Annotated in this window: 37 protein-coding genes and 2 tRNA genes; 11 read left to right on the top strand and 28 right to left on the bottom strand. The window is 63.6% G+C overall.

Translation table 11 applies throughout. From position 1 onward, the window contains the following. Nucleotides 1–233 precede the first annotated feature (233 nt). From B7R93_RS00175 to B7R93_RS00150, 7 genes are all read right to left on the bottom strand, one after another. A complete protein-coding gene (locus B7R93_RS00175; protein ID WP_103018847.1) occupies nucleotides 234–1265 on the bottom strand; it encodes a DUF3667 domain-containing protein in 1032 nt (343 codons plus the stop codon). A 573-nt stretch (nucleotides 1266–1838) separates the two neighbouring features. Then, entirely contained in the window at nucleotides 1839–2072 is a 234-nt protein-coding gene (locus B7R93_RS15100) for a hypothetical protein (RefSeq protein ID WP_157942136.1), read from the bottom strand. A 279-nt stretch (nucleotides 2073–2351) separates the two neighbouring features. After that, nucleotides 2352–3827, bottom strand: a complete 1476-nt coding sequence (locus tag B7R93_RS00170) for a serine hydrolase (protein WP_103018846.1) — start codon at nucleotides 3825–3827, stop codon at nucleotides 2352–2354. Nucleotides 3828–3877: 50 nt separating this feature from the next. Beyond that, the gene (locus B7R93_RS00165) at nucleotides 3878–4318 is read right to left on the bottom strand and encodes a hypothetical protein (protein WP_103018845.1); all 441 of its coding nucleotides are present in this window, start codon (nucleotides 4316–4318) and stop codon (nucleotides 3878–3880) included. Between the two features lie 165 nt (nucleotides 4319–4483). Beyond that, nucleotides 4484–5284 (bottom strand): hypothetical protein, encoded by an 801-nt coding sequence (locus B7R93_RS00160; protein ID WP_157942135.1) that lies wholly within the window; start codon nucleotides 5282–5284, stop codon nucleotides 4484–4486. A 221-nt stretch (nucleotides 5285–5505) separates the two neighbouring features. Further along, entirely contained in the window at nucleotides 5506–6609 is a 1104-nt protein-coding gene (locus B7R93_RS00155; protein ID WP_103018843.1) for a serine hydrolase domain-containing protein, read from the bottom strand. Nucleotides 6610–6672: 63 nt separating this feature from the next. Continuing rightward, nucleotides 6673–7755, bottom strand: coding sequence for a serine hydrolase domain-containing protein (locus tag B7R93_RS00150; protein ID WP_103018842.1), 1083 nt, complete (start codon nucleotides 7753–7755; stop codon nucleotides 6673–6675). Between the two features lie 1352 nt (nucleotides 7756–9107). Between B7R93_RS00150 and B7R93_RS00145 the strand changes: the two genes are divergently transcribed. Further along, nucleotides 9108–10007, top strand: a complete 900-nt coding sequence (locus B7R93_RS00145; RefSeq protein WP_103018841.1) for an integron integrase — start codon at nucleotides 9108–9110, stop codon at nucleotides 10005–10007. 46 nt (nucleotides 10008–10053) lie between these two features. Here B7R93_RS00145 and B7R93_RS15585 read toward each other — a convergent pair whose 3' ends face one another. From B7R93_RS15585 to B7R93_RS00130, 3 genes are all read right to left on the bottom strand, one after another. Beyond that, the gene (locus tag B7R93_RS15585; RefSeq protein WP_157942133.1) at nucleotides 10054–10410 is read right to left on the bottom strand and encodes a hypothetical protein; all 357 of its coding nucleotides are present in this window, start codon (nucleotides 10408–10410) and stop codon (nucleotides 10054–10056) included. 543 nt (nucleotides 10411–10953) lie between these two features. Further along, complete coding sequence (locus B7R93_RS00135) at nucleotides 10954–12249, bottom strand: hypothetical protein (RefSeq protein ID WP_103018839.1); 1296 nt, start codon at nucleotides 12247–12249, stop codon at nucleotides 10954–10956. 413 nt (nucleotides 12250–12662) lie between these two features. Continuing rightward, a complete protein-coding gene (locus tag B7R93_RS00130; RefSeq protein WP_103018838.1) occupies nucleotides 12663–15041 on the bottom strand; it encodes a methyl-accepting chemotaxis protein in 2379 nt (792 codons plus the stop codon). Nucleotides 15042–15442: 401 nt separating this feature from the next. Between B7R93_RS00130 and B7R93_RS15580 the strand changes: the two genes are divergently transcribed. Then, nucleotides 15443–15595, top strand: a complete 153-nt coding sequence (locus B7R93_RS15580) for a hypothetical protein (protein ID WP_232797842.1) — start codon at nucleotides 15443–15445, stop codon at nucleotides 15593–15595. Nucleotides 15596–15796: 201 nt separating this feature from the next. Here the strand turns inward: B7R93_RS15580 and B7R93_RS00120 are convergent, their stop codons facing one another. Next, the gene (locus B7R93_RS00120; RefSeq protein ID WP_103018837.1) at nucleotides 15797–18343 is read right to left on the bottom strand and encodes an efflux RND transporter permease subunit; all 2547 of its coding nucleotides are present in this window, start codon (nucleotides 18341–18343) and stop codon (nucleotides 15797–15799) included. Nucleotides 18344–18619: 276 nt separating this feature from the next. Here B7R93_RS00120 and B7R93_RS00115 point away from each other — a divergent pair, with 276 nt between their 5' ends. Then, on the top strand, nucleotides 18620–19066 hold the full coding sequence (locus B7R93_RS00115) for a MaoC family dehydratase (RefSeq protein WP_103018836.1): 447 nt from the start codon (nucleotides 18620–18622) through the stop codon (nucleotides 19064–19066). A gap of 107 nt (nucleotides 19067–19173) precedes the next feature. Here the strand turns inward: B7R93_RS00115 and B7R93_RS00110 are convergent, their stop codons facing one another. Both B7R93_RS00110 and recF read right to left on the bottom strand, forming a co-directional pair. Next, entirely contained in the window at nucleotides 19174–20709 is a 1536-nt protein-coding gene (locus B7R93_RS00110) for a M48 family metalloprotease (protein ID WP_103018835.1), read from the bottom strand. A 48-nt stretch (nucleotides 20710–20757) separates the two neighbouring features. Beyond that, nucleotides 20758–21999, bottom strand: coding sequence for a DNA replication/repair protein RecF (gene recF, locus B7R93_RS00105; RefSeq protein WP_103018834.1), 1242 nt, complete (start codon nucleotides 21997–21999; stop codon nucleotides 20758–20760). A gap of 139 nt (nucleotides 22000–22138) precedes the next feature. On the opposite strand from recF, the gene B7R93_RS00100 reads away from it, so the two are divergent. From B7R93_RS00100 to murQ, 3 genes are all read left to right on the top strand, one after another. Next, nucleotides 22139–22729 carry a hypothetical protein gene (locus B7R93_RS00100; RefSeq protein ID WP_103018833.1) on the top strand — a complete coding sequence of 197 codons (591 nt, stop codon included), beginning with the start codon at nucleotides 22139–22141 and terminating at the stop codon, nucleotides 22727–22729. A 494-nt stretch (nucleotides 22730–23223) separates the two neighbouring features. After that, entirely contained in the window at nucleotides 23224–26022 is a 2799-nt protein-coding gene (locus B7R93_RS00095; protein ID WP_232797841.1) for a CHAT domain-containing protein, read from the top strand. 76 nt (nucleotides 26023–26098) lie between these two features. Beyond that, nucleotides 26099–27031 carry an N-acetylmuramic acid 6-phosphate etherase gene (gene murQ / locus B7R93_RS00090; protein WP_103018831.1) on the top strand — a complete coding sequence of 311 codons (933 nt, stop codon included), beginning with the start codon at nucleotides 26099–26101 and terminating at the stop codon, nucleotides 27029–27031. Nucleotides 27032–27106: 75 nt separating this feature from the next. Here murQ and B7R93_RS00085 read toward each other — a convergent pair whose 3' ends face one another. Further along, entirely contained in the window at nucleotides 27107–27304 is a 198-nt protein-coding gene (locus tag B7R93_RS00085; RefSeq protein ID WP_103018830.1) for a TlpA family protein disulfide reductase, read from the bottom strand. Nucleotides 27305–28092: 788 nt separating this feature from the next. Here B7R93_RS00085 and mfd point away from each other — a divergent pair. Then, entirely contained in the window at nucleotides 28093–31521 is a 3429-nt protein-coding gene (mfd, locus tag B7R93_RS00080) for a transcription-repair coupling factor (protein ID WP_103018829.1), read from the top strand. Nucleotides 31522–32278: 757 nt separating this feature from the next. Here mfd and B7R93_RS15575 read toward each other — a convergent pair. Next, a complete protein-coding gene (locus B7R93_RS15575) occupies nucleotides 32279–32710 on the bottom strand; it encodes a transposase (protein ID WP_232797840.1) in 432 nt (143 codons plus the stop codon). Further along, nucleotides 32595–33062, bottom strand: a complete 468-nt coding sequence (locus tag B7R93_RS16180) for a transposase (protein ID WP_232797839.1) — start codon at nucleotides 33060–33062, stop codon at nucleotides 32595–32597. Before B7R93_RS16180 ends, B7R93_RS15575 begins: the two co-directional genes overlap by 116 nt. Before the next feature lie 166 nt (nucleotides 33063–33228). Here B7R93_RS16180 and B7R93_RS15090 point away from each other — a divergent pair, with 166 nt between their 5' ends. Continuing rightward, the gene (locus tag B7R93_RS15090; protein ID WP_157942131.1) at nucleotides 33229–33399 is read left to right on the top strand and encodes a hypothetical protein; all 171 of its coding nucleotides are present in this window, start codon (nucleotides 33229–33231) and stop codon (nucleotides 33397–33399) included. Nucleotides 33400–33406: 7 nt separating this feature from the next. On the opposite strand, the gene B7R93_RS00065 is transcribed toward B7R93_RS15090, so the two are convergent. From B7R93_RS00065 to rpmH, 11 genes are all read right to left on the bottom strand, one after another. Beyond that, nucleotides 33407–34288 carry an alpha/beta hydrolase gene (locus tag B7R93_RS00065; RefSeq protein ID WP_103018827.1) on the bottom strand — a complete coding sequence of 294 codons (882 nt, stop codon included), beginning with the start codon at nucleotides 34286–34288 and terminating at the stop codon, nucleotides 33407–33409. 69 nt (nucleotides 34289–34357) lie between these two features. Next, nucleotides 34358–35008, bottom strand: a complete 651-nt coding sequence (locus B7R93_RS00060) for a 16S rRNA (guanine(527)-N(7))-methyltransferase RsmG (RefSeq protein WP_103018826.1) — start codon at nucleotides 35006–35008, stop codon at nucleotides 34358–34360. A gap of 45 nt (nucleotides 35009–35053) precedes the next feature. Beyond that, on the bottom strand, nucleotides 35054–37048 hold the full coding sequence (gene mnmG, locus B7R93_RS00055; protein ID WP_103018825.1) for a tRNA uridine-5-carboxymethylaminomethyl(34) synthesis enzyme MnmG: 1995 nt from the start codon (nucleotides 37046–37048) through the stop codon (nucleotides 35054–35056). A 272-nt stretch (nucleotides 37049–37320) separates the two neighbouring features. After that, nucleotides 37321–37800, bottom strand: a complete 480-nt coding sequence (locus B7R93_RS00050) for a helix-turn-helix domain-containing protein (protein ID WP_103018824.1) — start codon at nucleotides 37798–37800, stop codon at nucleotides 37321–37323. Between the two features lie 55 nt (nucleotides 37801–37855). Beyond that, nucleotides 37856–38401: an ABC transporter gene (locus B7R93_RS00045; protein ID WP_103018823.1), complete on the bottom strand. Its 546-nt coding sequence runs from the start codon at nucleotides 38399–38401 to the stop codon at nucleotides 37856–37858. Nucleotides 38402–38415: 14 nt separating this feature from the next. Next, entirely contained in the window at nucleotides 38416–38649 is a 234-nt protein-coding gene (locus tag B7R93_RS00040) for a hypothetical protein (RefSeq protein ID WP_103018822.1), read from the bottom strand. Nucleotides 38650–38694: 45 nt separating this feature from the next. Further along, nucleotides 38695–38829 (bottom strand): hypothetical protein, encoded by a 135-nt coding sequence (locus B7R93_RS15980; RefSeq protein ID WP_262507540.1) that lies wholly within the window; start codon nucleotides 38827–38829, stop codon nucleotides 38695–38697. A gap of 123 nt (nucleotides 38830–38952) precedes the next feature. Continuing rightward, entirely contained in the window at nucleotides 38953–40338 is a 1386-nt protein-coding gene (gene mnmE, locus B7R93_RS00035) for a tRNA uridine-5-carboxymethylaminomethyl(34) synthesis GTPase MnmE (protein ID WP_103018821.1), read from the bottom strand. 64 nt (nucleotides 40339–40402) lie between these two features. Continuing rightward, a complete protein-coding gene (gene yidC / locus B7R93_RS00030) occupies nucleotides 40403–42367 on the bottom strand; it encodes a membrane protein insertase YidC (protein WP_232797838.1) in 1965 nt (654 codons plus the stop codon). 178 nt (nucleotides 42368–42545) lie between these two features. After that, entirely contained in the window at nucleotides 42546–42992 is a 447-nt protein-coding gene (locus B7R93_RS00025) for a ribonuclease P protein component (RefSeq protein ID WP_103018819.1), read from the bottom strand. Nucleotides 42993–42998: 6 nt separating this feature from the next. Further along, the gene (gene rpmH, locus B7R93_RS00020; RefSeq protein ID WP_103018818.1) at nucleotides 42999–43163 is read right to left on the bottom strand and encodes a 50S ribosomal protein L34; all 165 of its coding nucleotides are present in this window, start codon (nucleotides 43161–43163) and stop codon (nucleotides 42999–43001) included. A gap of 172 nt (nucleotides 43164–43335) precedes the next feature. Between rpmH and B7R93_RS00015 the strand changes: the two genes are divergently transcribed. Then, nucleotides 43336–43407 (top strand) — tRNA-Gly (locus B7R93_RS00015). Between the two features lie 98 nt (nucleotides 43408–43505). Next, a tRNA-Val gene (locus tag B7R93_RS00010) sits at nucleotides 43506–43579 on the top strand. A 285-nt stretch (nucleotides 43580–43864) separates the two neighbouring features. On the opposite strand, the gene B7R93_RS15405 is transcribed toward B7R93_RS00010, so the two are convergent. After that, nucleotides 43865–44035 carry a hypothetical protein gene (locus tag B7R93_RS15405; RefSeq protein ID WP_198598542.1) on the bottom strand — a complete coding sequence of 57 codons (171 nt, stop codon included), beginning with the start codon at nucleotides 44033–44035 and terminating at the stop codon, nucleotides 43865–43867. A 268-nt stretch (nucleotides 44036–44303) separates the two neighbouring features. Here B7R93_RS15405 and B7R93_RS15565 point away from each other — a divergent pair. Further along, a partial coding sequence (locus tag B7R93_RS15565; protein ID WP_232797837.1) for a hypothetical protein occupies nucleotides 44304–44527 on the top strand: 224 nt, incomplete at its 3' end.

Raw genomic sequence — 44527 nt, 5'->3', positions numbered from 1 at the left:
TCGGGCTGACGTGTCCGAAAACGGCTACAGCCCATTTTCAGCTGTAGCGCGGGGTTATGCCGCATGCCCAGGCGTCCAACCAGCCCTCCAAATCCTGATCTAGAAGTGGATCTTTCACCTGCTCTCGGTCTCAGAAAGTCGTCGTGGTCGCTTTCCATAAGTCACGTGAGTTGATCCGTGTGTCCTCCTGCGAGTGGGCCGCCACCGATAGTGACGCATTTGAGTGGTGCAAATTACCGCAGACGGTAGTACGCCTCCATCGCGACGTGGAGGAATAGGGGCACCAAGTAGATCACCGTTGTAAGTCCCAATGTCACCATTACAAGGTCCTCTCCCCCGTCCGGGAGGAGCTCATTCAGGTGAGTCCGATAGGCTTCATGGAAACTGGGGGAACTCAGAAAAAGATACCAAAACGCTGCAATGGCTCCCGTTGCAATTGTCTCAATGTACGCCCACACTGACCCCAGTATCCCTTTGACGGCACTCCCCCAATCCGTTCCGAACCTAAGATAGGCCGCCACTCCAGGATACAGCACCATAATCACGGAGCCAATACTGGTGGGAACCGCTGGGTCGACAGGAGCTCCCCTCCAAAGCGAGACGGCGGGGACGAGCAGCACCCGGACGCCAACCGACAGCACCGAGGCATGGGCAACGAGAAAAACCCCGATCGCCAGTGCCTCCGCTCCTCGACGCAGTTTCTCCCCGAAGATGCGCCAGAACAGAAGCCCCAGTATCCCCGCATTGAGAAACACCGTGGCAAGCGTATACCATTGAGACGATGTGAGTTGCGTGACTTCCTTCTTGGAACCGCCGGGTCCCATCATCATCGCCGAGTCCGAAAGGGGCTTCATGAAATCAAGCCAGATCAGTCCCTGCATGGTTCCAAGAAACAGGAGCACTGCCACCGTCAGGTAGCGTCCTGGGCTCATGTATCGCCTCCGGACTCCGGAGAGGTACTCCTGTAGCACCTCCCCGGGACGAACGGTAAACCCGACCAGTGTTGCTTGGAGCCCGTCTCCAATCTCGGACACCTCCCGGAACGCATCCCCGATCACATCTCCCATTGTGAGGGAAGCCCCGACCTCCTCCCCGCAGTCCGGGCAGTAGGTCCCCGAAAAGGTTCGCCCACAGCTCGGGCACTCCACAGAGTCGGTGACTGTCTCGGCGGCCTGACCATCGAGGGATTCTACCTCAGATGAGTGGTTCTGATCGGTAGATCCATTCTGGCTCCCTGCATCCTGGCTACTTATAGAACCGGACATCTAAGAGACGGGTAACATGAAGAAGTCGTTGATCACATGTGGACACTAGGCAAAAGTATGGCGGCATAGCTCGATTTGCAACGAACGAGAGAAAATGGTAGACTCAGCCTGAAGTGGTTGCGCAAGCAGAGACGCATCCAACGGGAGACATGAGGACTCAAGCTGCGACTCGATTTTCCGACGCAGGGTGGTGCGGCATAACGACAGAGATTAGCTCGCAAAGGACGGAAAAAGTTCAAAATCCCAGCACCTCGATAAACTGACCCTGATCGCGAAGTGCTCATTTGCCAGCGTCAGCACCTCCGATTGACAACGGCGAACACCCGACACGCTACGCTTGAAAATGGCCCGCGCCCTTTGTCAGCTACATCGAGGGTTATGCCTTCTCGTCCACGTCCAGACACATTACTGTAGAAATAGCTTCTCCTTTCGGAAGAGCGACTTTGACTAGATCGGCTCCACAGAGTGTCATGCTGACTGTTCTTACTTCGTCGGCAGTCACTTGCCGATGATTCTCACTCCCATGCGCGTCGGAATATTACAGTACTGGGGAGTTGCCGTAGGTCTATCAGGCTATTTTTCCTCCCCGCCTGAAGGAAATTCTGGATCGGCCCACAGGACCATGGCAAGTCCAGACAGTCCAAGTATCGGTGCCAAAATGCCAAGGATCTCCCAGTCGTTGTTTGAGAATCCTCCCCCCATTGCATAAGCCCCAACCCCTGCTAGGGGCACAGAGATCAAAACGAGCGCCAATCCGACATACTTAACGTACCTATAAAACTTTTCATTGTCTGAAGGCTTTTCCATTACGATATCATTTCTGTCGATCAGTATAATTGGGGTAGTTTACCTACATTCTCTGCCGCTCCAACACGGCAACTGCATCAGTACCTTCAGTAATCGGGTCAGGGAGGCATAACGACGGAGCTTAGCTCGCGAAAAGTCGCGGCACACCTGTAGCTTCGAGCACAAGAAACAGTTTTGGTTGAGGACGAGCAAAATGGCCCAAACTTTTCGTCAGCTACAGCGCAGGGTTATAGCGCGTGTGGCCTACTCCTGCTCACGTCAGGGGTAAGAGTTGTGCATTCAAGGCACTTGGCGCACAGCCTTCGTTTTACTGTTTTCCTGGCGCAAAATGAAGTGGGTGACTCGACCGGTCGAGTCCCGCTTGAAAGCGAGACGGGCCTTCTCTCCCTTCGGAAAGAATACGGCCTTCGACTCTGCCAAAAGCGGGACCGTGTCTTCACCGGGCACGTCCACGAAGAGTTGATCTTCGTCGCGGGTGACAGTGATTTCCGCGCCGGAGGGAAGCTGATAATCGCCCACATAGTCCGCCAGCGTCTCCGCAGGAACCTCCACCACGGTCCGCGTTTCCGACTGGAAGGTGGGCCAGTCGTAGACGGTGGCAACCGCCCGTGCTACGTCAAACATCAAACCGCCTGCGGCCTCGGAGTTGGTCATGACCGCAACCCCGTCGCCCGTTTCCGGATACAGGACGAAGAACGCTCGATATCCCGTGATTGAGCCCCGGTGGCTGAACCGAAGGCTGTCGCCTTTACCATAAACCTCCGGGCCTAGTCCCCAGTTCTCCTTCTGCTCCGACAACATTTCCCGAGCTGTCGATTGTTGAAGGAGTGCCCCGGGAGTTCCCTTGTAAGCGTCACGAATCCCCAGTGCGAATCGGGCGATGTCTGTAGGCGTGGTCCAAAGACCGGCTGCGGCCAGCGCCGGTTCGATTTCCCATCGATTCTTGAGGGGCGTTCCGTCGTCCCGATGAGCGTGGGCAGCCACTTGTTCTAGATGCTCCGAAAGCGGCTGCTCGTAGGTGCTTCGGTACATGCCGAGTGGATCGAACACTTCCCGCTCCATCATTGGGGCAAACCGGTCCCCCGTCACGTCCTGCATCAGAACCTGAGCCACCATGTACCCGCCGCCGGAGTAGCGGAACGCTGTCCCTGGAATCGTATCGAGGCGAACCGGATCCGTCTTGCCCCTCCCCTCAAGGATGTCAACTGGGGACGGGAGATCCGTTCCCGTCGAGTATCCGGAGAACCCGTGCACGGTCAGACCGGCGGTGTGACTCAGAAGACCGCGGAGCGTGACGGGCCGCCGGGCCGTGTATTCGTTTTCGGGCACCCGCCATGACCGGAGCCAGCGGTTGACGTTGTCGTCTAAGGTGAGGCGCCCGTCGTCGACGAGCTGAAGCGCAGCGGTGGCCGCAATGGGTTTGCTGAGCGACGCGCCCTGAAACAGCGTAGAGACCACGACCGAGTCTGAACTGCCCGACCGCTTTGCGCCGTATCCCATCGCCCACTCCACCGCCCCACCATTGATCACGGCGACGCTGAGACCGGGCACGCTATCCCGCCTCATGCCCTCGTAAATTCCGTAGCCTGGATCCGGGTCGCTCGCAACGATCACCTCGGGAAGCAGTCCCGACTCGACCGCTCGCTGCCGCTCGGCAATCGAGTCGAGCGTTTGGGCCCTGAGAGGACTCGCACAGGCAAGGACGCCGAGAAGGATAGCCGCGAATGAACCCAGAACGCAAGTCTTCCCGCTCATAATCTGATTTGGAACCTGTCCTTACGTGAATGACAGCTGACCCCATCGGGTTATAGGTCACCGAACCAAAAAATCAGAATCATCAGTCCAATACCGCCTCCGAGAGCAACCCCACTTGTGGCGATTCCAATCCTTCGAGATGCGATCCATCCACTTGCGCCGATGCTCACGAAAAGGAGCACGGATCCGGCGATCATTTCAAGGGAAGCAACAAAGTTCATGAGAGCAACCCCAGGAGGAAACGATTGACCATCAGCAGCAGCCCGAAAGAGGTCAGCCGTCATGAACGACCAAGTCATCGCGGCAATTACGTACAGGACCGCACTTGCCACCGCCGTTCCGGTCGTAAGCTTGGCGGGCCAGTCCAACGCACTCGCGTCGCTGGTCCGCGCCCCGGCGTTCAGAAGGGCAGCAGCCGCAGCGAAAGCCAGTCCCCCGAGCACGGCGCTGATTGAAGCGAGTTGCTGATATGCTTCCGCGTAAAGCTCCATTACAGAGGATCAGACCGTTCAACTAAGCGCGCTATAACGTTCGAGCTTAGCTCGCGAAAAATTGCGGCACTACCTTCGCTTCAGGCACAAGAAGCCATCTCGTTCTCAGAAGAGCAATCCGGCCTGAGCTTTTCGTCAGCTACAGCGACGTGTTATACCACATTTCTACACATCATACCGACCAAACTTACACAACTCACTGAACTCTCGGAGTACGGAAGGATCGATCCTCTCAAGTTCCATCAGGGAATACAATTGCTTACCAAATCTCGATACGACATATCTGTCAGGATCGAAAGGGAAGCCCATGAAGGCTTCCAGATCCATTAAGAGTCTCATCTGCTGTAACTCCGAGAACTCATGTAAAAAATCGTCTGGAGGTGGCTCTAAATCTCGAATACTGTCGGGACTGAAAGTGGGAGTTGTTCTATCCGATCCGGCAAATTTTTGCGGACGCAGGAGGTAGGCTAAAATCCGGATCTGCCTCCAACTTATGCGTTCAGCTGTGCTGATCAAGGCGTTGGACTGAGGGCCTCCCACTGACTCGTCGAAGCAGATATTTGCAATCAGATATCCAATGTACTCAACTTTACGCTCCTCGTGCTCTCGTTGAGCTGCGATTAGAGCTCCCTCCACTATCTCGTCAGCTGTACTTCGGTCATCCGTTCCCTCATCGAAAAAGCCGTCGCTACGAATTTCTTCACCATCCTCTATCTTTCGTTCGGCGCGCTCGATAGCATATGTCAGTGCCGATGCAACCCGCTCATCCTCCCTCGGACTGATGTACCGATTATTGATCTCAGCTCCGATCTTCCGAAGAGTGTGTCCCATTGCAGCTCCGATGGCTGCACCGGCTGGTCCACCTAAAAATGTGCCTAACGTAGCACCGGTAGCTGCACCTGCAATGTCGGCTCCAGCATCAACGATTTCCGGAGGAGACGAGTCGTTATCTTTATTTTCCGTCATACGATTGGGGCATAGTGCGGTATAACGACTGAGCTTAGCTCGCGAAAAGTTGCGGCACATCCGTAGTTTCGAGAATAAGAAATTGTCTCGACTGCAAAAGGGCAAAATGTCCCGAATTTTTCGTCAGCTACAGCGACTTGTTATGGTGCCAAGATGTAGGGGTCGGGTAGATAGGTGATCTGGCCTCTACATTTTCGCCCTCTGCCTGAGGCAGTTGACTCTCATAGACTCTTTCCACCTAAAAGTCGAGTTAGAAACTCTGCGTCGCTCCAAGTCCGGTCCGCTCGCCCAAGCCGAACGATCACCATTTCCTTAGACGAGAGGACGTAGAGTCGTTGGTTGTAGCGACCTGCGGCCATGTACATTTGCGGAGGGGCACCGTCGTAAATGAGCCGCTTCTCGTCGTGAGTCAGTAGGATGCTTTCCGGAACCTGCGACCAGAACCTCTCGAACTGGGCCGACGGGATTGAGTCGAGGGGCACGTTGAGCCAGACGCCCGCCCCGTATCCGGGGCTTGCTGGTGTCGGCTCGGTTAGTGGGGCCAGGTTTTCGATTATGGTCTTGCCCTTCCACTGCCCGTCCTGCAGAAGCATCCGCCCGACCCGCCCCAGGTGCCGAGCCGTAAGGTGCGCACCGTCGTAGAGTCTGACGCTGAGGGAACGCGCTTGAGGAGAACCCGCCGACGTTTCACTCTCGGAATTCTGGCTTACCCACAACCAGCGGCCTCCAGGGATGCCCAGCGGCAGGAAAAGGCGTTCTTTCATCATTGGCCTCTTTCCATCCGTCCGTTCGAGAACTGCGCCGAGGGCTTGCGCGTCCGCATACCCGAACCGAAATTTCTCTCCCGGACCCTCAACGATCGGGGCTGTAAGGGCCTTTTCGTAGGCCGGGACGGTTCCTTGCCCTACTCCATACTGCTTCAGCCCGCTCGTTCGGTGAAGAAGGTGGGAGAGGGTGACTTTGGATTTTTGGGGAGATGAGCGCCACCCTTCGACCACACGGGCGACCGGTTCGTCAAGAGCCAAGAGAGAGTTGTCCACGAGCGTCAGGGCTGTCAGGGCCGGGAAAAGCGCGCTCACCTCCGTGAGGATGTGGGGCTGTTCCGGGTCATAGCCGTTCTGGTAGGCTTCGAGGACGAGGTCGCCCCCCTTCCACACCAAAAGAGCATCTCCTGCCTTCTTAGCGGAGTAGGCCTTCGCTTGCTCCAGCCGACTCGGCTGCGGTTGCGTGCTCTGGTCCGAGCTCGCACATCCGGCGCTTGCCGCCCAGCCCGTCGCACCGAGAAGGACTATCGCGATACACCGAACAGATAGCGGTGGTAGCATCGTCAGATTTCTCTGATTGCTTTTAGGGACTGATTCGAAGAACGGACACTCCGGGGCCGGGCGCTATTCCTTCGTGGCCGATCCCTCCACGATCCGCCGGAGCAGGTCCAGGGTCTGGGTGCTCTGGTACTTGACCTCAGCGCCTGGATGAGGGTCGCGCTGCATCCGGGCCACCACGAGGTCCAGATCAGGAAAGACGATGCAGACATTGTCGAGGCTGCCCGTCGCCGCATAATTAGTTCGTTTCGGGTCAATCCACCACAGAAACCCGTAGTTGGGCATCTGCTCGATGGAAGTGGTCGACCGCTCGACCCACGAGGCGGGCGCGATCTGCAGGCCGTTCCAGCGCCCCTCGTTGAGCATGAGCTGCCCAATGCGTGCAAACTCCGTGAGGGTCGTTTCAGCGCCGCCGAAGGTGATGGTGTTGTAGTACTCGTCCACCATGAGACGAGTATTCTCCATGCCCAGGGGGCCGAACAATCGCTCGCGGGCGTAGCGGGCGAGGGGCATTCCCGCGGCTCGCTCCAGAATGGGGGAGAGCAGCTGCACCCCTTCGTTGCTGTAGGAAAACCGCTTCCCGGGCGGAAAGTCGAGCTGGAGGTCAAAAACATATCCTGTCGTGTTCTTCTCGGCCACGACGCCGGGCCCCTCCGGAATCGCCGCGGCCGTTGCCGAGTCGGGAGGCGGAACGGTCACGCCATTGCCTGTGCGATCGCTCAGGCCCGATGTCATCGTCAGGAGATGCCGAATCGTGACGTCGGCCTCCGCTCCGGCGGTCCACTCCGGAATCCATTTGGCCACCGGCACGCCGACACTGTCGATGGCGCCGTCCGCGATGAGCATGCCCGCAAGCAGACCCGTCCAGGACTTCACCGCCGAGCGGGTCCCGACAAACGGGTTGCGATGCTCGACCCGGTACCATTTCTGCACGACGTGCCCCCTGTACGCCACCAGGCATCCGAAGGAGCCTGATTGCTTACAACGGTCGAGGTGGGCTTGAAGCGCCTTGGTGCTGAGGCCCATAGTGTCGGCATCGGCAGAGGGCCAGTCAGTGACAGGCGCCTCCGCCGTACCCTGGCCCAGACCCTGTGCATTGACGCCAGGAGCGAGGAAGAAAACGAGAAGCAAAGAGAGCAGGAGTCGCATGGATGGGAAGGGTCCGATTGATACTGCTTGTTTAATACTACAAAAGTAGTATCTCACGGAATAGCAAACCGACGGCCACTGAATAGAACGGATAGATCGGCATAACGGTCAAAACTCACCGGCGGTGGCAGGATGAGCAGCGAGGCCAAAATATAGCGTAGAGTGCAGCCAAATGGCGACGCAGATTTAAAACGGCACACGCCCATCGTCCGGTGCAGCGCCGTGTTATACGCTCAAGCCTTCTCGTCAGCAGTTTGGGGACGAGTTCTTTCTCTTTGTTAGATACGCCGCATACAGTCCTCCCAGACTCCCAATCATAACCACGACATATGGTATCGCATCTCCCAAATACCTCTGCGGTAATCCCGCTGAGTAAGACCAAGCGCCAACCAGCGCACTGAATATAAAGACCCCGGCTAGGGCGGCGTACTTGTACGGCTTCGATAGTTTCATGACAGCAATTGCAGTTGCTAGAGGAGGCGAAAGGGTGCGTATAACGGGCGAACTTAGCTCGCGAGCGGCCAGGAAGAGGTCAGAAACCAGTACATCGGCAAATCGAGTCGGACGGCAAAGCGATCATTCGCTCTTGTCATCACTCGCGGTAAACGGAGATGAACTGCCTTAACCTCATCGCTCAAAACTGGCAAAAGCCGCTCGTCAGCTATAGTGATGGGTTATGCGGCCCTACTTTCCACCGTGATCGGCCTCAGGATTGGGGGGTTGCAGGATCATTATCGTTCTCTTGAACCGTCCTCCAGGACTGGTATGGCAGCACTCGACTTGCTTCCTGCTTGAATTGGTGTCTGTACTCAGGATTGGTAAAGTGGAATGTTACCTGCTGGTTGTTTTCCTCCCAGTTATTTTCCCCCGTCCCCCCCCAAGTAATTCTGCTATTTCCTGTTTCCTGTGTATAATCGGCTAGTGCCCGAAGACAGTTCAAGATTGCGAGATCAGAAGTATGAATTTGAATGCTAAAGTGGTGATCTGCATGGTCTGACATTGTTTTAACACAAGTTCTGAGAGAGTAAGGTAGTTACAGTTCGGTTTAGCCGTATAACCTATAATTATATCAATGTGCTCAACATATCCACATCCCCAGCCCTACAACCCACTGAACCACTTCTGGTTATGCGAAATGCCCTGTGCATATGTCAAACCGGGTTGACTCGCTGAATACGTTAACTCATTTGACATATTCAATATTGGCGATCTTATTGTCAAGCCACACACCCTGAACGGAGTCCCTCTCTTCGGCCATGCCCGGCCCCACAGAACAATCCCCCAAGCTCCTCGATCAGGTGCGGCAGGTCTGCCAGCGCCGCCAGTACAGCTACCACACGTAGAAGGCGTACGTGCGCTGGGTCACCCGCTTCGTTCGGTTCCACGACACCACCCACCCCCGCCACCTCGCGGAAGACGACATCCGGGCCTTCCTGTCCCACCTCGCGTCGGAGCGCAACGTCGCGGCCTCCACCCAGAACCAGGCCCTCAATGCCCTGGTGTTCCTCTACGAACAGGTACTGGGCGTGGAACTCGATGACATTGGCCCCCTCGACCGGGCCGACCGGCCCAAACGCCTCCCCACGGTGCTCTCTCGGAAGGAGGTGCGGCGCCTCTTCGCGTCCCTCTCTCCCGGCCCAAACCGGCGCATCGCTCATCTTCTGTACGGCAGTGGCTTGCGCCTCTCGGAAGCTCTCCGCCTCCGGGTCAAGGAGCTCGACTTCGACAGGGGCCGCGTCCACGTACGGGATGGGAAAGGAGGAAAGGACCGCACGACCGTGCTTCCCGAACGCCTGCACGTCCCCCTCCAGCGTCACCTGAAGACGGTGAAGGCCCAGCACGAGACGGACTGTGCGGAAGGCGTCGGGAGCGTGCATCTGCCCGACGCGATTGCGGAGAAGTACCCGAATGCGGCGACCGAGTGGCGGTGGCAGTACGTCTTCCCCTCCACACAGCTGTCGGAAGACCCGCGCAGTGGGGCCGTGCGCCGCCACCACCGCTCCGACTCGGCGGTGCAGCGGGCCGTCAAGAACGCCGCCGACGCGGCGGAGATCGAGAAACGAGCGACGTGTCATACGCTTCGCCACTCTTTCGCCACGCACCTGCTGCAGGACGGCACCGATGTGCGGACGATTCAGAAGCTGCTGGGCCACGAGCAGCTCCGCACCACCATGCAGTACGTCCACGTGCTGGAGCAAAGCGGCGAGGCCGTCACCAGTCCCCTCGACACCCTCCCGACCGACCCGGCGTAGCCCCCCGACGCGCGCCCTCCACGCACCAACCCTCACCCCATAACCCTCAACGCTCCCCCCAAAACCCTCGGTCCTCCAGCCACTGCCACAGCGCCGGCAGGAAGGCGACCGCCGCGGCGAGCCGCCCCGGACACCGGTTGTAGCGCTCCTGCGTTCGGAAATCAGGAACCCAGTCCGAAAAGTGGTCCTCCGCGTACCGGTGGATCTCGCCTGGGGTCGACCGCTTTTTGATGAGTCCAAACACATAGATTCTCGGCCCCTCCTCACCGGTGAACGTCGGGGAAGCGCGGTTACCCTGCCGCTGTGCGACCGCGGCGATTCTCCCGCGATGTCGCCGGTAGACGAACAGGTACCCCCGAACAAGTGCAGTGGTGCTCCACCAGAGCAGTGTCCGTGTCGCCAAGGGCGGCTTGCCTGAGAAGATGCTGGGGGCATCTCTTTCCAATCCGCCTGCGGTGATGGGGTTTGTCCCCCCCTGATTGACATCACGTATGATCCGGTCACGATCCACTACCGTTCAGAAGCGGATATAGATCTTTTTGAGGCAAATCTGATCTTGATTCCGCCCGAGGAGATCAGCCCCCCTATCCTTCGAAGAGGAGAAAAACAGACGGCCGCGACGGTTGAGGAGGCATTGGAGACTTCGTGATCGGTCCATTTTCAAGGGAGGCCTTTCCCGAAAGACACTCTTTCTGATATGCCAGTCGTACAGTGTTTTAATTGCATAATGTACCGATTAAAGTTGTCATTGCCTTGGCCTTGATCACCGGTACTGGAGCGCGTTTCGTTCTGCTGAGAGGAAGCACTTCCCCTCGGCCCGTACACGATAGGTCGAAGGCCACCGCCGGAGGCGCAAGCAGCGAGGGACGCAGGCTCATGCTCGCTGTTGTTGCGCGGTGAGTCTCATGAGTCGAAGGAGTGGGGCAGTCAGTGCGCAGCGGCGAGTCTAAAAGAACAGAAAGACGCTGAGGTCCCCCCGCACATTGGTGACCGGCTCCTCAGCGTCGGCGGGGTCCGGGGCAAAGTGGTCGTCGAGGCGGGCGGTGTACTGGGCAGTGGTCACCTGCACCTCCAGGGCGAAGCGCATGGGGCCGTAGTTGAGGGCGAGGCGGGGCGCGACTTCCCAGACCGAAGCGAGGCTTTCCCCGTCCGGGTCCACGCCGCGGGTGGCGAAGGCAACGCCGGAAGTCGGCCCGTCGAGCGCGTCGGCCACGCCGAGGTTGGTCACATATCCAGCAAAGAGGCCCGGCGCGATGGTCCCGGCCTTTTCAACCTCGACCCAGGTGCTGAGCGTGTTGATCTGCTGAAACGCGTCGGCTGCGCCAACGTCGTTGCCTGCGGCCGCCGGGTCGTAAAGATAGCCGCCGATGCCTATGTGATCGCGGGCGGTTCCGTACACCAGCTTGCCGCGCACCACCAGCGGATCGCCGCTGTAGGCGGCATACGCCGTGCCGGCGCCGCCAAAGAAACGCTCGCCCAGCGGGAAGGGACGCAGCGCCTTCAGGTACCCGCCCAGCCCGAGCGTGACCCGATCTGTAACGTACTGCGCGTGGCCGTGCAGCCCCGGGATGGCGGCCTGCTGCTGCGCGTCGATGCCGCCCTGTGGCTCAGTCCCACTGGGCGCGTTGGACAGCCCCGCGTCCACGAATGCGTCCATCTGCCAGGCCGTGGCACCGATCAGTCGCAGCGTCTCCGTCGGCCGCAGCGTGAGCTTGATCATCGGCTGCCGGGCAAACGGATTGAACGGCGTGCCCGCCTCCGACGCCACCGTGTGCGGGAAGGCCCCAAGTGTAAAAAGCGGCGACCACTCCATCCCGAATTGTACGTCGCGGTTGTCCCACGACATCTTGGCAAAGGCCCGCCGGACGCGGAGGGTGTTTTGCACGTCGCCGGTGGGCCCGAAGAAGTCCGTTTCGACGTAGCCCGACACGTCGGCCCCCAGCACGTTCTGCTCAAAGTCGTCGACACGGAGGCCGAGCCGCGAGAAGAACTGAAAAGCCCCGAGGTTGTCTCGGTCGCTCAGGTCGTCGGCGTCGGGATTGTTGGCCGCCGGGTAGAGCATAAAGTCCACGTCTCGCGCCGCTACGACCTGCCGGGTGTCGTAGTAGTAGGAGGACTTGACGAACCCGCTGAGGCCAATGGACTGGGCCGTGCTGGCCTGCCCCGGGATGAGCAGAGCGACGGCAATTGCGAAAAAGAAACAGGCCCAGGACGCGGGGTTCAGGTGGCATCGACAGTGCATGAGTGCGTATCTTTTCTGTTGGGAAAGGCGTGCCTCGTGCAGGACGTTTTTCCAGGCCGGAAGAGCCACTCCGTTTTATGATCCCCCTCATAGCCACCGACGTGAAGCCTGAGCTCATTCGCCACCGGCGAAAAAACCGGAATGCCTCAGAAGCTGTTTGGTGGATTGATGTTCAGCCGACACGAGCGTAGCGACTGACGAGGCCCAGCCGAGTACACACAGTGGGCGAAGCTGCAAAATGGTGCCCAAATGAGTCTCTGTAATGAGTCTCTGTAGCGGGGGCCGAGCAGGAGCGAGGTCATGCCCGTGGGGAGCTACCGGGCGAATGCAGAAGCCATCTTGCGCTGGGAGCGCAGCGACCAAGTACTTCCGAGGGGCCACAGAGCGTCCACCAAACAGCTTCTCAGGACTGCTTATCTTTCGGTCCCCAGATGCCCATTTCCGGCAAGAGATCCATCGCCCCCGTAGTCGGCCGGTTCCTCTGGTTCGCTTTCACCAGGAGCAGACGCTCCACCGGGGGCCGTTCCTACCAGCCCCGCGTCGCGTCCGGCTCCACTTTGCTCCCCGAGGGCAAACTGCTCGACGCCTTGTTGGAGCCGATCGATGAGCCGGTCCAGGTCACCGGCCGCATCGGACACCTGGGTGACTCCCGCCGCCGACTGCTGGGCCGCGGTCGAGATTGACTGGACCGACCGGGCGATCTGCTCGCTGGTGGCGCTTTGCTCTTCGGAGGCCGCCGCGATCTCGTCGGTCATCTGCTCGACCTGGTCAATTGAGTCGACGACCTCCTCGATCACCTCCCCGGTCTGGGCCGACAGTTCGCGCCCCTCCTCCACTCGCTGGGTGCCCTCGCGGACCCGGCCGACGGCCTCTTCGGCCTCGGTCTGGATCTGCTCGATCATCTCCGCAACTTCGCCGGTCGCCCGGTCGGCCTCCTCCGCCAGGTCGCGAACCTCCTCGGCCACAACGGCAAAGCCCTTTCCTTCCTCGCCGGCCCGGGCGGCCTCGATCGCCGCGTTCAGGGCGAGAAGGTTTGTCTGCTGAGCAATCTCGTCGATCCGCTCGACGATCTGGCTGATCTGCTCGCTCGAGGCACCAAGCCGCTCGATCGTGTCCGCCGAGCTTTCGACCACCTCTGCGATCTCTTCCATCTTTCCAGCGGTTTCCTCCACGATTTCTTCTCCTTGGCGGGCCTTCTGACTGCCGGTCTGGGCCGCCTCCGCGGTGCGCTGGACGCTCTCGGCGTTCTCGCCAATCGTCTGGTTGAGCTCCTCGACCGCCGCGGCCACCTCCTCGGCCTGCGCGGACTGCTCCTCGGCACTGGCAGCCATCTGATGCGAGGAAGCGCTGATCTGGTCGGCCGACGAAGCGGTCTCCTCGGCCGCCCCCTTCACGTCTGAGAGGAGCTGGCGGATGCTCTTCACCGCCTGGTTGAACTCCTCGAAGAGGCGGGCCATCATGGCTTGCTGCTCATCGAGGTCGCCATCGCCCTCGGCGTCATCGAGGTGCGCCTGCACCGTCAGGTCCCCATCGGCAAACCGGTTCATTGCGTCCAGCATCGTTTCGACGCTCTCGCTGAGGTAGGCACGCTGCTCGTTGGCCTCGGCCTTGGCGGCCTTCGCCTCACGGGCCGCCGTGCGGGCTGCCTCACTTTTTTCTTCCATCTGGGTCACGGCCTCGCGGATTTGGCTCACCATCGCGTTGAATGCAGCGGCCAGCTGCCCCACCTCGTCCTGGGTGTCACGCTCCACATGTGCGCTGTAGTCCTCGTCCGCAGCCGCATCCGCGGCAGTGGCCAACTCCTGTATCGGGCTGATGACCGTCCGCCGCGCCACCGCGTACAGGATGCCTCCGATAATAACCACGACGATACCGCCAAAGAGGAAAATCATCTGCCGCACGCCAGCGAGCTTGGCGTTGATGTCGCGCTCCGGATAGGCGGCGACAATTGTAAATCCCCACGCGTCGAAGGTCGACCGCCGCACGCTCCACGATCCATCCTCACTGGCAAGTGCAGACTGTAGCTGATCGGAACCAACGTGCTCTGAGTTGAACATCATCTCCCCTTCCCCGTCCAGCACGGCCAGGAATCCGTTTTCTAGGATGCGGGTGTCCTGGACAGATGCTTGGAGCGTCGTCATCCCACTCAGTTCGTACCCCACATACCAGATGCCCACCACGTCGCCCTGGGCATCGTACATCGGTTCGTATCCCGTCAGGTACTTGTGCCCTAAGATGTCAACTATTCCGTAGTAGGCCTCCCCCTCGGTGATGGCCGCGTAGGCCTTGCCGTCCGGATTCAGAACGGTTCCCACCGCTCGGCTGCCGTCGTCTTTCGTCACGTTGGTACTGACACGAACGAACGTGTCGCCGTCGCGGGCAAACAGTGTGGCCGTCCCCCCAAGCTGCTCGGTAACCTGATCCGGCAGTTGGTAACGGCCCACCTGGCTGACACGGCCAAACTGCAGGTCCGGCACCTCTTCCCCATTGAGCACCGTGCGCCCTCGAAGGGCAGGGGTCCCCAGTTGCTGGGCGTCGTCTTTCATCGTACGTATCCCGCTGCGTACCATCTCCAGACGGAGCCGGTTGATGGCTCGCATCCGATCGGTGAAGCGCGCCGTGCTGGCTTCAACTTTCTCCTGTGCGGCCCGCCGGGCGTCGTCGCCGATCCGCATCGACACGGCAACCCCCGCTGCCACCACGCCCAATCCGACCACCAGGATGATCGGAATCATAAACTTGGCCGCAATACGGGTGGTAGCGGCGGACCAGAGAGCGGTCAGGTATTTCATAGCAGTGTCCTAATCCTGTACCGAGAGAGCAGCGTTAGCAAACTATGTAGGGGACCGGTCGAGCCAGCACAGGGGACATACTCACGCACAAAAACCCCGTTAGATGGCTCTACTCCTGAGTTATCGCTGCATATCCAAAGACCTTAAGTGCCAATCAGGAGCTGAATCGGCAAAGCTACCCTGAGACGCTGCCAAGACGGTTTTGCCTTTCGGTCGGTCTATTTCAAAATGCCCTCAACACCTGTGAGCACCGATTCAACTCGACCCTCGACGCGCATATTTTCTTTACGGCAGCGGCCTGCGCCTCTCGGTAGCTCTCCGCCTTCGGGCCAAGGAGCTCGACTTCGACAGGGGCCGCCTCCACGCACGGGATGGGGAAGGGGGGAAAGGACCGCACGACCGTGCTGCCCGAACGCCTGCACGTCCCCCTCCAGCGTCACCTGAAGACGGTGAAGGCCCAACACGAGACGGACTGTGCGGAAGGCGTCAGGGGCGTGCATCTGCCCGGCGCGATTGCGGAGAAGTCCCCGAACGCGGCGACCGAGTGGCGGTGACAGTACGTCTTCCCCTCCCCGCAGCTGTCGGGAGACCCGCGCAGTGGGGCCGTGCGCCGCCACCACCGCTCCGACTCGGCCGTGCAGCGGGCCGTCAAGACCGCCGCCGACACGGCGGACATTGAGAAGCACGCGACCTGCCACACGCTTCGCCCTGAGCGAAGCGAAGAAGTAGTTTTAGACTACGGCACTCCTTCGCCCTCACTCCTCTTCCGTCCCCACGTCGTGCGGCACGTCGCCGCGGTCCTCCAGCCACTGCCACAGCGCCGGCAGGAAGGCGACCGCCGCGAGCAGCGTGGTGCCCAGCCCCAGCACCGCGAGGGTGCCCATCGAGTTGAGGCCGGGGTGGAAGCTCAGGAGCAGCCCCCCGAACCCGACCATCGTCGTGAGCGTGCCCATCGTGACGTGCTCCCCCGTCGACCGCAGCACGGTCCAGAGCGAGCCGGAGCCCTCCTCCCGGTACCGGTGCACCATGTGCACCCCCGCGTCGTTGCCAATCCCCAGGATGGCCGGGAAGACGACCATGTTGTAGAAATTGACCCTGAGGCCGAACACCTCCATCGCCAGCAGCATCCACAGCAGGCCCACCCCGAGCGGCACGAGGGCCAGCCCGGCCCACCGGAGCGACCGGAAGTTGAGCAGCATCAGCAGCGCGACAATGACGAACGTGCCCAGAATCATCCAGGGCGCCTCCCGCTGCAGCAGCATTAGCATGTCCGCCGCGACGAGAGACGTGGAGCCCGCGTGGTAGGTGGTGCCGTCGTCCGTCGTGATGGTGCCCACGTCCCGGGCGAAGGCGATGGACTTTCGCCCGTCGGAGAGGCCCACGGACGGGTAGATCATGACGAACTGGCCGAGCTCGCCCTCTTTCGTCGTAAACTGCTTGCGAAGCGACCGGGGCACCTGGTCGAGCGGGATGGGGGTGCGGGGCTGGGCGGCGCGGCGCAGCCGCTCCAGCGCGTCGGTGGACTCGTCGCGCAGGTAGCGATTCTCGGTGGCGGTCTCGCGAATCTGGGCGATCCGGCGCAGCTTGGCCGCCTGGCTGGTGTCGTGGAGCGGGAACCGCTCCTGCAGGCTCTCCACCGCCAGGATGGTTGGGGAGGTGGTGTCGGATCGCATCTTCTCGCGGACGGCCTCGACGATCGCGGGCACCTCGGCCGCGCTGTCCGCCACGACGTAGGCCGGGTTGCGCCGGTCGCCGTCCCCGCCCGTGCTGACACGGTCAACGTACTGGTCGCGCTGCTCGTACTCGGTGTACTCGGGCTCCAGCGCCCCGAAGTCGTACTGAAAGTCGACGCGCGGAGCAAGAACCAGGGCCCCCAGCACGGCCACGAGCCCCCCCACGACGACGGGCCGCGCCGCCGCGTACCGCCGGTGCGTGGCCTCACGGGCCTCCAGGCCGGCCCCTCCTCGGAGGTTGAGCAGGCGGGTCCGCTCCAGCAGGGCCAGCAGGGCCGGCATCACGACCGTCATGGCGAGGAGGGCAAACAGCACGCCGGTGCCCGCAATGGCCCCAAACTCGCTGAAGCCCTTGAAGTCAGCCGCCACGAGCACGTACAGGGCCCCGGCCGTCGTGAACGCCCCCACGGCAATGGCCTGGCCGGTGCTCACGAAGGTGCGCTCCACCGCGTCCACGACCGCGTGCCCGTCGGCCCGCTCCTCGGCGTACCGGGCGTAGAAGTGGATCCCGAAGTCGATCCCCAGCCCGAAGAGCACGAGGCCGAGAGTGGAGGTCATGAGATTGAGCTCCCCGAACAGCAGGGCGGCCGCGCCGCCCGTCCACGCCAGGCTCATGAAGAGCGGCCCGCCGATCACGAGGCCCATCACCGGCGCCCGCACCAGCTCCCAAAACAGCCCCCGGCCGTCAACGCCGGGACCCGACCGCACCCGGTAGGCCTTGTACAAAAAGTACAGGACGACCACGAGCAGAACGGTCCCGACGCCCGCCCCAAACGAGCCGGCCACGTCGCCCCAGATGGTGTTCACCTCAGCGAGCTGCCGGTACAGGCGCCCGGCGAGCACCACCTTCATCTCCGGGTGGTACGACGCGGGATCCATCCGGTCCACCAGGGCCCGCGTGTCGGCGTACAGGTCCTCGATGTACCCGATGTTTGTATTCGATCCCGACGGGTAGAAGCGCAGCACCATCGTGGTGCTGTCGTCGGAGACCGGGTAGCGCGTGCCGACGAGGCGGTCGTACACCCCTTCCAGCGCCTCCCCGTCCTCCGTCGTCTCCGTCGTGTCCGCCTCGCCCTCCTCCAACTCGAAGTAGAACGGATTGGCGTCCTGGCGGGCCCGCTTCGCCTCCGCAATCTGATCGTCCAGAAAGCCTTCGACCTGGCGCAGCTCCTGATCGGACGCGAAGTAGAGCGCATTGTCCCTCAGAAACTCGACCTCGCGCTTGTACTCCACGCGCGTTAGGTACGTCTCGCTCGTGTCTCCCGTTCGCCGCAGGGACAGGGCCTCCGGAATCAGGGCCTCGGCGAACTGCTTGTTGGCCTCAAACGACGGGCTGGTGATGGCCACGGCCATGTCGCGCTCCCCACCCACGGTGCGCTGGAGCGTGTTGAGGGCCTGGACGCTTTCGTAGTCTTCGGGGACGAGGTTCGCAATGTTGGTATCGAGGGAGAGCTGGGATGCCCCGTAGCCGCCCAGGGCCGTGGCCAGAACGGCGAGCCCGAGCACCACACCGGCGCGCTGCGTCACACGTCGGATGAACGGCCGCAGGGCCCGAAACAGACGATCCATCACGTTCGCGCGTTGAATGACCAAAGACAGAAATGTCGCCCCCCTCCTCGGATGGACGCAGCGAACACCCGTTCCCCACGCCAACAGGCCGCCCGGTGCTCCATCGGAGTAACACGCCGCCCGGCCCACTTTTCATGCCGCTTTTCACGCCCAAATGAACCAGCGAGGCCCGCCCCCCACGTGGCAGTCGGTAGGTTTTCCCGTTACTCTTTCCTAACTTGCCGCCGACGTCATCTCTATGTTTCTTCGCCCCTTCTCTCCAACAGCGCACTGCCCATGGTCAACACCTACGAATCGATAGAGATTGGCGACTCCCACGAATGGACGCGAGTCGTCACGGCCGAGGACGTGCAGAAGTTTGCCGACATCACGGGCGACGACAATCCCGTGCACGTCGACCCGGAGTACGCAGAGGAGCATTCTCGGTTTGGCAAGCCCATCGTCCACGGCGTGCTCCTGCTCGGCCTTATCTCAAAGGTGCTGGGCCGCGACTTCCCCGGACACGGCAGCATCGCCGTCGGCATTTCGTGCCGCTTTCTCCGCCCCGTCCCCGTCGGCTCGGAGGTCCGGGTCCAGGTCAAGGTGTCGGAAAAGCTTGAGGACAAGAAGCACGTCAAGCTGCGCACGTACATCTATCGGGACGGCCAGATGGTGGTCGGCGGCGAGGGACGCGTCATTCCCCCGACGGAAGAAGAGGAGGATCCCCACCGGGCCCGCCGGTAGGAGATGCCACGGGAAGGGCTCGTGTCGCGGGCCACCTGGACAGCCGGACGGCCCCCGATCAATGCCCGGAGCAGTGGGGGCTCTGAGCTCCGATGCCGATCTGCAGGTCAGTTCGGCAGCTTCAGGGGACGGTCTACGGGGACGGTCTGATCCACCTCCAGCTGGTTGATGATCGCGAGGTCCTCCTCCGTCATGTCGGACGGCAGCGCGTCCGCATCCACGAAGGAGCGGAAAGGCTCCGCCCGGCGGGCCGGGCGGATCGTGAGGCGCGTGGGCTGCCGGTTCAACTTCTCCGCATCGGTGAGCCGGGCAAAGCTCGTCATGGACTGTTCGAAGTCGGGCCGGTAGGCGCTGTACTGGTCCCCGGCGGTGAGTCCCCGGAATTGGTACACGCTGTCTCCGTAGGCGATGAAGTAGGTCAGCAGGCGCACGACCTCTCCCTCCTGCGTCGTGCCCTCGGCCAGGACGCGCCGGGCGTCGTTCCCGTTCACCGAGGTGCCCTGACGGTCGAGGACGGTAAGGCCCTCCTGCCCGGCAAATTCGCGGGCCGCAGCGGTGGGGCTCTCCGCGTCGGAGACCGAGAAAATCATGTAGGCCGACTGGTCGGGCTGCACCAGGGCCACCTGCTTCGGCTGGTTCTGCACGGTCCACCGGCTGGGGATGGAGAAACGAAATTCCAGTTCGGGGTGGTAAAACACCCCGTCCTCCGCGAAGCCCTGGCGGGGATTTTTGCCGAGGACGACGTTCTCAAGGGCGCCGTAGTAGGCATCCTGGCCGATCGTCCGGGCCGGTGCGTCCACCTTCTGCTGCCACGTCTGCGCCAACTCCGGGATGGTTTGCTTCCGCGCCCCTGGGTCCGGGTGGGTCGACTGCCACGTCGGGATGGACTGCCCGCCTTGCTCCCGCACCCGGTCGAGAGACTCGAAGAAGGCCGCCCCCTCGGCCCCGTCATAGCCCGCCCGAATGGCGTATTCTACCCCAAGTCGGTCGGACTCCCGCTCGTTGTCGCGGCTGTAGCTGAGAGAGAACAGCTGCGCGGCCTGTCCCCCGATCCCCATCACGTTCTCCGCGACGTTGCCCCCGAGCGCCGCCTGCCCGGCAACGGCCCCGCCGAGGAGGAGGCCCTGCGTAAACTTTTGACGGGCCGCCTGCTGCGAGGAGTGCCGGGCGGCCACGTGCCCAATCTCGTGCCCGAGCACCATGGCCAGCTGCGCCTCGTTGTTAAGGTGGGCCATGAGGCCCCGCGTCACGTACACGTAGCCGCCGGGCAGCGCAAACGCGTTGATGATGGGACTATCGAGCACGCGGAACTCAAACTCCGTATCCCGAAACCGCTCCGGCGTGTCGGGGCGCCGCATGTGGCTCTCCGCCAGCACCTCTTGTGCCACCTCGTCGACGTACTCCTGCAGCCCCTCGCCGTCGTAGACCCCGTACTGCGACTGAATTTGCTCGTCCGCCTTCGTGCCCAGCTTTACCTCCTCCTGCCAAGAATAGCCATAGGCGCGGGTATTGCCGGAAACCGGGTTCGTGCCCGTCGAGACACAGCCCGCCCCGACCGTCAGAACCAGCAACAAGATGGGCACGAGCGCCCAGACGTGCAGGCGTTGGGCGAGGGCGCGACGTGTGGGAAACGACGTAGTCATCGGGGATGGGAGAGCGCTTGTTCGCAAAACACGTTCGTTGGGTTCGGCTCAGCTGCGGGACGTCGGCGCCGTTGCGTCGGGCCCCCCGGACGCCGATGCCACGCCGTTGGAGGCCGTCGCGTCCCCACCGGCGTATTCGGGATCCGGCGCCACCACCGCCGCCCCGTCGCCCGGCTGGACCTGCAGGGCACGGTGCGACGCGGGCTCCGCGTCGAGGGCCGGCTCGAAGGGCCCCCGGCGCGTGGCGGTGACGAGGCTCTGCCCCACGGCGTCCGACCGGAGGAGATCGAGAAACACCCCGGTTCGCTCCGCGTCGAGCTTGCCGAAGGCGTCGTCGAGAAGCAGGAGCGGCTCGGTGTCGTTTCGCCGCTGCAGGTAGAAGTACTGCGCCAGCTTGAGGGCCATTGCAAAGGTGCGGTGCTGGCCCTGCGAGCCGTACCGGCGCACCTCCAGGTCGTCGAGGCGAAAGATGAGCTCGTCCCGCTGCGGCCCGGCGAGGGTGGTGCCCCGGTCGCGCTCCTGTCCCTGTTTTCGGTCGAGGGCCGCGCGGAACGCATCCTCAATGTCGTCGGGCGTCGCGTCGGGGGCAAGGTCCGCAATCGTATCGTACTCGATGGTGGGCCGCTCGGCGACCGCATCGATGCGACGGTATGCCTCTTCGAGGTCGTCCGCAAAGGCTTGCAGGAACTGCTGCCGGCGGTGCACGATGCGGCTTCCGAGCCCGACTAGCTTCTCCGTCCAGGGCGCCAGCAGCGCGTCCGGCGGCGGGGCGGACCGCTTCTTGTAGCTGCGGAGCACCTCGTTGCGCTGACGGCGCGCACGGCGGTACTTCATGAGCGTCTCCATATAGACGGACCGCGCCTGGCTGAGGATGTTATTGACGAAGCGGCGCCGCTCACTGGGCCCCCCGGCCGTCAGGTCGTGGTCCTCCGGGGAGAACACCACGACCGGCAGGAGGCCGACGAGGTCGGCCAGCCGGTCGAGCTCCGCCCCGTTCACGAAGACCGACTTGCCCTCTCCGGGCACGTACGCCAGCTTCACAGTCATCGGCTCCTTCCGAACCTGCCCAACGCGCCCCTCGACCTCGAAATATGGCGCGTCCGTCCGCACGGCGTAGCGGTCCCGCGAGGCCGTAAAGCTTTTGGTGAGGCACAGGTAGTGGACCGCCTCCAGGACGTTCGTCTTGCCCGCCCCGTTGGGCCCGTAGAGGAGGTTCACCGACGGGGCGAGATCGAACTCGCTCTCCGCGTGGGCCCGGAACGACCGGAGGCGAAGGGTGTGGAGAATCATGAACGGAGCGCCACCTCTGGAAAGCCTGCGCGGGAGCCTGCGTGGACCCCTAGGCTTTCCATTACGACGGGGGCAGGGCCTTCGTTCGTTGGTACCCAGTGCAGCTTCTTCTGCTCCTCCGTCACGCCCGACGCTGCGTATGCCCGATGCCCCACCCGTTCACCTCCGCCCACTTACCGGCGCCGACGCCCCCGCGGCCGAACAGCTCTGGGCCGATCGGTTCGGCGGGGCGCCCGATACGCGCCGCAAGTGGATGGAGGCAGCCCTAGACCCGGCCCACTCGGCCACCGCGACTGTGGCCGTCGCCCCACACGATGCCGTCGTGGGCGTCTCGTTTCTCGAGGTGGGCAACCGGCGCTACACCCACCAGTACCTTGGGCTTGAGGCCCTCGACGTGGACGTGTCGCTCGCGTCCCGAAACGGCCTGTTTCACCTCACGTGTGTGCAGGCGGACTGGGAGGACCGCGGGGTCGGAACGGCCTTCTATGAACGCCGGCTCGAGCAGCTCGCCGACCGGGACGTCCCGTGCGCGTTCGGCATCGCGTGGCACCGGCCTGCTCCCGTTGGCAGCCGTGTGCTGTTCGAAAAGCATGATTTCACGCGCATCGCCACCGTCGAGCACTACTACGCCCGCACCAGCACGCGTCCCCACTGCCCCGCCTGCGAGGGCCCGTGCACCTGCACCGCGTCCCTCTACGCCCGCCCTCTCGCCTCGCCCCGCACGCAGTAGCCCCCTTCGGGGCCCGAAGGCCCGTTGCGATTTCCGACGCTCGGTCCGTAGGTTTGGGGCCACGGTCCCCTCCGGGTCTGCCCCACCACTTTATGACGCCGGGCTCTGGAATCGGGATCGTGTCTCCCGGCTTCTGTCCTTTGGGGGACGAGGCGCCGGAGGCCCCGTGCCCGTCTTCCGTCGGCAAAAGACATGGGACTCCCCACCGAGCGTTTTTCCGCTCCTCAGAGGACCGTCTCGTTCCCGAGCACCGCCACCGCCGTCATCCGTCGTCCTCATCGTCCTCCTCAGTTTCAATCTCTTCCTCTTTCTCCCCGGACCCCGGATCGGAGCCTCCGCCCTGAAATGAGAGCGGATATCGGCGTGAGAGGGACTGCCCTAAATTGTCGAACATGGTTCGTGTCGGCGATTGGGAGAAATGTAAAGGATGTGTGCGGCGTTTGGATAGAACGTAACCGTACGGGGCTTGAAAATCCAATCGATCTCTGTTGCTCGTGACTGCGCTGCTGCTGAGTCTTCTTGTCGTCGTTTCCGCGGCCGATGTTGCGGAACGGGACGACTGTACAGAGCTTCTGCCCGCCACCGCGCGCTCGGAGCTTCCCGTGCGCTCGTTCCCGGATGCTCAGCGGGTCTGGTCGGGGCGCGACGACGTTTCTTCCGATACGCTCCGCGCCTATATTTCTCAGCTTCAGGACGCCCGTCGATGCTTCCGTCGCCTGCCCGCGTCCGCCCTCGAGCGCCCCTCCCGAGAAATTCTCTACACCTTGAAGTGGGAAGGCTACCTTCACGCCGCCCTCGCCCAGTTTTCCGAGGCCGTGGCGGCCTTCGACGACGCCCTCGCCCACCTCGACGACGGCACACGTTCTCCCGACGAACGGGAATCCCTCCGCGCGACCGAGCGCCCACACCTTTATCAAGAGCGGGGCTACCTGTACTACCTTCTCGGCAACCTCTCGGACGCCCTCGATCAGTACCTCAAAGCCCTCCGGCACACCCCAGCCCCCAAGGCCGCCGCACGGACCGAGCTCCTCCGGAGCCTCGGCGTCCTGCATCAGCGCACACAAGACTATCGGTCCGCCCATCGGTATCTGAACCGGGCCCAGCGTCTGTACCGGGACCATGATCTGTCGGCCCCGTCGCGCCACGTCGATCTTCTGTACAGCCAGGCCGACCTTCTCCTCGAGGAGACCCTCAACACGCAGTTCGACCGGGCATCGCTGGAGCGGGCCCGGACGCTTGCCCGTCGCAGCCGATCGGCCGCCGACCCCGGCACGGACCGATTCGCCCGGTCCACGATGACGTTGTCCGAAAGCCTCGGGTATCTGGGCAAGTTTGAGGAGGCCTATCGCCTCAACGACGAGGCATTGCGGTACGCCCGGAGCCACGATGACATCCGGCGCCAGGCATTTGCCCTCCTCAAACGGGGCCTCCTCCACATGCAAACCGAACAGTGGGCCCGGGCCGATCGCACGCTCCGTCGGGCCCTCTCCTTCGCCGAAGACCTTCGGGACCTCGACTTTCAGCGCCGTGCCCTGCGCGGCCTGGGCCGCCTCCACGAACTGCAGCGCGACTGGGCGGCGGCGGAGACGTACTACCGGGAGGGCATTTCGGTGATCGAGACGTACCGGGAGTCGCTGACCGCTACGCAGTGGTCCTCAACGGCATTTGCCCAGTGGCGCGACGTGCACCGCGGCCTTGTGCGCACCCTTCTTGCCCAGGACGAACCCCGACCGGCCCTGGCGGCCCTGGACCGAACGCGCGCCCGGTACCTCCAAGACCTGCGCACGCAGGACCGGGTCGCTAACCAGCTTCCGCCCACGACACGGGCCCGGTTCGACAGCCTCGGACGTGCCCTCACCGACGTGCGCACTCGGCTCGGCACCGATGCGCTCGACGACGCCGAGGCGGCAAGCCTTCGTGCCCGCGAAGCAACCCTCATGGCCACTCGCCAACGGGCTTTGCGTCTCGACTCCGCGATGACGGCTCGGCCGTCGGTGGACGAGATCTCCGAGACGATCGCCCGCCAGGGTCGGGCCCTCGTCTCGTACTTCCTCGACGACCCGTGGCCCGTGTACGACCGGGCCCCACGCTCTGCGGCCTTCGTCCTGACGGGGGACACGCTCCGGGCCGTCTCCCTCCCCAACCTGTCCCAGGATTCGGTCCGGGCGCACGTTCGACGCATCTCTTCGGTGTTCGAGGCCCAACAGGCACCTCAGCACATGAACGCGATGCACTTCGATCTCCGTCCACTCCGGGCACTGCACGACCGCCTCTACGCCCCCATCGCGAAGCACCTCTCCGACGGACAGCCCTTGACCGTCATTCCGGACGGGCCGATGTTCCACGTGCCCTTTTCGATGCTGGCGACGGCCACGCCCGGGGGACGCTACGACCACGCTCGGGCCCGATTTGTGCTCCACGAGCGCCCGACGGCACTCGATTTGTCGGCCTCCCTGGCGGCCGACACGTCCAAGGCGCGGAGCGACACCGCGTCGTTTTCTCGCGACCTGGCGGCCTTCGGGGTGTCCTCCTTCGATTCCCTGCGGTCCGCGTCGTCCTTCCTCCAGCCCTCTCGCCCCGATACCGCCGCTCCCTCGTCGTTTCGCCCTCCCCCCTTGCCAGGGGTGCGGTCCGAGATCAACACCCTTGATCGGCTGTTCGACGACGCCGACACGTTTCTCGACGAGCGCGCGACGGAGCCGGCCTTCACCACCGCCAGCCGGCAGGCCGACGTGCTCCACCTGGCCTCGCACGCCCTTGTCCACCCCTCCTCCTCGCTCCAAAACGCCTTCCTCCTGCACCCCGACTCCAGCTCAGACGGGCTTCTGTTTCTCCACGAGCTGCAGGCGCGCGACCGGTCCTTGCCCCTGGCCGTCCTCAGCGGGTGCAGCACCGCCCGTGGCACGCTGCGGGGGGGCGAAGGCATGTCGGGCCTGCAGTATGCCTTCCGGGTCATGGGGGCCAGGGCCACGGTGTCCAACCTGTGGCCCACGGCCGATCGGTCCAGCGTTGCGCTCATGGAGACCTTCTACCAGAACCTCCAGGCGGGCCAGCCCAAAGACCGGGCCCTCCGGCAGGCCAAACTGATGTACCTGCAAAACCATCGCGGGAACCTGAGTCCCTTCTTTTGGGCCCCAACGGTGCTCTACGGCGCGCCCCACTCCCTGGAGCTAGACTCGTCCGGCGGCACGCTCCCCTCCTCCTGGTGGCCCCTCGCACTTGCCCTCTTCGCAGTCCTCTCCGCTTGGCTCCTCGTTCGGTTTCGCTCTCGATTGGGCATCGCGTCCCCGTAGGCGCAAAGGGCCTCCTCAATCGAGATCGGAACGCCTCCAGCACACTCGTGCCCTTTCGCCCCCTCTAGCCTCCGGCATGCCCGATTCTTCCTCCCTTTTCGACGAGCTCCAGACCCTCGCCACCGAGCAGCGGAATCCCCACTCCACCCACATCGACACCGCGTCGACGGAGGAGATCCTGCGCGTCATCAATACGGAGGACCACCAGGTGCCGATTGCGGTGCGTCGCGAGCTGCCGCACGTGGCGGAGGCGGTGAAGATCGTGGTGGAGGCGTTCGAGAACGACGGGCGGCTCTTCTACGTGGGCGCCGGGACGAGCGGGCGCCTCGGCGTGGTCGATGCCTCGGAGTGTCCCCCCACCTTCGGGACCGATCCGGAGCGGGTGCAGGGCCTCATTGCTGGGGGGCGCGAGGCGGTCTTTCGGTCGCAGGAAGGCGCGGAGGACGTGCCCGAAGACGGGGCCGAAGTCCTTGAACAGCACGGAGTGAGAGAGAATGACGTTGTCTGCGGTGTCACGTCCAGCGGGCGCACGCCGTTCGTGGTGGGGGCCGTGGAGCACGCCCGGGACGAGATTGGCTGCCCGACGCTCTTCGTGACGACGGTCCCGCGGGCGGACCTCGATGTGGCCCCGGACGTCGCCATCTGTCCGGTGGTGGGGCCGGAGGTGATCATGGGCTCCACGCGCATGAAGAGCGGGACCGCGCAGAAGCTCGTGCTTAACATGATCACGACCGCCGCGATGGTGCGTCTCGGCAAGGTCTACGAGAACATGATGGTGGACCTTCGGCGCACCAGTGAGAAGCTCGTGGAACGCGGCCTCCGCACGGTGATGATGGTCACAGGGATCGATTACGAGGAGGCCGACGCCGTGCTCGGCGCGTGCGACGGGCACGTCAAAACCGCGATCGTCGTGGTCCTCGCGGACGTGGAGGTAGCGGAGGCGCGGCGACGACTCGACGCGGCGGACGGCTTCGTGCGGCCCGCCATTGCGGGAGATGGAACCGGCTAGCCCAACCTGTCCCCGGTCGTCGATGGCCCTTCTCCGAAGTCCCCCCGTCCCCTCCAGGACTCGCCAACAGGGCCCTCACTCACGCAGGTATTCGTCCAGAATGGGTTCGAATCCCTCCTCACGGAGCCGTTCCCCCGTCGCCAAAGCTGTGCCGTCGGGCCCCACCAGATAGTACGTGGGATCCCCGTGGACCAAAAACATCGAGCTGTAGCCCCCGTCCTCATCGGCGACCTGGGGCCACTCGATGCCGAACCGGTCCGCTGCATCTCGCACGGATGCCTCGCCCTCAGCGGCAATCCCGACAATCTCGAAGTTTTGGGTCTCGGTACCGGTCGCATACCTTCTTCAGCTTCGGAATCGCCTCCACACACGGCGCGCACCAGCTGCCCCAAAAGTCTAGGAGTACATGTTTTCCTCTCAGCGACGATGCACTCAGCTCCCGGCCCGATAGGGCCGTCGCCATCGGCGATCGTCGTTCCCGGAGACGGTCCGCGGGACCGGGCCAAACGAGCAGTAGGAGGGGATGCGCCCCTGTTTCATGTGAAACACCCTCCTTGCCGCACTCCCTTCGTTCCGTTCCGCATCGCAACGACGACCTGGGGGGTTGAGCGAAAGATGTCCCCACCCCGCCTACAGTAGGCATTTTCTCACCTTTTGGCACCTCTCCATCCTCAATCCCTAAACACTTTCCTCCCTCCTCTCCTTCGCCCGCACGTGAAACATCTGCGACTCTTTGCCCCCTCCGCACCGACGTGCAGCGTCCCCGGAACCTCCCCGTTCGCCTGTGCCGTTGGCCCTTCCGAAGTGAACGCGTTCGCCTCCTATACCCGGGCTCGTCCCATCGCCCCCGACCGCCGCACACAGCCCGGCGTCGGGCTTTCGGTGTTTGACACGTTCGAGGATGGGCAAGCGGGAGCACGGGAGAACAGATCGGAGCGGTCGAAATCGCCTCGCCCTCTCCCCCATTCTCCCGTTCTCTCCCAGGCGAAAAGGGCCCCCATCCGGCGGAATCGGCACTCGGGGACGAGTTGACCTCATGCACAAGAACATCACGACTGCCTGTGTCCCTCTCCACCCTCGCCAACCGCATCGAGACGACCGCGGCCGTGACGCGCCTCCGCGCCTGGACCGCCGAGGCCCAGCGCGGCGACCGCACGCCCGCCCTCCACGTGACCGGCGCCGCCGGGTCCCTTCCGGCCTTTCTCCTCGCCCACCTTCACGGGGAGCCCAGCCCCCCCCTCTGCGTGTTGACGCCCGACGAGGACGCGGCGGCGTACCTGCAGAGCGACCTGGAGCAGCTCGTGGGCAGTCCGGACAAAACCATCCTCCGCGTGCCCGCCACCCAGAAAACGCCCTACGATTCGGAGCAGATTGCAGACTCCACGCCGCTCATCGAGCGGGCCGATGCCCTGCAGCGACTGGCCGAAGGGTTCGACGGGATCCTCGTGACGAGCGTGCCCGCCGTGGGTGAACTCGTGCCCCCGCCCGCCGCCGTGCAGCGGGAGACCCTGACCGTGGAGACGGGCGAGGCGATTGCGCTGGAGGCGCTGGCCGACCGGCTGCTGGAGCAGGACTTCTCGCCGGTCGAGTTCGTGGAGGAGCCCGGCGAGTTTGCGCGGCGGGGCGGCCTCCTTGATGTCTTTCCCTACGCCGGCACCTACCCAGTCCGCATCGACTTCTTCGGCGACGAGATCGACGGCCTGCGCGAGTTCGACCCGCAGACGCAGCGCTCGGTGAGCCGCCTGACCACCGCCCGCCTCGTCCCCAACCTGGAGCGGGAGGCGGCGGCCCGCGGATCCATCGCCCTCTTCGAATACCTGCCCGACGACGTAGTGCTCGCGACCCTCGACGAAACCCAGGTGCGCGAGGGCGCGCAGGTGCAATACAACGACGCCGTGGCGGCCTATGAGGAACGGCGGGCGGAGCTGGCCGAGGCCGACGAGGCGGACGAGCCCCCCGACGCCCTCACGCCGCCGGACGATCGCTTCCTCACTGGGGACCAGCTGTCGGCGGCCCTCGCGCGACACCCGCGTCTCCAATTCGGGACGTTTACCCCGTCTTCCACCAACGGCACCCCCACCGACACCCTCGACCTGGAGGCCGACCCGCAGCCCTCCTTTAGCAGCGACATGGACCTGGTGCGGAATCGGCTCCAGAAAAATGGCGACCGCGACCTGGACACCTTCATCCTCTGCGACAGCCACGGCCAGAGCTCGCGCCTCCGCGACCTGCTCGAATCCGAAATCGACCACGGATGGGCGCGGCTCGTCGTGGAGTCGCTGCACGAGGGCTTCGAATGGCCCGGGGCGAGCCTGGCGGTCTACACCGACCACCAGATCTTTAACCGCTACCACCGCCCCTCCTCCAGGCAGCGCGACGGGCACGCGGACGGGATGAACCTCCGCGACATCAAAAACCTGACGCGGGGCGACTTCGTGGTGCACGTGGACCACGGCATCGGGCGGTTCGACGGCATGAAGAAAATCACCGTCCGCGGCAACCAGCAGGAGGCCGTGCGCCTCAACTTTGCCGACGACGACGTGCTCTACATCAACGTCCACGCCCTCCACAAGCTCAACAAGTATACCGGCAAGGAGGGGCACCAGCCCACCCTCACGAAGCTCGGCTCCGAGCAGTGGGAGAAGAAAAAGCGGCGGACGAAGGACCAGGTCAAGGACGTGGCACGCGACCTGATCAAGCTCTACGCGAAGCGCAAGGCATCGGACGGCTACGCCTTCTCCAGCGACACCACGTGGCAGCGCGAGATGGAGGCGTCCTTCGAGTTCGAGGACACGCCGGACCAGGCCGAGGCCGCGGACGCCGTAAAAAGCGACATGGAGGAGCCGGTGCCGATGGACCGGCTCGTGTGCGGCGACGTGGGCTTCGGCAAGACCGAGGTGGCGGTGCGCGCCGCCTTCAAGGCCGTGCAGGACGGCAAGCAGGTGGCCATGCTCGTGCCCACCACCATCCTCGCCCAGCAGCACCACGCCACGTTCCGCGAGCGGCTGGAGCGCTTTCCGGTCAACGTGGAGGTGCTCTCCCGCTTCCGCTCACGGGCCGAGCAACGGAAGGTGCTGGAGCGGCTCGAACAGGGACAGGTCGACATCCTCGTCGGCACGCACCGCATTACGTCCGAGGACATCGTGTTCGACGACCTCGGGCTTCTCGTCGTGGACGAGGAGCAGCGCTTCGGGGTCAAAACAAAGGAGAAGCTCCGCGAGATGCGGGAGGCCATCGACACGCTCACGCTCACCGCCACCCCCATCCCCCGAACGCTCCAGTTCTCGCTCCTCGGGGCGCGGGACCTGTCGCTCATCGAGACGCCGCCCCCGAACCGGCAGCCCATCAACACCGAGATCCACACCTTCGACGAGGAGGTCATCCGCGACGCGATCGTCTACGAGACGAGCCGCGGCGGCCAGGTTTTCTTCATCCACAACCGGGTAAAGACGATCCACGAGGTGGCCGAGATGGTGCGCGCCATGGTGCCGAACGTGCGCGTGGGTGTGGGCCACGGCCAGATGAGTGGACGCGAATTGGAGGACGTGATGCTCGACTTCGTCAACGAGAAGCTCGACGTGCTCGTCTCCACGTCCATCATCGAGAACGGGCTCGACATCTCGAACGCCAACACCATGATCATCAACCACGCGGGCGATCACTTCGGGCTCTCCGAGCTCCACCAGCTGCGGGGCCGCGTGGGACGGTCGCAGCGAAAGGCGTTCTGCCACCTCCTGGTGCCCTCCGTGCACGGCCTCACCGACGACGCCCGCGAGCGCCTGAAGGCCGTGGAGCAGTTCTCCGATCTCGGCAGCGGGTTCAACATTGCCATGCGCGACCTCGACATCCGCGGCGCCGGCTCGCTGCTGGGCGCCGAGCAGAGCGGCTTCATCGAGGACGTCGGCTACGAGACGTACCACAACATTCTCGACCAGGCCGTGAAGGAGCTGCGCGAGGAGGAGTTCGACGACGTCTTCGACGGGGAGGCCGTGCCGCCCGGGCCCGAGACGGCGGTCGACGTGGAGGAGGACGCCTACATCCCGGAGTCGTACCTGCGGGACAACACCGAGCGCCTCAACCTCTACCGCCGCATCAGCGACGCGCCGGACGAGACGACGCTGGTCGACCTCCTCGACGAGATGGAAGACCGCTTCGGCGACGCGCCGGAGCCGGTGCAGAACCTTCTCACCGGGGCCCGCCTCCGCCTCCTCGGCGAGCGGCTCCGCATGCCAAAGGTGGTCTACAAGAACGAGCGGCTCTTCCTCTACCTCCCCAGCGAGGACGCCGACCCGTACTTCTACGACGAGGTCTTCCACCCGCTCCTCGAAAAGCTCACGCTCCTCGACCGCGAGTACGTGATGAAGGACGACGTGGAGGGCGGGCTCATGCGCGCCATCGTGCAGGATGTGGACGCCCTCGACGACGCGCTCCGCGTGACCGAGTCGCTGCTGCTGGAGGAGACCAAGACGGTGGCGACGGTGGAGGCGTAATTTCCAGGCCGGAACGGGGGACGTTTCACGTGAAACAGTCCAGGGCTCCCTCCCAAATGTTGTGAGGGGCCTCACTGACCGCTCCACGGAGGCTCGACCGGCCCGGCCCGTTGGTCCTCGTTCGTCGATCGGACGGCGGCGAATGCACTTCAAGTACGATTCGGCTGCTCGAGCGTAGAATTCGCTGATGGAAAGGTCCTCTTCCTCGGCCATTGCCTCGATCGCCGCCCCAATGTCGTCCCGAATGGATGCGCTGTGTCACACAGAGAGTCCAGCAGTGGGTGGCGAGAGCGTGTACGTTTTGGTGCATGGAATGGCGACGAAGAACGAGGTTCACGCCCGTTGACGGTATGCAAGGGGGGCAGCAGGTGTCTACGGGATGGAGCCGTCGCCTGCCACGTCCCCTGATTCCCCATGAAACGGTTTGTCAACTCATCCCCCGGCTCCCGCTCGCGTCGAGCTGATCATCACGACTACCGCGATGGGGCGTACTTCGTGACGACAAACACGCGGAAGCGAGTGCCCTTCTTCGGCACGGTCGAGCGGGGCCAGATGTCCCTCAATGCCTTTGGCAAAATCGTGGCTGAGGAGTGGACTCGGACCGGCGAACTGCGGGACGAGGTCTCGCTGGACACTTTCATCGTGGTGCCCGACCACGTCCACGGCCTCCTCTGGGTCCGCCACTCGGACGAGGGAATGCCCTCGAGAGGAAGGTCGCGCGACGCATCTCGCGACTCCTTAGAGTCTGTTTTGATTTTTAGCCGAGCCGATTCAGTGCGATGCGCAGCATAGCGAAGTGCACCATTGTCTCGCTGGAATCGGTCCGCCGCTCGTACTCCCGGTCGAGTCGGCGCCATCCTCCAAACCACCCGTACGTTCGCTCCACGATCCACCGCTTTGGCTCAACGGAAAATCCGGGCTCATCGTCTTCCGATTCGACGACCTGGAGGGTCCAGTCAAGTTCGTTTTCGATTTTCTCTTCGAGACCCCGGTAAGCCTGATCTGCAAAGACCGTTTCCACCCGATCGAGGCGAGAGGCCACCGGCCCCAGCAGTTGCAAGGCCCACTGCGTTTCATGATCTCCAGCCGCATGTACGACTACCCCCCAGAGCAGCCCCTGCGTATCGACGGCGATGTGCCTTTTGGGCGATGTGCCTCTTGCGTCCGTTGACCTTCTTGTAGGCGTCAAAACTGCTGATTCCGCCCACCCGCGTGCTGGGGACCGACTGGCAGTCAATAATCAATGCGCTGGGCTCGCCGTGGCGCCCTTCCCGGCGCCGGGCCGACCGACACGTAATGCTCAGAATACACCGGATACGTCCTTCCTCTCGCCATCGTCGGAAGTAGTAGTAAACGGTTTGCCAAGGGGCAAATCCACCGGGCAACATGCGCCACTGAGTGCCCGTTTTGACAATATACAAGATTGCGTCCAGGACGTGGTATCGGAGGTGGTATTGCCGGCGGCGTCCGGTCGTAAAATAGCAGCTGATTTCTTCCCATTGGGAGTCCGTCACGTCGGAGTCGTAGCGCTTTTGGCGCATGGCTCTGGCAAATCGTTTTCGGAAGAGATCGTACACTCATCCCGAAAACGAGGCGGACTCCCTTCCGTTTTTGAGAACGGATGTTAACTGAGGTCGAAATCAAAACGGTCTCTTAGACCTACCTCCTGGTCTGCAAAAACACAGGGCGGGAACGCTCTCAACCATCATGGGATGCTTCAAAGCAGCCGTCACCCGCCGCATCAACGAGACACGGGAGACACCCGGAGAAACGGTCTGGCAGTCGAGCTTCCACGACCACATCGTGCGGAATCGCAAGGAGCTTCGCCGCATCCGGCACTACATCCGTACCAATCCGAGGCGCATGCGCGAAGACTGAAGGGGAGTCAAGAGCCTGCCTTCTTCTCGCCCAAGTGTTCGGACAGGAAGCGGTCAATCGTCCGGAGGTACTCGTCCGCGGACACGAGAAAGCCGTCGTTGTGCCCGCCCTCAATTTCGAGGAACCGCTTCGGCTCGGCGGCCGCCTCGTAGACCTCTCGCCCCAGCTCAAAGGGCACCACGCGGTCCGCTCTGCTGTGTATAGAGAGCATCGGGGCGTCGATTTGGGACACGCGGGACGCGTTGTCGAACTGAGTAGTCGCGAGGGCACGCACCGGCAGAAACGGGTAGTGGTGGGCGCCGACGTCGGGCACGTTCGTGAACACGGACTCCAGGATCATCGCGCCGGGCCGCTCCTGTGCCGCGAGCCACGTCGCCGGGCCACCGCCCATCGACCGCCCAAACACGACAATGTCTTTCGGCGTAACTCTTTGTGCATCAATAAGATACGACCAACATGCCTCCGCGTCGCGGTAGAGTCCCTCTTCGGAGGGCGCCCCGGTGCTTTGCCCGTAGCCGCGATAGTCGACGATCAGGACGTTGCGCCCGAGCCGGTGGAACTGCTCTACGCTTTCCAGGCGTCCCGAAATATTGCCGGCGTTGCCGTGGAAGAAGAGCAGCGTCTGCGTCGTGGACTCGCCAGGGCTCGGTTCACCAGAGCTTGTTTCACGTGAAACATCGGGCGCCGGGATCCACCAGCCGTGGAGCGTCTCGCCGTCCTCGGTGTCGATCCGCACTGTCTCGTAGCCCATGCCGGCGTCGTCGGGGGTGGCGCGGAGGCGATCGCTCGGCTGGAAGAGAAGCTGGTCCTGAAACGCAAACGCAAGGCCGGCAACCGCCGCGTAGCCAACGGCGAGCCCGAGGGCGGTGTTGATCATCGCGCGACGCATGGAGATGAGCGGGTCGTGCGGGAGACTGCAGGGTGTCGTCGAGCACAGCGTTTCACGTGAAACATAGCGCTACGAGTGCGCCGCCACGATCTCTTTTTCGCCGAAGAAGCTGTTTCTTCCCAAAAGATCCTCAAGTGAATGCCGCGCAACGCTGGCGTCTGAATCCATAGCGCGCAGGTCCGCAATTTCGCCGCTTAAATTGCCGCCCTTAAGCGTGAGAACCCCCTGTTCCCATTCGTCCTCTCGGGGCGGCGGCTGCAAGTCCACCGCCACGCGCCGGTGCCACTGCCAGAGGGTTGCGAGCGGGGCCGTGGCGCGCGAGACCGAGTAGTGCACCTCGCCGGTCCACTCTTTGGCACGACCGTTCCACGTGAAACAATTCTCCAGCCCCAGCCGCCGCGCGATCGTGCGGACGGCCCGCACCTTCTTCCCCACCGAGTCGACGCCCACGACCGTCGCCTCCGGATGACAGATGGCCAGTGGAATCGCGGGCAGGCCGCCGCCGGTGCCCCAGTCGACAATCGTGCATCCGTCCGGAAACCCGCGGGCCGTGAGCGTCAGGCAGTGGAGCAGGTGGCGCGTCCGGAAGGCGTCCTCCGTCTCCGAGGAAATGAGGTTGACGCGCGGGTTGAAGCGGAGAAGTTGCTCCTCAAACGCCTCCATCTTCTCACGCTGCTCGGCGGAGAAGGCGCCAAACGGGTTCCAGGCAAGATCGTCCACGGGGGTCTCGTTTCACGTGAAACACGCTGCGCTCGGCATCCTGCCCTACCCCACTTCGACCGCCGTTTCACGTGAAACCCCGAACGACTGCCCGTCGCCCCCCATCGCGTCGAGGTTCAGGTCGCGCTCCTTCGGCAGCGGCTCTACGCCCTCGTTCTTGAGGAGCACCATCAGGACGGAAATGTCGGACGCCCGAACGCCCGGCACACGCGAGGCCTGCCCCAGGTTGTCCGGCTCCACCTTGCTGAGCTTCTGACGGGCCTCGATGGAGATGTTGTCGAGCGCGTGGTAGTCGAAGTCGTCGGGGATGGGCCAGCGCTCCTTCTCCTCCATCTCCTCGACCATCTGTTTCTGCCGGTCGATGTAGCCTTCGTACTTGAGGTCGATCTCGATGAGGCGCGGCGCAGAGAGCATCCCCGGCGCCTCCGTCACCACCTCGTCGTAGATGCCGGCGTGGCGGAGCAGGGCTTCGGAGTCGACCTCCGGGCGCTTGCAGAGCTCAATCACGGGCCGCGGTTGGTCGAGCGTAGAGGTGCCCACGGACTCCAAGTAGTCGTCGACCTGCTGGGGGCTGACGGTCGTGCCGGCCAGTGTTTCACGTGTAACATCGATCGCCCGCGCCTTCTCCTGTGTGCGCTCCAGGCGTTCTTTGGAAGCGAGGCCCAGCGTGTGCCCAAGCTCCGTGAGGCGCAGGTCGGCGTTGTCTTGCCGCAGCAGGATGCGGTGCTCCGCGCGGCTCGTAAACATGCGGTACGGCTCGTCGGTGCCCTTCGCCACGAGGTCGTCGATGAGCACGCCGATGTAGGCCTCCGACCGCTTCAGCACGACCGGGTCGGCCCCTCGCAGCTTCTGCACCGCGTTGATGCCCGCCATGATGCCCTGCGCAGCCGCCTCCTCGTAGCCGGTGGTGCCGTTGATCTGCCCGGCGAAGAAAAGGCCGTCCACAAACTTCGTCTCCAGGCTGTGCTGAATTTGGTACGGCGGGAAGAAGTCGTACTCGATCGCGTAGCCGGGCCGGTGCATGTGGGCCTCCTCCATGCCGGGAATGGTGCGGAGCGCCTCGAACTGCACCTCCTCCGGCAGGCTCGACGAGAAGCCGTTGACGTAGACCTCGGTGGTGTCTCGCCCCTCCGGCTCAATGAACAGCTGGTGGTGGTCCTTCTCCGAGAAGCGGTCGATCTTGTCCTCGATGGACGGGCAGTAGCGGGGCCCGTCCGCTTCGAGGGCCCCTGTAAACATCGGGCTCCGGTCGAAGCCGGTGCGCAGCACCTCGTGCGTCTCGGGCGTGGTGTCGGTGAGCCAGCAGGAGAGCTGCTCACTCACCGGCGGCAGGTCGTCGGTCAGAAAGGAAAAGGCCGTGGCGTCCGGATCGGCGGGCTGCTTCTCCATCACGCTGTAGTCGATGGAGCGCCCGTCCACCCGCGGGGGCGTTCCCGTTTTGAGCCGCCCGCTCTCGAAGCCAAGGTCGTGGAGACAGCCCGTGATGCCGTGGGAGGCGCTCTCTCCGATGCGTCCCCCGCCAAAGTTTTGCTCGCCGACATGGATCACGCCGTTGGAGAAGGTGCCCGTCGTAAGGACGACGCAGGGCGCGCGAAACTCTTTGCCGAGGTTCGTCCGCACGCCCGTCACGGTCTCCCCGGCGTCGTCGGTCCGGATTTCTTTTACCATGTCCGACCGCATCTTCAGGTTGTCGATCGCCTCCAGCTCCTGCCGGATGGCGCGGGCGTACGCCCGGCGGCCACACTGGGCCCGCGGCCCCCACACGGCCGGCCCCTTGCTCTTGTTGAGCATCCGAAACTGAATTCCGGCCCGGTCGGTGGCTTTCCCCATGATCCCGCCGAGCGCATCGATCTCACGGGCGATGTGCCCCTTCCCGATGCCCCCGATGGCCGGGTTGCACGACATCTGCCCGATGTCCGCGAGCTTCATCGTGATGAGCAGTGTGTCGGCGCCCATGTTGGCCGCCGCGGCCGCCGCCTCGCTGCCGCTGTGCCCACCGCCCACCACAATGACGTCGTGCTCAAAGTAATCCTGGTGCATGATCCGAAGCGGATTCGTGCGCGAAAATTTACGGGAGAGACCGGAGAAGACCGGTGTGGGCCCCTAACGGGACACGCCCTGCCGTGTGCCCGACGCCCCCAGAAGACAGCTGCTCTCCCCCCACAGATCGGCGGCGTAGGGCCCTGAGAGGAGTGCGACGCATGGTTTGTCCAGGCAGTTCTCCGGCCGACCGGGCCACGACACATGATTTTTCCAAACGCTCGGCGTCGTGGCACTCGTCCGTGCTCCTCCGGTGCACGGTCCCGCCCTCGTCACCCCCCCACCTTTTGCAGAAACCGCTGTACGGTGCGGCGGGTGGGGAGCTCCTCCTCGTCCACGTGCTCGTCCAGCGCGTCCAGGAGCTCTGTGCTCGTGCAGTCCGGATGGTCGGCGAGGTAGTGAAGCGCAACTTTGCGCAGCTCCGACCCCGCGCCGAAGTACGAGTCGTAGGAACGCTCGCTGCGGCGCCCATGTCGGTCGATCAGGCCCTGCAGTCCGTCGTCTCGGAACTGGCGTGCCCAGCGCCGCAGCGTGCGGGCCGTCACCGAGTCGTACACGTCGTAGACCCAGTCGTCCACCGCGGCGGTGCGCTCGTCGAAGGCCTCGGCGGTCTCCTCCTGGGCCTGGACACCGGACAGCGATTCGTTCTCCCGGTGATGCGCGTAGGCGCGGAGGAGGGCGAGCCGGGCCGCAAGGCGACGGAACCCGCCCTCCTCCAAACGTCCCAGTTGACGAAGCGAGTCGTCCGGCATGGTTCAATGCGATCGTGTGAAACACAGAGCCGATCTCTCGTCCCTCCCCCTCTCGCTACGCCGCCCACGCCGGCGGTTCTGTGGGGGCGGGCGGCCACACGCCGAGGAGGCGTCGCACCATCCCAAACTGGCCCAAGTGGTAGGCGTTGTGATCAGCGATGGCGACGATCTCATCAGCGTAGGTCAACCCGTGGTACGACGTGTCTCCCTCCTGCTCCCGAACCGCTGCCGCGTGCGGAATCTCGCCCGCACTGTCGACCGGAGCGTCATTTACCAGCTCCTTGATCAACCGTAGATCTTGCTGAAACGCGTTAAGGCTATGGTTCCAGGCGTCGTCGCTCGGCGGGGCGACCGCGTCGGGCCAGTAGTCGTCCGGCCACATGGGCACGGTGTAGTCCGAATCGGTGCAGAAGCGGAAGCAATCCGCCTGGCAGATGCGCATGTGCTCTAGAATCTGCCAGAGCAAGTAGCCCTCGGGGAGACGGTCAGGCTGGATGCCACGAGCCGCGGGCGGGACGCTGTAAAGAATCTCGTCGTGCGATCGGCGCGCCACCGTGGCCTCAAGCTGGGTCGCGAGATGGGTGCGCAGGGCATCGGGCATGGAGAGGAATGTGGCTACGCTTCGATGCGGGACGGAAACGAAGGGACTCGTTGAGAGGCCTCCCGCTCTCCTTTCGCATCGTAGAAGGTGATCTGCCCCTCCTCGGCGCACATTTCGGGAGCCACGGGTACGTCGTACGCGTCTTTGATCTCCGCCCACCGCTCGGCGGTGCACCAGATCGCATCGGCTACCTTCGTGCCCTTCACCGTTCGGATGGCCGTTTCGACCGAAGACTCTCCGTTCGGCATCAATTCTTCGAGACGCTGCGCAATCTGGAAGGCAAATTTTCCGTGTCAGGCGTAGGTTGGGCTCATCACAATTTGGCCCCGGTCGTTGGTCTCAATTTTGTAGGGCAGGTCCTGCAAATTCGGGGCTTCGCAGACCTCTTTCCACGAGAGCCCGGGCCGCTCTTTCATCTTGGTGCTCATGGCGGATCGACGCGTGATGCGTGAGAATGAGATGTGTGAACGCCCTCTCAGCACAGTCGGTCCGCTCGGAGGTCACCGCTCCGCCCCTTGCCCCTCTTCCCCCGTACGCCCATTCGCCCGCACTCATTTCCCGATGCAGAAGCGGGAGAAGATCTGGTCGAGCACGTCCTCGTTGGTGATCTCGCCGGTGATGGCCCCCAGCTCCTGGAGAGCCGCCCGCAGGTCGAGCGTGAGCATGTCCCCGGAGACGCCTGCGTTGAGCGCCTCACGGGCCTGCTGCACGGCGCCGAGCGCATCTTGGAGGTGCTGGCGGTGGCGCTGGTTCATGACGACGGGCGAGGCCTCCGCGCGGCTGAGGTGTTCGGCGACGGTGTCCGTGAGGTGGTCGAGGAGCGGCTGCACCTCGTCGGCGTTCTCGCGCGCCTCCAGCGCGGAAAGCTTGAGCGACGTGAGGCCGTCGAGGGTGGCGACGGGCAGGTCGGGCGCCCGGTCGGCCTTGTTGCCGAGCAGAAACGGCTGTACGTCCGATTCGTCGTCGGCGAGGCCTTGGAGAAGGGTGATCTCGTCGGAGTCGAGGCCCACCGTGAGGTCGTAGAGGTAGAAGAGCACGTCAGCCTCTTCGATGGACTCGGTGGCGCGGCGCACGCCCTCCGCCTCGATTTCGTCGGCCGTGTCGCGCAGGCCGGCCGTGTCGACGAAACGGAAGAGCACGCCCTCGATCTCGGCCTCCGCCTCAATTTCGTCGCGGGTGGTGCCGGGCGTCTCGCTGACGATGGCGCGGTCGTGGCCCACCAGCGCATTGAGCAGGGTCGATTTCCCCGCGTTGGGGCGCCCACCGATGACGACCTGGACCCCGTCCTTCAGCTTCTCTCCCGTCGGGTAGGTGTCGAGCAGGTCCTGCAGAATCTCCTCCGTCTCGTCCAGCAGGGCCTCCAGCCGCTCCCGGTCGGCAAACTCGACGTCCTCGTCCGAGAAGTCGATCTCCAGCTCCACGAGCGAGCAGAGGTTGAGCAGCTCCTCACGGAGGTCCCCGAGCAGGTCGGAGTAGCGGCCCTTGAGGTGGGTGAGCGACGCCTGGTGGGCCTTCGTGGAGGTGGCGTCGATGAGGTCGGCCACCGCCTCGGCCTGCGTCAGGTCCATCTTGCCGTTTAGGAAGGCCCGCTCGGTAAACTCGCCGGGCTCGGCCATGCGGGCGCCATGGTCGAGCAGGCTCTGGAGCGCCAGCTTCGGGGCCAGGTCACCGCCGTGGCATGAGACCTCCACCACGTGTTCGCCGGTGGCGGAGTTGGGCGCACGAAAGACGGTGGCGACGACCTGGTCGATGTCGCCCCCCGCCTCGTCCACCAGCAGGCCGACGTGGGCGGTGTGGCTGTCGACCGCCGTCAGGGCGTCGCCCCGGAAGCAACGGTCGACAATCTCGATGGCGGCCGGCCCGGACGTGCGCACGACCGCAAGTGCCGCCCGCCCCCGCGCCGTGGCGATGGCCGCAATGGTATCGCTCTGGCTCATTGTCGCACGTTGGAACGCTTTACGTTGAACGTTCCAGCGACCGAGCGTCCAGCGTTCGAACGCACTATCGCTGCTCCTTCTGGGCTTCCTCGGCCTTCTCCATAAGCCGGGCAAAGAAGCCCTGCTCCCCCTCGGCCTCCCCGTCCGAGCGCCCGTTCGTGAGGTTGCCGTCGTCGTCCTTTTCCTTCTCCAGCTGCATGTTGATCCACTTCTGCTGGGCCGCCGTAACGATGTTGTAGAAGAGGTAGTACAGACTCAGGCCCGAGGCGAACCGGTTGAAGATAAAGAAGATGACCCCGGGCATGGCGTACATGAAGATCTTCGCCTGCCCACCGGCCGCGCCGCCGCCGGTGGACTGCACCCGCATCGTCACGATCATGGCCAGCCCCATCAAGAGCGTGAAGCCCGCCACGTAGTCGCCGTAGAACGGAATCTCGAACGGCAGTTGCAGGATCTTGTCCGGCGCCGAGAGGTCCGCCGCCCAGAGAAAGCTCTCTTGACGGAGCTGGATGGACTTCGGAATGAACTGGTACAGCGAGATGAGGATGGGGTACTGCAGGAACATGGGCAGACAGCCCCCGAGCGGATTAACCCCCGTCTCGCGGTACATCTGCATCATCTCCTCCTGCTGCTTCTCCGGCTCGTCGTCGTACTTGTCCTTGATCTCTTGCATCTTCGGCTGCAGCTCCCGCATCTGCGCCATGCTGCGGTACGACGACTTCGTGAGCGGGTAGACGACCGTCTTGATGAGGACGGCCATCAGGATGACAATCACCCCGTACGGAAGCCCGCCCCCAGAGAGCCACGACGGGAGCCCGCCCCCGAGATAGGTGAGCATCGGGATGTAGAGGTACTCGGCAAGCGGCTTGGTCATCCACTCGAACCAGTCCCACCCGTAGTTGACCATGCCATACAGGTTTCGGCCGTAGTCGGCCAGGCTGTAGTAATCGATCGGGCCCGCGTAGAGGTGAAAGTTGTCGACGTGGCTGCTCTCGCGTGGCAGGGGCATCTGGAGCCGACCCGTGAGGTCCTTAAAGGCCGCCTCGCTGGTCGCCCGCCCCTCTTTTCGTCCAGTTAGGGAAGCCCCCAGGGCGGACTCCGGGCGGTCCGGCATCACGGCCGCGGTGAAGTACTTGTTCTTCACAGCCATCCACGACACATCCCCTTCGATCCGCTTCTCGTTCTGATCCGCGTCCGAGAGCTTGAGGCTCTGGATTTGTTCGCCGTTGCGGGCAAAGAGCCCCGTGTACCGGAGCTCATCCTCCTCCCCGCCCTCCGAGTAGGGCATGCCGCCGTGCCAGGTCAGCTCGTACCCGTCGCTCGTCAGGAAGCTGCGGGGCCGCTCCTGCTCGATGGCGAGCCCGAGGTCGTAGTCGTCCGGGTGGAAGGTGTAGGACTGACGGAGCGCCCCGTCCCCGAGCTGTGTCTCGAAGGTGAGGGTCTTCGGCTCGTCCTCGACCCGTACCGTGTCGGCCTCGGTGTTGGCCGAGAAGTAGAGCGACCGGGTGTCAACGCGACGCCGGGTGGGCGTCGTAAACGACAGCGAGAGGGTGCCGCCCGCCGTCGTGTCGACGATCTGGACGGGGTCTTCCTGGTTGAACTGCTCGTACTCCTTGAGCGTGAAGCGCTCGATGGTGCCGCCCTTGGTGGAGAGGACGACCGTGTACAGGTCCGACTCCACGACGATCGTGCGATCGGTCCCCTCCAGCGCCGCGGCCGTCACGGAGTCCGCGGCGGGGGCCTCCGGCAGGTCCGCCTCGGGCTCCGGGGCCCTCCCCCCGGCATCCGCGGTGGACGGAGACGCCGCCTCGGACGGGGCGTCGTCCGCCCCTGTGTCTGCCGCCGGGGCGGACGGTTCAGTCTGCTCGGTCGTGTCGGCCGAGCCCGCCGCCTGCGGGGACTGTTGCTGCTGGGACGGCGGGCTAAACCAGAACATCCAGGCGAACATGATCACGGCAACCAGGATGGTCGCGATGATCACATTGCGCTGATCTTCCGGCTCGGGATTGTTGCGGAGCGGAGAGGCCAAGGGACAGGGACGGGTTGGTGAATGCGTTCTCACAGTACGGGCCGGAGCAGGACGTGCGGCGCCGGGCTCCGGGCCACGGCACAGGCAATGCAACGATACAGAAAACGAGCAGCCGGGGGCGACGTGCCCGATGCCGTTTCAAAATCGGCGTAGAATTCCCAAAGCCGACACGGCGCCCTCAGGCGCAGTGCTCGTCGAGCGAAGCAGCGGCGCGTCGCAGGGCACGCGGCAGGTCGCGCCCGATGCAGTCATCGGCCTGCGTGGGCGCTCCCCGAAACAACATCATGACGATGAGCGCCTCGGGGCAACATACGAAAGGGTCTACCAGGGTGTACTGGTGCACCCGGTAGACCTCTCGGAGAAGCCGGCGGATCCGGTTGCGCTCAACGCCGCTCTCGGCGCGCGGGCCGGGGGCGAACCCGACTTGGAGCGGCACGTCGTGCCCAAGCGCATCGCGGTCTACGACGCGGTACAGCAGCCGTGTGCAGCCCACGGCGACCGTCTCCACATCGTTGCGAGTCCGGTCAAAGAGGGACCGGATGAGGCAACGCCGCTTCAGACGATACGACGGGGGAAACGTGAGGCGTCGCTGTTCGACGCGGTCGGGAACGTTGAACACAGACACCGCCGGTTATACAGGCTTGCCGGAGTCTTCGTCGCTCACCGAAAGCTTGTCGCGGCCCTTCTTGCGGCGCCGCTTGATGATCTTTCGGCCTTCCTTCGTCTTCATGCGCTCCAGGAAGCCGTGCTTCGTCTTGCGCTTCTTCTGGCTGGGCTGGTAGGTGCGCTTCGGCATAACAGCTACACGGTCAGTGCGTAAAGAGTTCGGTGCAAAAGAGCGTAACGGGGCGAGCACCGCCTTGTTTTGCCCCTGGATGACGAAGACACGGTCAAAATGTGCAGGCAATCGGGCACGCTCCCTGGAACCGACGACCCGTACTCGCATTTGGAGCGCATGCAAATCCCAAGCGGGAGTAGCTCAGTGGCAGAGCATCAGCTTCCCAAGCTGAAGGTCGCGGGTTCGATCCCCGTCTCCCGCTCCGCCCCTTTCTGGTTGGAGCGTCTTGCATTGAGGGATCCGTGTTCGGGGGCCGCTCCCCGTGACCTCCTCCCTCAGCCTCCAGCCCGTCCCCATTCCGGGCGGTTAGCTCAGCGGTTTAGAGCACCTGCCTTACAAGCAGGACGTCGCTGGTTCAAATCCAGCACCGCCCACCCCCTCAAACGCCTCTCAGCGGCACTTACGGCCGTTCGGGAGGCGTCTTTTCTTTGGCGGTCCTGCCACGAAATGCCATCTGACGACACGATTTGTAGAACTCTACTCGACAGGGATTAGCCGTCAAGGTGACGAGCGGCCCCTCCCATCCCTTCTTCGATTCGGGCTGGTAGGCCTTTCTCGAACGCTACTTGCTTCCGCTCACTTTTTGGGATGACTGGGCCGGGGCGTCTTCTCGGCTTGGCCCCCTGTCCCCACTGCGGAGGACCGACGCGAGCACGTTCCTACTCGTCGGTGACGCTGATCGACTCCACCTCTTCTTCTGACATGCGTACGACCTCCCCACTTGCCGTTTCGATCTTGTACCCCTGCCGGGTTTTCCTAATGTCGTCTCTGGATTCGACCTGGTACCGCGTCTTCCGCAAATCGGTCGTAGTTACTTCGGCAACCAACATCTGACTGGGCTTTGGGGCTTGGAATGCAGTAGACGGGAAGAATCGAGGGCAGCGCTTTGAGTCGCAAGCAAACTTGGCAAGACCGAAGGGTTGAAAGGGTTGAGGGTGACCGTTCTTCATCGAACATGCTTCGGAGCAAGCCGCCCCATCCAGCGATCCGGGCGGCCTGGCCCCCCATCGTAGTGTGAAGGCAGTCCCCCGTCCGTATCAGGCCTGGTCCAATCACCTCCTCATACTACTGTACTGGGCCTGTTGGCGGAAAAGACCATTGGCCGAAGAGAGCCCGCTCCTCAATAGCTTCGATGAACCGGCAGGCCTTCTCGACAAGCTCGGCGGCCTCTTCCTGCTTGAAATCAGAGAATGCTTCGTAGTGGGCTTCTCCTTCTGTCGACTGCGCGGTGGTAGGAATACCTCCGACCTCTTCAGCAACCTGCTCCGTCCGAACGACATGGGATCCAAAGCGGCGGAGGACGCCCGGGGGGGAGGGGGGGG

This window comes from Salinibacter altiplanensis (genome assembly GCF_002894645.1).
GTDB classification, from domain to species: domain Bacteria; phylum Bacteroidota; class Rhodothermia; order Rhodothermales; family Salinibacteraceae; genus Salinibacter; species Salinibacter altiplanensis.
This window is presented reverse-complemented; position numbering and strand designations above follow the sequence as displayed.

Bases quoted from the DNA above. Each gene is read 5' to 3' on its own strand.
- B7R93_RS00160 (WP_157942135.1), bottom strand. From the start codon at position 5,284: ATGACGGAAAATAAAGATAACGACTCGTCTCCTCCGGAAATCGTTGAT.
- B7R93_RS00170 (WP_103018846.1), bottom strand. From the start codon at position 3,827: ATGAGCGGGAAGACTTGCGTTCTGGGTTCATTCGCGGCTATCCTTCTC.
- B7R93_RS00165 (WP_103018845.1), bottom strand. From the start codon at position 4,318: ATGGAGCTTTACGCGGAAGCATATCAGCAACTCGCTTCAATCAGCGCC.
- B7R93_RS00065 (WP_103018827.1), bottom strand. From the start codon at position 34,288: ATGCGTCGCGCGATGATCAACACCGCCCTCGGGCTCGCCGTTGGCTAC.
- B7R93_RS00050 (WP_103018824.1), bottom strand. From the start codon at position 37,800: ATGCCGGACGACTCGCTTCGTCAACTGGGACGTTTGGAGGAGGGCGGG.
- B7R93_RS15100 (WP_157942136.1), bottom strand. From the start codon at position 2,072: ATGGAAAAGCCTTCAGACAATGAAAAGTTTTATAGGTACGTTAAGTAT.
- B7R93_RS00040 (WP_103018822.1), bottom strand. From the start codon at position 38,649: ATGCCGAACGGAGAGTCTTCGGTCGAAACGGCCATCCGAACGGTGAAG.
- murQ (WP_103018831.1), top strand. From the start codon at position 26,099: ATGCCCGATTCTTCCTCCCTTTTCGACGAGCTCCAGACCCTCGCCACC.
- mnmE (WP_103018821.1), bottom strand. From the start codon at position 40,338: ATGAGCCAGAGCGATACCATTGCGGCCATCGCCACGGCGCGGGGGCGG.
- B7R93_RS00100 (WP_103018833.1), top strand. From the start codon at position 22,139: ATGCCCGATGCCCCACCCGTTCACCTCCGCCCACTTACCGGCGCCGAC.
- B7R93_RS00120 (WP_103018837.1), bottom strand. From the start codon at position 18,343: ATGGATCGTCTGTTTCGGGCCCTGCGGCCGTTCATCCGACGTGTGACG.
- B7R93_RS00115 (WP_103018836.1), top strand. From the start codon at position 18,620: ATGGTCAACACCTACGAATCGATAGAGATTGGCGACTCCCACGAATGG.
- mnmG (WP_103018825.1), bottom strand. From the start codon at position 37,048: ATGCACCAGGATTACTTTGAGCACGACGTCATTGTGGTGGGCGGTGGG.
- rpmH (WP_103018818.1), bottom strand. From the start codon at position 43,163: ATGCCGAAGCGCACCTACCAGCCCAGCCAGAAGAAGCGCAAGACGAAG.
- B7R93_RS00150 (WP_103018842.1), bottom strand. From the start codon at position 7,755: ATGCGACTCCTGCTCTCTTTGCTTCTCGTTTTCTTCCTCGCTCCTGGC.
- B7R93_RS00045 (WP_103018823.1), bottom strand. From the start codon at position 38,401: ATGCCCGATGCCCTGCGCACCCATCTCGCGACCCAGCTTGAGGCCACG.
- B7R93_RS00155 (WP_103018843.1), bottom strand. From the start codon at position 6,609: ATGCTACCACCGCTATCTGTTCGGTGTATCGCGATAGTCCTTCTCGGT.
- B7R93_RS15980 (WP_262507540.1), bottom strand. From the start codon at position 38,829: ATGAGCACCAAGATGAAAGAGCGGCCCGGGCTCTCGTGGAAAGAGGTC.
- B7R93_RS15405 (WP_198598542.1), bottom strand. From the start codon at position 44,035: ATGTTGGTTGCCGAAGTAACTACGACCGATTTGCGGAAGACGCGGTAC.
- B7R93_RS00110 (WP_103018835.1), bottom strand. From the start codon at position 20,709: ATGACTACGTCGTTTCCCACACGTCGCGCCCTCGCCCAACGCCTGCAC.
- B7R93_RS16180 (WP_232797839.1), bottom strand. From the start codon at position 33,062: ATGCGCCAAAAGCGCTACGACTCCGACGTGACGGACTCCCAATGGGAA.
- B7R93_RS00130 (WP_103018838.1), bottom strand. From the start codon at position 15,041: ATGAAATACCTGACCGCTCTCTGGTCCGCCGCTACCACCCGTATTGCG.
- B7R93_RS00135 (WP_103018839.1), bottom strand. From the start codon at position 12,249: ATGCACTGTCGATGCCACCTGAACCCCGCGTCCTGGGCCTGTTTCTTT.
- B7R93_RS15090 (WP_157942131.1), top strand. From the start codon at position 33,229: ATGGGATGCTTCAAAGCAGCCGTCACCCGCCGCATCAACGAGACACGG.
- recF (WP_103018834.1), bottom strand. From the start codon at position 21,999: ATGATTCTCCACACCCTTCGCCTCCGGTCGTTCCGGGCCCACGCGGAG.
- B7R93_RS00175 (WP_103018847.1), bottom strand. From the start codon at position 1,265: ATGTCCGGTTCTATAAGTAGCCAGGATGCAGGGAGCCAGAATGGATCT.